Here is a 57,671-nt window from a genome sequence, read left to right as displayed (position 1 = left end):
GGGCCACGGCCTGACCCCTGACCAGCTTTGGGCAGCTAACGGTTCCAACGAGATCCTTCAGCAGATTATGCAGGTCTTTGGCGGGCCCGGCCGGAGCGTCATGAGCTTCGTCCCGACCTACTCCATGTACCCGCTTCTGGCCGATGGAACCAACACAGCTTTTATTGCTGGGCGCAGAGCCGCTGACTACTCTCTGAGTGCAGAGTCGGCTGTTGAACAGATTCAACAACACAGCCCCACCATCGTCATTCTTTGCTCACCCAATAACCCCACCGGAACGGGCTTGGGGTTAGATGTTATTGAGGCCGTCTACGATGCGGTTTCAACCTATAACGGTATCGTCGTGGTCGATGAAGCCTACGCAGAGTTTGCCCAGGACCGTACTCAGACCGCGCTCACCTTACTGCCGGGCCGTCGTAACCTGATTGTCACTCGTACCATGAGCAAAGCATTCGCCTTAGCCGGTGCTCGGCTGGGTTATTTTGCCGCCGATCCTCTGATAGCAGATGCTGTTCGCCTGGTGCGCTTGCCCTACCACCTATCAGCAGTCACCCAGGCAACCGCTATTGCAGCCCTGCGACACCGGACTGAACTTCTAGCCAATGTCGATGACATCCGTAGCCAGCGCGATCGCATTGTCAACCGGTTGCAAGAACTCGGACTGACCCCGGCTGTCTCGGATTCCAACTTTGTATTCTTCGGTGGACTTAAGGACGAAAAAGCTGCCTGGAACTATCTGCTCGAACGCGGAGTTCTGGTGCGCGATAACGGTATTCCCGGCTTCCTACGAGTCACCGCCGGTACTGAGGCGGAAACCAGCGCCTTCCTGGAGCATCTGAGCACCTATATCGAAACTTTTGAACCTTAACCACAGCAAAGAGGCAATTATGGCAGTACCCACCACTACATCAACCGGAATCGGCCCCCGAATCGCATCTATGGAGCGTGTGACCAGCGAGTCCTCGGTCAGCCTTGAAATTAACCTTGACGGCACCGGGGTCTCCGACATTGATACCGGCGTGCCCTTCTATGACCACATGCTTACCGCTCTGTCCAAGCACTCACTGATTGACATGACGATAAAGTGCACCGGTGACACCCATATCGATGTTCACCACACCGTTGAAGACACCGGGATTGTGCTAGGCGAGCTACTAGGCAAGGCGCTGGGCAATAAGGCCGGTATCCGCCGCTTTGGCAGCGCTACCGTACCCCTGGACGAGGCTCTTGCCTCAGCTGTCGTCGATATTTCGGGGCGCCCCTACCTAGTGCACACCGGTGAACCCGAAGGCTACGAGTACCACCTGATTGGCGGGCACTTTACCGGTTCTATGGTGCGGCACGTCTTTGAGGCAATTGCCTACCACGCCGGTATTTGCCTGCATATCACCCTGCTCGGCGGTCGGGATCCGCACCATATTGCCGAAGCCCAGTTCAAGGCTCTGGCCCGTGCCCTGCGCCAGGCAGTTGAGCCCGATCCCCGCCACTCTGGTATTCCTTCCACCAAGGGGGCGCTCTCATGAGTGCTGAGCAGAAGCCTACAGTAACCGTCCTTGATTACGGCGCGGGCAATGTCCGCTCAGCCGTTCGCGCTCTTGAAGAAGCCGGTGCGCAGGTAATTCTCTCGCGGGCTGAGGAAGACGTACTTGGGGCCGACGGCCTGGTAGTACCGGGCGTAGGTGCTTTCAAGGCTGTGATGGACGGGCTGCGCCATGCAGACGCTATCCGCATGATTGGGAGGCGTGTTGCCGGTGGTCGCCCCGTACTCGGTATCTGCGTCGGCCTTCAGGTCATGTTTGAAAAAGGTGTTGAGCACGGGATTGAAGCCCAGGGTCTGGGGGAGTGGCCTGGCACCGTGGAACTCCTCAAAGCACCCGTAGTGCCGCACATGGGCTGGAATACCGTCAAGGCTCCGGCAGGCAGCACCCTTTTTGCGGGTATCGAACATGAACGCTTCTACTTTGTGCATTCTTACGGTGTTCAGGAGTGGAACTTCGATCAGAACAACGAGGCTATGCTTCCTCCGCAGGTAACATGGGCCAAGCACGGCGTTGATTTTATTGCGGCGGTAGAAAACGGCCCTCTCAGCGCAACCCAGTTCCACCCCGAAAAATCTGGGGAGGCTGGAATCCAGCTCCTGCGGAACTGGATCAGTGCCTTGCCGGTAACTGGCCGTCTAGCTGGTAAGGAGTAATAGGGATGTCTGCAAGTACTTCTGGCCTCTTGCTGATGACGGTGGGCATGATTTTTCTGGGTGGGGCCTACTCCTTCTACAAGCAGAAAATTACTTGGGTGGCCCAGCTAGTGCTCTTACTGGTGGGCTTAGCTTTCGCCAGCTATGGCTTTTACCTTGTCCTTAACTACAGCTAAACGTACAGATTTCTAGGAGAAATGAATGACTCAACGACTTGAACTGCTCCCGGCAGTTGATGTGGCAAATGGCCAGGCTGTGCGCCTGATTCAGGGTGAAGCCGGTTCCGAGACCAACTACGGCTCACCGGTCGAAGCGGCCCTGGAGTGGCAGAAGGCGGGTGCAGAGTGGTTGCACCTGGTCGATTTGGACGCAGCCTTTGGGCGTGGCGATAACATCGATATCCTGACCGAGGTCGCCCAGGAACTCTCCATCAAGATTGAAATGTCTGGCGGTATCCGCGACGATGCTTCCCTGGAACGCGCTCTGAGCCTGAACCCCGCACGCATTAACCTGGGCACCGCAGCTTTGGAAAACCCAGAATGGACTCGCAAGGTTATTGCCCAGCACGGGGACATGATCGCTGTGGGCCTGGATGTGCGCGGTGACGTGCTGGCCGCCCGTGGCTGGACCAAAGAAGGGGGCAACCTCTGGGAGGTACTTGACCGCCTGAACGAGGACGGCTGTGCCCGCTACGTGGTTACTGACGTCACTAAGGACGGCACTCTGCAGGGGCCCAACCTTGAACTACTGCGCAAGGTCGCTGAGCGCACCGATAAGCCTGTTGTTGCTTCCGGTGGTATTGCCACTTTGGACGATATTGCCGCCCTGCGTACCATGGTGCCTTACGGTGTAGAAGGCGCCATTACCGGTAAAGCTCTGTACGCGGGTAAGTTCACCCTGGAGCAGGCACTTGATCTAGCGGGTCGCCCCTAGTGACTGATTTTTCTGATCGCCTTCGTCGCGCTCACACCCACGGGCGCGGGAACCCTGGTGGTCCCAAACGGGAGTTACCTGCCCACATTGCCGCCCAGTTGGCTTCTGCTGGCAGGAGCACCGACACAGGTGGTCAGCCGTGGGAGGGGCGCAACCTGGGTGAGGGAACCAGCCACACCCACCTTTATCCCGGCGATGACGGTAGAACCGACCCCAACCTTGAAAAAGTGCTGGCTGACTTCATAGCCGATACTGTTGACGAAGTTGCGGTGGTCGATGCCCTCCGGCAGGTAAGGGTTTTTGCACCTATCGTTGCCCAGCTTTCGCAGGCCGAAATTACCGCTGACGGGCTGGTCTCCGATAAAGAGTCAGACATGGCCCTGGTCAGTATTCAAGCTCCCGATGGTCGTAAGGCTCTGCCGGTGTTTACCAGTGTTGACGCGCTAACTGCCTGGCATGATTTAGCTCGACCTGTTGCCGCAGATATGCGCAAGACGGCTCTTTCTGCCATAGAGGACGATAACCAACTGATCGTGGTTAATCCCGGGCAGGACGTAACCTTTGTGGTTCGTCGCCCGGCGGTATGGGCTATAGCGCGGGGTCAGAAGTGGGTACCGTCCTACCGTAACTCGCAGGTCGCCCAGGCGCTTTCTGACCTTGTAACCCCACTGTCGGGAGTTGTGAGTGTAGAAGCTAGCCCCGGTGCCGGTGTCTATTCACGCTCTGCCGCGGGTAAGGTCTTGGCAGGTGGTGGCCCCGGCCCTGAGCTCAACATTACGCTCAAGCTGATTCCTGGCTTGAATCGGGAGCAGGTAGACCGGACGGTGGGCAAACTTCGGGAAGGCTTAGCGGGACATCGCCTGCTTTCCGAGCAGGTGGACTCAGTTCAGATTGCTCTGGCCTCAGCCTAAACCTAAAAATGGCGGGGTGTAGGCCCCGCCATTACGCTTAGAATTACAGGCTCCTGTTCTAGAAGACAGGGCCGGTGAACTTTTCACCCGGGCCCTGGCCCGGCGCATCGGGGTAGGGGGAAGCCTCGCGGAAAGCCAGCTGAAGAGAGCGCAGACCATCGCGGAGGGGGGCCGCATGCTGGGAGCCGATTTCGGGTGCGGCGGCAGTGACGAAGCCGGCCAGGGTAGTAATGAGCTTGCGGGCCTCGTCTAGGTCCTTGAGCTCATCGGCGTTTTCATCGGCGGCTAAACCGCACTTGACGGCGGCGGCGCTCATCAGGTGTACGGCGGCGGTGGTGATGACCTCAACAGCAGGTACTTCGGCAATGTCACGCATCTGGGCATTAACTTCGTTGACCTGCTCAGCGGTGAGGCCTTCGGGGAGTTGCTCCGCGCCGGTGGGCTGGTTTTCATCAAAACGGTAGGTAGATTCGTTGCTCATGGTTACTAGAATCTCATACCGGCCTAAAAGACTGTCAATCGTGAACACCTGTAAAGGCTAAAAGCGGGCTGACAGATAGGGGCTTGCCGGTTTACTCTTGATAAATCCCCGAAATACCGGTAGAGTGACTATCTGTTTGCAAGCGGAACTTTCAAGGTTCCCACCCCGTGACCGCTCAACAGGTTGCCGGGTTATCCCACACAGCTGAAGCTGTGACAGGAATGTAGGGCACTTGTCTGCCATACACTCCATCGGGTGGGTATCTTAGCCTCCGCTTGCTGACCGCAACCGGGGGCTTTTCTGCTCCCACAGAAATTCACGGGGAAACCCGCACAAGCAACAGGAGCTTTGTCATTAGCGATCCACGCATCAACGACCGAATTCGCGTACCGGAAGTTCGACTCGTCGGCCCCGGCGGTGAGCAGGTCGGTATTGTCCGCGTAGAAGATGCACTGCGTCTTGCTCAGGAGTCAGACCTCGACCTGGTTGAGGTTGCCCCTAACGCTAAGCCGCCTGTGTGTAAGCTTATGGACTTCGGTAAGTACAAGTACGAAGCCGCAGTGAAGGCACGTGAATCTCGAAAGAAGCAGGTCAATGCTTCTTTGAAGGAAATCCGTTTCCGCCTGAAAATTGACACCCATGACTACGAAACCAAGGTAGGGCACGCACGTCGTTTCCTGGCCAGCGGTGACAAGGTCAAGGCTATGATTCAGTTCCGTGGTCGTGAACAGCAGCGCCCCGAGATGGGTGTGCGCCTGCTTGAACGGATGGCCGGCGACCTGGCGGAGGTTTGCACTGTAGAGTCAAACCCCCGTGTAGACGGTCGTAACATGGTGATGGTTCTTGCTCCGCTCCGCGGTAAGCAAGAAGTCCGCCGTGAGAGCCCTAAGGCAAGCGGACGCAAGGGTCGCGAACGCGTCAACACCACCGAGGCTACTCCTGTGACCAATTCTCTGGCAGATTCAATGCCGGAGGAACTTAAGGCTCAGGCTTCCGCCGAATAAGAACTGAAAATAGACATCCAAGCACGGCTCCTATAGTGTTCAGTGTTTGGTCCTGGTTCGCCTGGGAACCGCACGTGCGGTCGCTCAGCGAGCACAACACCCTTAGACAGCGAAACGTTGTTGAGTTTTTCAGTTCCTCACCGCCTGAGAGGGCGTGAGGGTAGAAGGTAAGGAGAATCGGCTCATGCCGAAGCAGAAGACCCACTCTGGTGCTAAGAAGCGCTTCAAGCTCACCGGTACTGGCAAGGTAAAGCGCCAGCAGGCTAACCGCCGCCACTACCTGGAGCACAAGTCCTCCCGTCTGACCCGTCGTCTGGCCTCTGACCAGATTGTAACCGGCGGTCAGTCAAAGGTCATCAAGAAGATGCTGGGCAAGTAAGCCTAGCCTGCTTCCTGAAGCTTCGCCCCTTTGAGGGCACACCAAAAGTAGATATTTTCTCTCCTGCACCAGCGCTAGTGATTCAAAGCTGGGTAGGACACAAGATGTAAGGAGACACACGTGGCACGTGTGAAGCGCGCGGTAAACGCGCATAAGAAGCGCCGAGTAATCCTGGACCGTGCATCGGGCTATCGTGGCCAGCGTTCACGCCTTTACCGTAAGGCTAAGGAACAGGTCACTCACTCACTGGTATACAGCTATGACCACCGTCGTAAGAAGAAGGGTGACTTCCGTCGCCTGTGGATTCAGCGTATTAACGCTGCAGCCCGCGCTGAAGGTCTGACCTACAACCGTTTCATTCAGGGTCTGAAGGCTGCTGAGGTTGAGGTTGATCGTCGTATGCTGGCTGAGCTGGCTGTCAACGAGCCCGCTGCTTTCTCAGCTCTGGTTGAAATCGCTAAGAACAACCTGCCTGAGGACACTTCAGCTCCCAAGGCTTCCTAGTCTTTGAGCTTTCTCTGTCCCCGGCCCTGCCTGGGACAACGGACCGCCTTCCACTCTTCTACCCCTAGGTAGGGGGAGTGGGAGGCGGTTTCTTTATGCGCCCTACCCCCTGTCTTCTACAGGCCCGTCTTTCTCTCTTGAACCCGGGGTGAACAATGGGTTCAAGAGAGAAAGGACGGGGGTAGCCGAAGGGGGTAGATCTTAGCGGTCTTTGCTCATTGTTGAGCCAAAAGGCAGGCAGGTAACTGAAATAAGTCACATAAAAATGCTGTTAAAGATGACTTAATGTTTATAATAGGTATACCTAATATTATTTTTTCTGAAGAAACAGGTTTACATGTTCCAAAACTTCCTGATTGGACTGCGAGAGGGGCTGGAAGCGGCTCTGATCGTTGGCCTTTTGCTAGCTTACGTGCGCAAAACAGGCAAATCCCATCTCATCCCTAAAATCTGGATGGGTGTAAGCCTGGCGGTATTGGTTTCTCTGGGCTTCGGGGCTCTGCTCACGTTTGGGCCCAGAGGTCTGACCTTCGAGGCGCAGGAGGCAATCGGTGGGAGCCTGTCCATTATTGCTGTGGGATTTGTAACCTGGATGATTTTCTGGATGGCAGAAAATTCAAAGCATCTTTCCCGTGAGCTTGGCCAAAAAATTGACCTGGTTCAGGCAAGTACTGGAGCCGTTGTCTTACTGGCTGCTTTATCGGTGGGCCGCGAAGGGCTTGAAACAGCTCTCTTTATTTGGGCCGCCTCCCAATCCGTAGGTAACGGAGCCACGGCACTTATAGGAGCTCTACTGGGCATCGCCCTGGCGGTTCTCTTAGCCTGGCTGTTCATGCGCGGCGCCCTTAAACTCAACCTGGGGATCTTCTTCCGCTACACCGGGCTCTTTCTAATTTTTATTGCTGCAGGGGTGCTGGCCTATGGCGTTCACGACCTGCAGGAGGCTGGGATTTTGCCAGGCTTGAATTCTCTAGCTTTCGATATTTCTCATCTTATTGCCCCCACCTCCCTGCTGGGCACGCTCCTGAAAGCTATCTTCAACTTCTCCCCGGCTACAACCTGGCTGGAGGCTATCGCCTGGTGTACCTATGTGGGTATTGTGCTTCCCCTCTTTGTGGCCAAGAACCGCAGTAAAGTTGTCTCCCCAAGAACGAGCCCCCAACCAAGAACCTCATCCTAGAAACCAAAGGAAAAACTATGAATAAAAATCTTAAGCTGAGCGCTCTGGCTCTTTCGGTAGGGCTGTTTGCCTTGACCGGTTGTACCGAAAACGCTAAATCTGATGACAGCACTGAGGCTGTTAAGGTCTCATCTACCGAGACCGAATGTAAGCTCTCAAGCACTGAGGTTAAAGCGGGTAAGAACACCTTCTCTGTGACCAATGATGGTAAGGAAGTCACCGAGTTCTATATCCTGGCCGATGACGGTTTAAGGATTATCTCGGAGATTGAAAATATCGGCCCTGGAATTACCCGAGACTTGACAGTTGAACTGGCCGAAGGCCAGTACAAGACCTCCTGCAAGCCAGGTATGGTCGGTGACGGCATTATGGGGGACTTGAAAGTAACAGCTAATCCTGATGCTTCTCCGGTGGCAGCGGATGAGCAGGCCCTGCGTGACACCGCTGTCAATCAGTACACGGCCTATGTTAAAGATCAGACCGAGCAGCTCAAGACTAAGACAGACCAGTTTGTAGAGGCCCTGCAGTCCGGTGATAAAGACAGTGCTCGCTCCCTCTACCCCCAGGCCCGTATCCACTATGAACGTATCGAGCCTGTAGCGGAATCCTTTGGCGATCTTGACCCCCTGCTGGATGCACGAGAAGCTGACCTGGAAGACGGGCAGGAGTGGACAGGCTGGCACTTGCTGGAGAAAGATCTCTGGCAACCTACCCCCGAAGAAAATGGCGGCAAACCCTACACCCCCTTGACCGATGATGAGCTCAAGAAAGCAGCTCTTGAACTTCAAGAAAACACTCAGAAGCTCTATGACCAGACTCGTGATTTAGATCTAACCGTCGACCAGATTGCTAACGGTGCTAAGAGCCTACTGGATGAGGTTGTTTTCTCTAAGATCACCGGGGAAGAAGAGATCTGGTCTCATACTGACCTCTCCGATTTCCAGGGCAATATTGACGGCGCTAGAGTGGCCTTCGAGGACGTACGCCCGCTGCTCGAAGCCAAGAACTCTGAGCTGGGTACCACCCTAGAAGCAAAGTTCGATGATGTCCAGAAACTCTTGGATCAATATAAGCAAGGTGACGAGTTCACTCCTTACACTGATCTTTCTCAGGAACAGATTCGTCAGCTCTCAGATGCCATTGATGCTCTGAGCGAGCCTTTATCGCAACTGACCGGAGCAATCATTTAGTAGCTCCAGCAGCTTTGCACGGTAAAAGACCTAGGCTCCTGCTCAGCATAAGAGCAGGAGCCTTCCCCATAGAAAGAAGGCTTATATGCCTGAAAAGAAGAATCCCGCACTAGCACTTCCCAGCATGAACCGGCGCGCTGCTATGTTAAGTAGTCTGGGCGTAGCCCTGGTAGCCGGGGGCACAGCCTGTAGCTCTCTGAAAGCATCAGAATCAGCGGCAGAAGACCAGAATAGCTACCCCTTTTTTGGCGAACACCAAAGTGGGGTAGTAACACCCGCCCAAGATCGCCTGCATTTTGTGGCTCTAAAAATTACAGCAGAAACCAGAAAAGAGCTACAAGAGCTCTTCATGGACTGGACTCTGATGAGCCGTAGCTTAATGGCTGGCCAGGATGTGGGGGAGGAAAAGCCTCTTGAATCTCCACCGGATGATACTGGCGAAGCTATGGATCTTCCCGCTGCCCATCTGACCCTTACTTTTGGGCTAGGCCGGTCACTCTTCCTTGACGCGGACGGTAAAGATCGTTTCGGTCTTGCTGATCAGCTTCCCCCGGCTCTCGAAGATATTCCCAAGATGAGTGGCGATATGCTGGAGAGTAACTGGCAAGGTGGAGATGTGTGTATTCAAGCCTGTGCAGATGATCCGCAGGTAGCTGTGCACGCTATTCGCAACCTGGTGCGACTGGCAGCAGGCCGGGCTGCGGTCATGTGGAGCCAGCTAGGCTTTGGTAGGACATCTTCTACCTCCACCGCGCAGATCACCCCCCGTAACCTCTTCGGTTTTAAGGATGGCACCGCCAACATTAAGGCTGAAAGTAAGGATTCCCTGGTAGATCATGTGTGGGCTTCTGGCGCTAATTCTGAAGGTAATCCTGCCTGGATGGAGGGCGGCACCTACTGTGCTGTGCGTAAGATCCGCATGCATATTGAGCCCTGGGATCGGACTTCCTTGAAGGAACAAGAAGAAATTATTGGGCGAACTAAGAAAGATGGGGCTCCTCTTTCTGGCGGTGGAGAATTCGATAAGCCAGATTTTTCCATGCAGGGCAAGTCTGGCCCCATTATCCCCGACGATGCCCATATGCGACTGATGCACCCTGATAACCATGGGGGAGCTAAGATGCTGAGGCGAGGCTATAACTATACAGATGGTAGTGATGGCCTGGGCCACTTGGATGCTGGTCTCTTCTTTATCGCCTATGTGTGCGACCCTCGCACTCACTTTGTCCCTATGCTCAGAACAATGATGAGTTCTGATGCCTTGAGTGAATACCTACGCCATGTGGGCAGCGCACTCTTTGCTGTTCCCCCGGGGGTCAAAGACCAGGATGACTACCTGGCATCAGGGCTTTTTAAAGCTACTAGCTAGGCAGGTGGGCTGGCTCTGCTTTCTGCATAAGATGGGGGAGTGCCAGCCCCCCTGCCTCAGGGGCGGGGCGCTTTAGCAGTCTTCTGCTCCGTCTATTTGTTTACTTCCTTCCTCTAGGGCTATAGGCTAGCTTATGACCCATGGCACTGTTGGCAGTGACCTCATGATTTTGTGGAAGGTGGCAGGGCATGAAAATCCTACTCACAGGTGCCTCTGGTTATATAGGGGGCAACCTGCTCAAAGAGCTTAAGAAGAACCACCAGGTCATTGCGGTTTCACGCAGCGCCCAAGGCAAGACCAACGAAGAGAACGTCACCTGGGTGGCAGCCGATTTGTTTGCACCTGAGGATAATCAGCGCATTATGCAAGGAATCGATCTGGCGGTTTACCTGGTACATTCCATGCAACCTCAGGCCAAGCTGACACAGGCTAGCTTTGAGGATATGGATGCCCTACTGGCTGACAATTTTGCCCGCGCCGCAGCTACCTGCGGGGTCAAACGCATCGTCTATTTGAGCGGGATTATCCCTGATGCCCCTAAGCTGTCGCGGCACCTAGCAAGTCGCCTGGAGTGCGAAAAGATTTTGGGTTCCTATGGCGTGCCGGTGACGACCTTGCGGGCAGGGTTGATTGTGGGGCCGCAGGGTTCTTCGTTCCCTATCCTTCAGTCCTTGGTTCAGCGGCTACCGGGTTTGGTCTTGCCCAAATGGGCCTATAATCGTACTCACCCTGTTGCCTTGGACGATGTGGTCCACGGTTTACTGGCCGTTATTGAGCGTCAGGACTTGGGGCAGCAGGCTATTGATATTGGTGGCCCTGAAGAGATGACCTACCGCCAGCTTTTTGAAGAGACTGCCCAGGAACTAGGTAAGAAACTACCCATGGTGGATGTGCCCCTGATCCCTGTCTGGCTTTCGAAGCTGTGGGTGACCCTGATTAGTGGTAAGCCCATTGAGATGGTTGGCCCCCTACTCGATAGCCTGGTCCACGATATGGTAATCAGCCCTGAACACACGGTTGAGGGGATTACAGATGCCCCGACGACTTTCCGGCAGAGCGTTCGGAGGGCTACAGAGAATCAGGATTCCCCGGGCTACAGTTTGCCGCGTTTCTCGATTCCCTTTAAGAAGGATATGGAGAACCCTAAGAATGACGTTAAGTCAATCCAGCGGGTGAGGATTCCCGCGTCTTGGTCTGTGCAGGACACGGCTGACTACTACCTGGCCTGGTTGCAACGGGCCAGCTTTAAGGCAGTGAGTACTCGGGTAAGTCAGGGACACGCAGAGATTCACCTGCCCCTGTTGCGGGATCCTATCCTGGTCTTGGATTATTCCCCTGCGCATTCTAGCGAGCAGGATGTAGTGTATGTGATTTCTGGAGGTCGCTTAGCGAGGGTTAAGAACGACGATCGCGCCCGTCTGATCTTCCGCAGGGTGCTGGCTGAGGACAAGGTGATTATCGCTATTCAGGAGTATGAGCCAACCCTGCCCTGGTTTGTCTATACTTTGACTCAGGCCCGTGTTCACCTGCTAGTGATGACAATATTTGGCTACGAGACTGCTGCGTTAGCTACCTGGGAAAAGTTGCGGCGGTCTGACCGTGCCAAGGAAGCAAGAGACAAAACTGGCGCACCCACAACCTAAGTAATGTTTCATTTCTGGTTTTAGGGGCGACTGAGGACCTAGTTCCATAATCAAAAGAAAGACAGAGCTTTATGAGCCAAAAGATAGAACGAGCTGAGTTGCACCGCGCCCTATGGAAAATCGCAAATGACTTGCGCGGAAGTGTAGATGGCTGGGACTTTAAACAGTATGTTCTGGGTTTCATGTTCTACCGGTTTATTTCAGAAAATCTTACCCAGTATCTTGATAGTGAGTTAGAAGAGGGTGATGCTAGCTATGCGACGATGACCAATGTTGAGATTGCGGGGAATCCCGAAGCTATCCGCGATACGGTGAATGAAAAGGGTTTTTTCATCTTCCCTGAGCATCTTTTTGAGAATGTTCGCCGCCGGGCAAATGCCGATAGCGAAAACCTTAACGAGGTGTTGCAAGAGGTTTTCGGTGCTATTGAATCCTCTGCAACTGGCATCTTGAGTGAATCGGATAATAAGATTCGCGGCCTCTTTGATGATATGGATGTTAATAGTAATAAGCTGGGCTCTTCGGTTTCTAAACGTAATGACCTCTTGCGTAAGCTGCTGAATGAGGTCGGGAATTTTAATCTGGGTAACTTTGCTGATTCGCATAATGATACTTTTGGTGATGCCTACGAATACTTGATGGGTATGTATGCATCTACTGCGGGAAAGTCAGGGGGCGAGTACTTCACTCCGACTGCTGTCTCGGAGCTTCTAGCCCACATTGCAGTGGATGGTAAGAAGAAAGTTAATAAGGTCTATGACCCGGCCTGTGGATCGGGCAGCCTTTTGCTCAAATTTGCAAAGGTGTTGGGCAAGGAGAACGTTAAGGAAGGTTTCTTTGGGCAGGAGATTAACCTGACGACCCGTAACCTTGCGCTCATTAATATGTTCTTGCATGACCTGAACTATGCTCAGTTTGATATCGCGCATGGCGATACTCTGATTGACCCTGCCCATGTGGATATTGAGCCTTTTGAGGCTATTGTTTCTAACCCGCCTTACTCTGTGAAGTGGGAGGGCGACGCTAACCCTTTGCTGATTAATGATGAGCGGTTTGCGCCGGCGGGTGTTTTGGCTCCAAAATCGAAGGCCGACCTTGCCTTTACAATGCATATTTTACATTGGTTGGCAGAGAACGGTACGGCTGCGATTGTTGAGTTCCCTGGTGTTCTTTACCGTGGGGGAGCAGAAGCCAAGATTCGTAAGTACCTGATTGAGGGCAATTATGTTGATGCGGTTATCCAGTTGCCGCCGGACCTCTTTTTTGGAACGACGATTGGCACGTGCATTATTGTGCTGAAGAAGGCGAAGAAGGATAACAAGACTCTTTTTGTTGATGCTTCGGCTGAGTTTGAGCGCTCGGGGAATAAGAATACGATTACCGAGGTGCACCGGCAGAAAATTTTAGATGCGTTGGCGCGTCGTGAGGATGCTGAGTATTTTGCCAAGCTGGTAGATAACAGCAATATTGCAGATAATGACTATAACCTTTCGGTGTCTTCTTATGTTGAGGCTGAGGACACCCGTGAGGTGGTTGATATTGTGGCTTTGAACGCTGAAATTGAGCGGATTGTGGCCCGGCAGTCTCAGTTGCGTACCGAGATTGATGCCATTGTGGCAGAACTGGAAAGTGGAAAATAATGAAGGCTGTCGATTCAAACCTGCTGGATTTATTGAAGAAGAGCGAACGTTTTGTCGTTCCTATCTACCAGCGCGTGTATTCCTGGGGCAAGGACGAGTGCCAGCAACTATGGAAAGATATTATGCGCGCAGGTTCTCGGGAAGCCTTGGCTAATCATTTTACGGGGTCAATTGTTTATATTGAACGGGATCAGGGTTCTAATACTGCTAAGGAGCCTGATTTGCTGATTGATGGTCAGCAGCGAGTTACTACTGTTACCTTGGTGCTTTCTGCTTTGGCTTCTTACCTGGAGACGCGTCCTAAGGAGCAACAGGAGCCTATAGCTGGTTTTTCACCTCAGAAGATTCGGGGTAAGTACCTTACGAATGAGTATGAAGAGGGTGACGAATATTTTAAGCTCACTCTTACTCATCGCGATAGGGATGCCTTGCAACGTGTGGTGCAGGGGCTAGATCCCATTGATGAGAGTTCCCGCGTAACAGCGAATTTTAGGTATTTCGTTGACCAGATTGGGGCGCTTGATGAGTCAGGGGTCAAGGAGCTGTGCGAGGGCTTGAATAAGCTGGTTGTTGTTGATGTTAAGTTGACTCGCAAGCAAGATGACCCGCAACTGGTTTTTGAGTCAATGAACGCAACGGGTAAGAAGCTGTCCCAGGCTGATTTGATTCGCAACTTTGTACTGATGGATGTTCCTCAGCGGCTCCAAGCTCGGCTGTATAAAGATTACTGGTTCCCTATGGAACGGGTTTTTGCGGAGTGCGATGAGCGTCGTTTTGATGAGTTTGTGCGCCACTACCTGACCATGAAAACTAAGAAGATTCCTCGGTTGGATGATGTCTACGAGGCATATAAGGAGTTTGCTTTTACTCAGGATTCTTCTTCTGATGCGTGGAAGGAGAAGCTGGTTGCTGACCTCTATACCTATTCAACCTATTTTGCTGCTATGGCCTTTGGACGGGAAAGGGACCAGCAGCTGGCTCAGCGTTTTTCTGAGATGGAGCAGTTGGCAACAGTTGCCTACCCCTTCCAGCTTCGTGTGTATGCGGACTATGAGGCTCGGATTCTTGGGCATGGGGAATTTGTGACTATTCTTGATGCACTAATTTCGTATCTTTTCCGTCGAAATATTTGCAAGATTCCAACAAATAGCCTGAATAAGACCTTTAATACTTTGGTGAGTAGGGTAAACCCTAATGACTATGTTAATTCGGTGCTGGGCTATCTTTTGTCCTTGACGGACTATCGTCGTTTCCCAGCTGATCAGGAATTTATTGAGAAGCTGGAGAATGAAGATGTTTACTTTAGCCAGAAGAAGAACTATCTGTTGCACAAGTTAGAGAACTGTGACAGTAAAGAGGTTGTTCCTACCTCTCACTACACTGTGGAGCACATTATGCCCCAGACCCTAACGGAAGAGTGGAAGCATGAGCTGGGGGATAACTGGGAGGCGATTCACCGGTATTTCTTGCATACTTTGGGTAATGTGACGTTGACGGGTTATAACCCTGAGTACTCTAACCGTTCGTTCCTGGAAAAGCGGGACATGGAAGGCGGATTTGCGCAGAGCCCCTTGCGTTTGAATTTGTCTTTGCGTAATGCGGTCTCGTGGGGACAGGAGCAGATGGAGGCTCGTGCTAGTGAGCTGTCGGCTAAAGCCGTGCAATTGTGGGCCTACCCGCTTGTTGAAGATGGTGTGATTGAGCGGTATTCAAATTTTGATCGTTCTTCTTTTGACTGGTCTACTGCGCATTCTATTCTTGAGGTTTTGCCTTATGGGGCGTGGACTAATTATCAGGAGTTAGCTGAGGCTGTGGGGACTGGACCGCAGGCTATGGCGTATCATCTGACGAATCATGCTGGTTGCGTTAATGCTTACCGGGTATTGACCTGGGAGGGCCGTGTCTCTGAGGGTTTCCGGTGGGCGGATGATAGGGACACTCGTGATCCTCTGGATGTTTTGGTGGAGGATGGTGTACGTCTGGTGGATGGTGTGGCGGATGCTGACCAGCGGCTTAATTCGGCTGAGCTCTTGGCCTTGCTTGGAGAAGAGGGAGAGTAAGTGAGTAAGATTTTTGAACTGATTGAAGAACTCTGCCCGGACGGTGTTAAACATGTGGCTATGAGCGATGCCGGTACTTTTTCTCGGGGAAGCGGAATCCAGAAGAAAGATTTTCTGGCAGAAGGATTCCCTGCCATTCATTATGGGCAGATTTTTACCCTATACGGTTTATGGGCTAAGGAAACATTTGTCTTTGTGAGTGACGCGGTAGCTGAAAAATCCCGTTTGGCTTGTCCAGGGGATGTTGTTATTGCGACTACCAGTGAGAACGATCAAGACCTTGCAAAAGCGGTAGCTTGGGTAGGTGAATCTCCAGTTGCTGTTAGCAGCGATGCAATGATTTATTCTCCTAAGAATCTTGATGCTAAGTTTGTTTCTTATTTTTTGAACTCCACTGATTTTCAGATTCAAAAAGGGAAATTTATAACTGGAACAAAGGTTAGAAGAATCTCCTTACAAGGGTTTTCTAAAATAAAAATACCTGTGCCTCCGTTAGAAGTCCAGGAAGAAATCGTTAGAATACTAGATAAATTCACCTTGCTGGAGGCTGAGCTGGAGGCTGAGCTGGAGGCTGAGCTGGAGGCGCGGACAAAGCAGTATGCCTTTTATCGAGATTCTTTATTATTCAATGAGGGGCATGAATATAATTATTATTCCCTGTCCGACCTTGGTATAATTTCTACAGGTAAAACTCCTCCAAGTAAAGAAACGAGTGCATGGAATGGCGAGTTAAAGTTTGTGACTCCATCTGATATTTCGAATGGTCAAAAATTTATATCTGAATCTGCGAGAAGTGTAAATTTTAACTGGGTTAAAAATCGTCGTTGGAAAATTTATGGAAACGATTCTGTGTTTGTTACTTGTATTGGTGCGGACATGGGAAAGTCTGTTCTTCCAAACTGCAAATGCGTTGTTAATCAGCAGATTAATGCTATTCAAGTTAGTCGAGAATTTAGCCGTGAGTATATATTCTATTGGTTGAGCTCCAAGCGTGATTATTTACTAAAGTTAGGGCAATCTAATGGGTCTACGATGCCGATTTTAAATAAATCTAATTTTAGCAAGATTGAGATTCGTTTACCTGCTCTGAATCGACAGATTGAGATTGCAGAGAAGATTTCTAAATTTGATGCCTTGGTTAATGACATTAGTTCCGGTCTGCCTGCTGAGATTGCCGCTCGCCGTAAGCAATACGAGTACTACCGCGACAAGCTCCTCGCCTTCAAAGAGCTCCCACAGCCCGCACCCCAAGAACAACCATAAAACCAGCCGACCAACCCATCACCGGCACCTCAACCTCTAAAATAGGGAGAAGCACCGTGACTACCACATCACGGCGCTTCTCCCCAAACAAAGCTAGCGAAAACAGCAAGGCAGAAGCTCTCGATGACCATCAAAACCAGCCCCGCCACAAAAATCTCCCCCATCCTGCTCACCGAAGAGCACACCGTAGCCACAGAAGCACCGGTCACCGAAGAGCACGAACTCACCTACCAAACAGAAGCCCAACTAGAAGCCGCCTTCATCCAAACCCTCCAAAGCCAAGCCTACGAGTACCTACCCATCCGCAAGGCAGACGACCTCAAAACCAACCTGCGCACACAACTCGAAAAACTCAACAACTACACCCTCAGCAACACCGAATGGGAACGCTTCTACAAGACCGTCGTCGCCAACCCCACAGCCACCCACACCGACAAAACCGAAATCATCCAGCACGAACCCACCCAAATCTGCCTACTCGATGACGGCACCGTCAAAAACTTCAAACTCATCGACCGCCGCAACATCCACAACAACAGCCTACAAATCATCAACCAGTACGCCACAAGCGGGGGAGCCGCCTCAAACCGCTACGACGTCACCATCCTGGTCAACGGCCTACCCATGGTCCACCTAGAACTCAAACGCCGCGGAGTAGAAATCAAAGAAGCCTTCAACCAAATTAGCCGCTACCAACGCGACTCCTTCTGGGCAGACTCCGGCCTCTACGACTACATCCAAATCTTCGTTATCTCCAACGGCACCAGAACCAAGTACTACTCCAACACCGTACGCTACAAGCACGTAGATGCCCAACGCACCCAACGCCGCCGCCAAGCCAGCGCAGACTCATTCGAATTCACCAGCTGGTGGGCAACCGCAGACAACAAACGCATCAGCGACCTCACCGCCTTCGCCAAAACATTCTTCGCCCGCCACACCCTGCTCAACATCATCACCCGCTACTGCGTCTTCACCGTAGACAAAGACCTCATGGTCATGCGCCCCTACCAAATCGTCGCCACCGAACGCATCCTGCGAAAAATCCTGATCGCAACGAACTACAAAAAACAGGGCACCATTGACGCAGGTGGCTACATCTGGCACACCACTGGCTCAGGCAAGACACTCACCAGCTTCAAAACAGCCCAACTTGCCAAAGACCTAGATACCGTACACAAAGTACTCTTCGTCGTTGACCGCAAAGATCTGGACTACCAGACCATGAAGGAATACGACGCCTTCCAACGCGGCGCCGCGAACTCCAACACCTCAACCAAAGTTCTCACACAGCAGCTTGAAAACCCCCACGCCGAAATCATCATCACCACCATCCAGAAACTCGACCACTTCATCAAACAAAACCCCGGCCACCCCATCTTTAGTGAACCCGTTGTCCTTATCTTTGATGAGTGCCATCGCTCCCAATTCGGTGACATGCACAAAGCCATCACCCGAAACTTCAAAAAATACTTTATGTTTGGCTTTACCGGGACGCCTATCTTCGACGCCAACGCACGCTCAAACGGGGATATCAAACTACGGACCACCCAGGATGCCTTCGGGGAAAAACTCCACTCCTACACCATCGTCGACGCAATCCAAGACAAAAACGTTCTACCCTTCCGCGTCGAATACAACAACACCGTCAAACTAGCCGACTCAGTTCAAGACGCCGACGTCTACGGTATCAAAGCCGAAGAAGCCCTACGCTCACCAGAACGCATCAAACCCATCGTGCGGTACATCCTGGACCACTACGACCAGAAAACCAAACGCAACGAAACCTACACCCTCAAAGAACGGCGGGTCAGCGGTTTCAACTCAATCCTCGCAACGGCCTCTATCGACGCGGCTAAGGTCTACTACAATGCCTTCAAAACCGAACAAGAGCTACGGAAAGAAACCGACGGCCTTGAACCCCTCAAAGTAGCAGTCATCTTCTCCGCCGCCCCTCACAGTGAAGAAGCTAGCGACTTTCTGGCAGAAGAAAGCCTGGACGCCTACGATCTCGACGCCAATTCTTTCGCTTTCCTCCAAGACGCCATCACTGACTACAACGAACTCTTCGGAACAAACTGGGACCTCTCCAAAGGCGGTTTTGAAAAGTACTATAAAGACGTTTCAAAGAAAATGAAAAAGCGGGAACTTGACCTACTCATTGTGGTCAATATGTTCCTCACCGGCTTTGACTCCAAAACCATCAACACCCTGTGGGTTGATAAAAATATGCAGTCACACGGCCTTCTGCAAGCCTTTAGCCGTACGAACCGTATTCTCAACTCGGTCAAAACCTACGGCAACATCGTCTGCTTCCGCAACCTAGAAACCGAAACCGATCAGGCCCTTGCCCTCTTCGGTAACAAAGAGGCTCGCGCAACCGTCCTCCTCAAACCCTACACCGAATACCTAGAGAACTACCGTGCGAAACTTGACCAGCTCACGCAAGACTTCTCCTTAGCAAGCCTGAGCACAGGTGAACTTGGCGAACAAGCACAAAAAGACTTCATCAGGCTCTTCGGCGAGATTCTTAAACTACGGAACATCCTGTCAGCCTTCGACGAATTTGAGTCAGATGATACTTTAGCGCCCCGGGATGCCCAGGATTATCAGTCCCACTACCTTGATATCTACCGGGATATGCGCGAACCCAGCGAACACGAACGCGCCGATATCACCGAGGACCTCATCTTCGAGATTGAACTTATCAAACAGGTCTCAGTAGGTGTTGATCATATCCTCATGCTTGTAGACAAATACCGTCAGGGGCAGGGCACAGACCAAGAAGTGCGTGCCGAGATTACTCGTGCTGTTGACTCAAGCCCGACCCTTCACAACAAGAAAGACCTCATCGTGGACTTCCTCGATAAGGTTTCTTTGGAAAAAGATGATGTGCGAGGGGAGTGGCGTAAGCATATTGAGGAGCAGTCATCTGCTGAGCTCGAAAAAATCATTGAAGAAGAAAAACTCAAACCTGATCCCACCCGTGCATTCATGGCAGATGCGTGGCTGTCCGGGGGTATCCCTGTCCACGGAGAACGTATCGGTAATCTTATGAACTTCACCGGTTCACGTTTTGCTCGCTCAGCAAATGGTGAAAGCCGTGCCGCACGCAAGGAACGCCTTATCAACCGTCTACAGCGTTTCTATGAGCGATTCAGCGAAATAATTAGCTAGATCGTTGCCAGGAAACAAAATAAAATTCGCCCGCTTACCGAGCATGTGAAGGGTAAGCGGGCTGAAACGTTGAGTTGCCTGAGTTTACAAAAATCTCTTGCAGAAGCGGGAAAGCCCCGAAAACAGGTAGTCTACCCCGCCATGAGGAGACCCTTTTCCCAGTCATCGGGTAGCCCCAGTGCCGTTTGCGTTACTAGTGGGTTAGCCAAGAACTCCTGCTTGATAAGATCCACAACTTTCTGCGGCCAGCTTGTGCCAGGGGACGCGATACGCAGTAAGTGCGACATCATAAGCAGCGCACCAAAAAGGTCTTCGCTCTGCCCCTCAGGTAGGAGCCGAAACTCATCTTGAGTACGTAAAGCAACAGTTGGTGCCGGGGTAAAAGATTTATTCCATAGTCTGCTGTGGTGTGCGCAGATGTTACGGACGATAGTTATCTGCTCAAACCAGCGGGCCAGAGGTGATTGCTTCTTCAGCTTGGTTTGCTGGCTCTTCGACAAACCAGCAAGGGCGGGTGTAACACCCAGCCCTTCGGCAATTGCACGTTGGTCACGTGCCAGCATCCCCTCATACAGACGAGATACATCAGAAAAATCTAGAACCTCAGCTAAGACCCAAAATGGATACTGACCACCGTACTGAGCCTTGTAGTGCTTAATAGGCTCATTGCTACGAGACGCACGCCTTACTCTTTTATTCGCGGTGCTGACCCAGCTGGCATGGTCAAAGGTTGGACGGAAATGACGCGGATCTTTATAGGCAAGTGGTCCAGAAGCAACAAGGCGTTCACCAATCCGTGTACGCAACATAACTTCGATACGCTCTATGCCATCATGTACAAGAGTACGCAATTTACGGTCGGCTTCGTAGAGAGCTACAACGTCGCTGAAGCAGGTTCCCTCATGTACCGCATCTGTACGTTTGCCATCTTGGCCGAATGCACGGGCTGGGTACCAATAAGCAGACAGACGATAATAACTAACATTCTCTAGCCACTGATAGGCAAGAGAATCCTCAAGGTGCATTCCGCGGCTGCGCAGAGTCTCAATCTGTTGTTTAGGGGAAGTAGCCGGTTTGAGTATCCGGGGCATATGTAAGCTCCTGGCATCAGATAGAGATCCAGCCCACTACCTTCCAATGGTTGGAGGTGCGGGCTGAACTGTTGATACAAGATTAACATATAAACTCCACCCTAAAAAGAACTGCGAGTCATCAGATCGTAATAAATATGCAGAAAAACGCACTGTTCTCAAGAAAATGTGTTGCCAGTAGGCACTCCGAAGAATGCTAGACCCTACCGCGTCCCTGCTCACAGGCAGGGCTGCACCCGGCTTGCTCGTGAGAGAATGGGGAAATGGATTTTAGAGAACGTCTCGCTACCCCCGTCGTCATGGAAAACCCTCAGGCTGATCGCGTGAAGGATATCGCCAAACTTGCTACGCGTGCCACCCGCATTAAGACCGGGCTCTTCCTGGTTGAAGGCCCCCAAGCTGTTCGCGAAGCCCTCTTGGCCCACCAGGCTAAGCCAATGCTAGATGCCGTCTACATCACCGAGCGAGCCTTTGACCGCCACCAGGACATCGCCCAGCTCATGGAAGAAGTCCACGGCACCCCCACCCCCCAGCCGGGCCGTAAGGTCTTCATGCGCATGGTCACCGACCCCGTGCTGGCCGCTATGGCTGAGGCTGTTAGCCCCCAGGGCGTGCTGGCTGTGGCTCACCAGCTCGATATCGCCCCCGGCGATATCTGGGGTGAGGGCGCTATCAACCCCACACTGGTTGCTGTACTGGCCCAGATCCAAGACCCCGGTAACGCAGGCACTGTGCTGCGTGCCGCAGATGCGGCTGGTGCAGATTTAATCGTGACCACCAAAGGATCAGTGGATCTCTATAACCCCAAGGCTGTGCGTTCCACTGCCGGCTCCCTCTTCCACCTGCCTGTCATTCAGGGTATTGACCTAGAAGATTTTGCCGAGGACGCTAAAGCCCAGGGCCTGGGGGTGCTGGCAGCGGACGGTTACGGCCGGGTGTCCCTGGACGACCTACAGGATGCCGCTTTTGCCCTGCGCAAGGGGGTAGAGCCCCGTAAGAAGGTCAAGTACGATCTGGCTCACCCCACCATGTGGCTCTTTGGTAACGAGGCCGCTGGGCTTAGCGCCCAGGAAAAAGCCGCTGCCAACCTGCGTGTAGCCGTGCCTCTTCGCGGTGCTGCCGAGTCTCTGAACGTGGGTATGGCAGCTGCTGTTTGCCTCTTTGCCTCATCGCTGGCCCAGAACCGTAAATAATAAAGGGTGATAAGGATGCCTCAAATGGGGGAGCAGGACCAAGCAAACCGTGTGGAAACCTATCCAGTGCAAGTAGTAGCTGCCGCTATCGTTGATTCCTTGCAGGCTCCCACCCGCCTGCTGGTAGGTCAGCGTTCGGCCCCTCCGGCTTTAGCGGGGTTCTGGGAGTTCCCCGGGGGCAAGGTCGAACCGGGGGAGAGCTGCAGAGAGGCGCTCGTCCGGGAATTACAGGAGGAACTGGGGGTTAGGGTTACCTTAGGCGGCGAATTAGCTGGCCCCCACCCCCAGGGTTGGGTCTTAGACCAGAAAGCGGCCATGCGGCTCTGGTGGGCTCAGATAGCTCAAGGTAACCCGCTGCCACTGCAAGATCATCATCAGCTCCGCTGGGCCCCTTGGGACTTGAGTATCTTAGAGCTCAACTGGATTCCCGCTAACAGAGCGATAGTCAATTCTATGCTCCTTTCGTCAGGTAAAAACCCTCGCTGATATTTATACTGGGAATTACATATAGGGCATATTTCTTACAGGTGTGAAAATTTTTATTCTTAACATTAAGTCTTTGTATCTGCTCTAGCCATCCCCAATTTGTGTTGGAGCTTCAAGAGGGAGACAATAAAAGAAAATTACTTATTGCACATAGGGTGTTGAAAGATGTACGAAATTTTCAAGCCTAATCCCTGGCCAGGACTTGAAGAGCTCGAGGGGTCTGAGAATCGGGGCTTCTGGGTTTACGGTTCCAGCCCCAACACCCTGCAGATATCGGTGGATGCTCAAGTCTATTTCCAGCAACCTCTTTTAGGCTACGTGGACGATCTGGCTCAGCCAGGGCCACACCCTATGGACGGCAAACCGGTTATTCCCTATGCCGAGCTACCTCCAGAATCTTGGGTCATGATTGGTATGACCAAACCAGCCGTCCGCCAGAAAGTTTATAATCGCTGCCGGCACGATGGGCATAAGATTCTGACTGGCACCGGCCTGAGCCCCCTGGTTCCAGCCAGCGCCCAGATCGGCCAGGGTACTTTTGTGGCCCTGCATAGCCGAACAGGCTGGAATACTGTGCTGGGGAGGGGATCGCTGGTTCTAGGGGATATCGTTGCCCACGACTCGTCTTTAGGTGATTTTAGTGTCCTGGGTATTTCCAGCAGTGTCCTGGGTCATGTTCAGATAGGCCGGGGAGTCATGATCGCTCCCGGAGCTGTAATCCACAATGGCAGGCCCGACAGGCCCTTAACCATTGGGGACGGCGCCCTCATTGGGGTTGGTGCAGTGGTTGATCGTGATGTCCCCGCTGGGGCCACCGTCATGGGGCTGAGAGCTATGCCCAAGGAGAATATTCTCAGGCTCAAAGACCTAGCCCAGGAGCAGGACTAAATGACCGGTAAAGCTCTCACTCTGGGCGTGCCCACAGCACCCGATCGGGCCCTTTTCCACCAGCTCAGCGAGCAGGTGTTCGCCTCGGGTCAGTACGCCAATAACGGACCTCTTGCGGCTCTCTTTGAAATGAAATTAGGGCAGCTGTACGGTCAAGAGCTGGCTCTCTTCACTAGCTCTGGGACGAGCGCTCTTACTTTAGCCTTGCAGGCCCTAAAATTACCTCATGGCACGGAAGTTCTGACTCCTGCCCTGACATTTGTGGCTACTTCTAGCGCTATCGAGGCAGCCGGTCTGAAGCCTCGATTTGTTCCCTGCCACCCGGTTAGTCTCACCCTTGACCCTGGGCGGCTGGAACCCTATATCACTTCAAGGGTGGGGGCAATTCTGGCGGTTCACCTGCTGGGGGTAGAATGTGACAGCCAACTTGATGCCTTGGCTCAGCAACACCAGCTGCCCCTTATTTACGACGCCGCCCACATCTTCCCGCAGGAACCTGAAGGCGCAAAAGAGCTGCTAGGGCGGGGCCGTTTCAGCTGCATTTCACTGCATGCCACTAAGCTGCTTCACTCTGGTGAGGGCGGGGCAGTCTTTTGCCAGGACCCCCAAGACCTGCCTTACCTACAGCAGATCAGAAACTTTGGCCTCAATGCCGGAATCCCGCAGGCATTCGGAATCAACGGAAAAGCTAGCGAACTCTCTGCCGCCCTAGGGCTGGCAGTTATCCCAGAAATAGGCAAAGAACTGGTAGCCCGCCGCGCTCTTGCCCAAGAACTCGATGCCATTATGCAGGCCTCACCCCGGGCCTGGGTACATCCGCGGGGTAGACACTCCAATATCTTCTACGCCTTTCGCTGTGAACCTGGTGAGCAGAAGCAGCTGGTTCAGCAGTTGCAGGAGAAAAAGATTATGGCCCGTACCTTCCCCGCTCTGACTCAAGAGGGCAGTTACTGGTCCCGGTATGCGCTAGATGACCTCCCCCTCAGGCAAGAATCTGATGAACTGGCCCAAAGTTTTGTGGCCCTGCCTTTCCACTCTCAGGTGGATCAGAAGCACCTAGAAAGTATCTATGAGGTACTCAACCCGTGAAGTCTATTAAAAGTTTGAATAGCATTTTTGTTTTCCGCCGCCTGCTTGATCAAAAAACCCGGGGGAAACTTCTCATCCTGCTGGCCTTCTCCCTGCTGATTGCCCTAGTAGAATTGGGAGCTACCTTCTTGGTGCCGGTTCTGGTGTTGACCCTGAGCGGTAACTATCAGAGCCCCGGTGTTCAACGATTCGGTGACTTTCTGGGTACTACTTCTCAGGGTGAGCTCATCATCAAGACCACCCTGACTATTGTGGTCGTTTTTGTGCTCAAAGACATCAGTGCTTTGCTCTTTAGGCGCTGGTATTTGAGTTTTATCCTGCTGAACGAAGCGGAAACCTCAACTCGGCTTTTGTCCACCTACCTTAGTTCAGGTCAAGAGGAGCACAACCAGCGTAGTTTTTCAGTTGCCCTGCGCCGGCTTGAACATTCGGTACGTCAGTCCTATTCAGGCTATCTCTCCAACCTGGTTTTACTGGTCAGCGATGTACTGACGACCCTATCGATGATTGTGGCAATTTTTCTTATTCTGCCGCTGAGCTACCTGGCCCTGATTGCTATTACTACACTGATTTCTGTCGTCTTTATTAAGATTATCGGTAAGGTGTCACAAAGTGTGGGCGCCAAGAATCTGAGCATCTCACAAGACCACTACAAGATGATACTCAGAGCCATGGGAGGCTTTAGCGAGTTTAAGATACGGGGCACAGAACACAAGGTGATTGAGGATTACCGCCAGGTCTCCAGAAACCTGGCCTTGGTTAATCGCGACATGGGTATTCTTGCTGAGCTACCACGCTATATTCTTGAGATAGTTTTTCTCTCGTGCTTGCTTTTAGTTGTTCTGGCATCGGGTGAGCCCTCCAGCCACGACCTGGCCTATCTGGGAACAGTGGTCATCATCTCTTTTAGAGTCCTGCCTAGTATGCACCGGATCATTAGTTCTTACACCGTGATGCGTATATCAACTCCTGCGGTCTATGAGGTTCTTGAAGAGCTAGAGGCAACATCTAGCCCCGCCCCAGTTACCCTCTTGCCCAAGCACCCCGCCGGACAAGCAATTGAAGAGTTCAAGGAGGCGATTTCCTTTACGGGCCTGAGTTACCGGTTTAGTGACAGCAAGGATGACCAGTACGTTATCAGAGACATCACCGGTGATATTCCCAGAGGGGCTAGGATAGCCATTGTAGGGCCCAGCGGAGCAGGGAAAACGACTTTCATTAATATTCTTTGTGGGCTTTTACCCGGTTACAGCGGTAGCTTATGCATCGATGGCATAGATGTCAGGAAGGATTGGGCAGGCTTTAGGAAGCTCATCGCTTTGGTCCCGCAAAAGCCCTATATCGCTGAAGCCAGTCTGCGGGAGAACATCGCCTTTGCCTTTGGTCAGGAGGAAATTGACCAGAGAAAAATCGAAGAGGCGGTTAAACTTTCAGCCCTGACCGATGTAGTGGAGGGCCTGCCCCAGGGCTTGGACACGATCTTGCCCGAACAGGGCAGAGGACTCTCCGGCGGTCAGTGCCAGAGAATCGCCATAGCTCGAGCACTCTACCGAAAAGCGCAGATACTGATCTTGGATGAGGCAACATCTGCCCTTGACGATGACACAGAGTTTTTGGTGGATCAGGCTATTAGGTCATTACCTGAAACTATGACCGTTTTGTGTATTGCCCACCGGATGAGCACTATCGCAAGTATGCGTCAGGTGGCGCTTTTTGAAGCCGGTCAGGTGGCTTCTTTTGGGTCCTACTCAGAGGTTTACGCAAACAATGTCACCTTTAAACGCTGGGTTGATCGTAACCAGGTTTTGTTGAATAAAAAAGATTAGTTCTTGGGAGCCGCTATCGGTTCCAAGGAGTCGGTAGTGGCACCGACAAACAAAGTTTTCGGGACCGTACCATGTGAGAAACCCTGCCTTTATCAGGGGCTTTAAAGATCATAAGGTGCAGGCAGAAAGGCAAGATAAATATGGAAAATCTATCAAGCTCCCCCTGGGGGGCCCTGAACCCAGAAGTCCCAGACGGCATTTTTGATGAGGACTACTACCTCAGGACCTACCCCGATGTTCTCAATTATGAGGGTAGCCCCTGGGAACATTTTATCTTCTGCGGAGACAGGGAGGGCCGTTCCCCCAACGCGGAGCTGGACATTAACTTTTATAAGCGTTGCTATATGCCTCTGGAAAGTACTTACGCGGGCCACCACTATATCCTCAGAGGTAGACCCCTTGGCTATCACACCCGTCCCCGCCAGATACCTGCCGGGCTGACGGGAGAAAAAGTTCTCAAAGATTTTCACACCCGCCCCTGCCCCCTACTTGTCTTGGGCAATGATGCCCACAAGGCAGGTGCCCCCTTACTTCTGCTTGAATTACTTAGTGCCCTGAAATTGTTAGGTTATCAGCCCCTGGTGGTGCTGAGGAACGGGGGAGAGCTTTACGAACAGTACCGCGCAAAGTACCCGACCTACATCTGTGAAGAGGGCTGGGACGTTCAAGAAATTTTAGAAGCACTGCCCCCGAAAACTCCGGTGATAGCCAACACCTGCTGGGGCGTGCAACTCTTATCTGAAGGTCCAGAATCCGCCAGAGAGTTCTCACTGGCACTGATCCATGAAATGCCGGACTATGTCAGGCAGAACTCTTTAATGCCAGCTCTCCAACAGATGCCTCACCTGGTCTTTGCCACCGAGGCTGTCCGCTTAAGTTATCAGCACGAGCTGGAGCCCCCGAGCAAGAGTTCCGTTGTGGTTCCTAGCATCAAAGAACACTCTGTCAGCAATAAAGAAGCCAACCGGTTACGGCTTGAACTGGCAAGGCACCGGACCCTAGGGGATATATATATATCGGCTGGGTACGGGGACCGGCGAAAGGGATTTGACCTATTTATTGAAGTGGCCTGGAAGATTCTGGCCAGAGAACCTAAATCAGTTTTCATCTGGTTAGGTGAGCTATCTGCCTGGGCGCTTGAGATAGCCCAGGAGGCCCGACAGCAAGGTTTGCCTTTGATCACCCCTGGCTATGTGGCTAACTCCCACACCTGGTATGCGATTTCGAGTGCCTATCTCTTGACCTCCCGCCAAGATCCGGGGCCAACAACTGCTATTGATGCTCTGGGCCAGGGCCTGGCTATGGTTGCCTACCGCTCCGACTTAGGTATTTTAGATATCTTCAGTGCTGAGACTGCCTGGGTGGGTCAGTTGGTGGAACCCTACGATAGCGACTCAATGGCTGAGCAGGCTCTGGATCTAGTGATGAGTGACACCCCGGAGAAGCAAGGGCGACGGAAGGAGTTTGTAGCTACTATCGGCAGCTCCAAGAGATACGCTCATGAGTTGCTGGATCTGCTGCCTGCTGGTGCCCATAAGCCCTCTGTTCTCCGTTCTCAGCTGGGGGAGCGCCTAGCCTGGCTAAGACCCCTCAAGCATCTTCTGCAGGTTCAGATCCTTGGGACCTGTAAACAGGCTATCCAAAGCACCCCGGTATACAGTAAGGCTTACTCAGCTCTGGGCCCCATCTACCATTGGGGTTTTGCTCAGGTAGCTGTGAATCCCCTAGACCCGGCCCAAGGCTCAGAACCAAGAACGACAGATTTGGCTGCCGAGGTCATGGCTATCAAGCCTTGTCAAAGGAGCTGGGTTCAGTCTCTTGATTCCTTGAGATTTATGACGACCCCTTTCATCGCCCACCTGGTCCGCCACCCCGGTGACGAAATCAAAGTTCTCAGGGCTATCGAGGATCTAGCTCTTTCTTCACCTTTGGCCGAAATTCGGCAGTATGATTCCAAAAAGTTGCCCGGCTGGGTAGCAAAGCGCAAAAGTCCCCCCTTGGCTCCCTGCAGGAGCAGACAGAAAGCTTCCGTGCAATATGTTGACCCCAACGCTCTGGCATCGGAGAAGCCGCTGAGCCGGCTCCCCCGTATAGCGGTCTTCATCCACATGTTTTACCTGGAATCTTGCCCGGTGATCAAAAAGTATCTCGAACATGTGCCCCAGCCCTATGACCTCTATATCTCCACGAACACGCTTGCTAAGCTCCAGGCCATCGAAGGCTGGTTCCCCGATGTTAGAGTAAAAATCGCTGAAAACCGGGGCCGAGACATCATGCCTAAGTTTGTAGTCTTTGCCCAGGAACATCAAGATTATGACCTGGTCCTTCACCTCCACAGTAAAAAATCCCCCCACAGCGCGGATCTTGACGACTGGCTGGTCTTTATTCTTGATTCTCTTTTGCCCAGTCGCCAGGCAGTAGAGCAGATCATCGGTGCTTTGGCCTCGGATCGGGTGGGTATGGTGGCTCCTTTTCCTCACCCATCGGTTGTAAACTCCTGGAACTGGTCTACTAACTACCCGATTGCCCAGGCACTGACCTGGAAGAACAACTGGGGTCAGCTTCCCAAGAACAAGGACTTTATGTTCCCGGCAGGTAGTATGTTCTGGGCAAGGGTGGATGCTTTGCAACCTATTTTCTCTCTAGGGCTTACGGCAGAGCATTTCCCGGTTGAAGAGGGCCAAAAGGATTCAACGGTGGCCCACGCGCTTGAGCGCCTTTTGGCGATTTCCTGCAGTAAGGCCGGTCATAAGTTCACCATGGTTAACCAGCACAGCTGGCCTCAGCAATCATAAGAACCTGTCAAGCCTGAATTGCTGGGATAACCCTTTGATCTCTGATGCCAACTACCGGCAGCTAGACCACCACCTAGCCCCAGATTTTGCAGACACCCTCTGCAGAACCGTGGTGAGCAGAGAGCCGGCCTCCCGATAGGGGAGCCAGCACCAACACAGTATTTGCACTAGACTTATACCTTGATGATTTGGGCCTAGTGCCCCTACCCAACCGACGTGAAGAGATAGCTTCTATGACTGATCCTTTGCACCAGATACCTGAAAACCCCACACCCTCTCAGGTCCTGGCCAATATCCGCGCAATTCTAGAGACAGACCCGCAGCGGGGCCTAGCTACCGTTGAGGAAGCCTTCCGGGCTGAACTTGACCGAGCCCTGACCGATATTGCTGAGAAGACCCCCACCTTTGAAGACCTCAAGCGGGTTCGTCTAGAGTTTACTGGCGATAAGGGCGGCTTTACCCTAGCTAATAAGCAGATGCGTGATCTGGGTAAAGAACACAAGGCTGACGTTGGTAAGCTCATGGGCCAGGCCCGTGGCCGACTGGCTAAGGCACTCGAAGCCCGTAATACCCAGCTTGAAGAAGAGCGCGATGCCAGGATTCTGGTAGAAGAAGCCGTAGACGTCACCGCCCACACTCCCCGCCGCCGTATCGGTGGCCGCCACCCCATCAGCGTCCTGCAAGAGCAGATGTGCGACATCTTTATTGGCATGGGCTGGGAAATCGCCGACGGCCCCGAGCTGGAATCCGAATGGTATAACTTCGATGCCCTCAACTTCAAACCGGATCACCCGGCCCGCGAACTGCAGGACACCTTCTTCGTGGAACCAACCAAGGCCCACCTCATGCTTCGTACCCACACGTCACCGGTGCAGATGCGTTCCCTGCTGGAACGTGACCTGCCTCTCTACGTGGTCTGCCCCGGCCAGGTTTACCGCACCGACGAGCTCGATGCCACCCACACCCCGGTTTTTCACCAGATTGAAGGCCTTGCCGTAGATAAGGGCCTAACCATGGCTGACCTCAAGGGCACCTTAGAGCATATGGCTCGAGCTATGTTCGGTGCAGAGGCTAAAATCCGGTTGCGCCCTAACTACTTTCCCTTCACTGAGCCCTCAGCTGAGCTGGATGTTTGGCACCCCGATGCTAAGGGCGGCCCAGCCTGGATTGAGTGGGGTGGCTGTGGCATGGTCAACCCCAACGTCCTGCGCGCCGCTGGTATTGACCCTGAGGTCTACTCCGGCTTTGCCTTTGGCATGGGTATTGAGCGCACCCTCATGTTCCGTAACGGCGTAAGCGATATGCGCGACATGATTGAAGGCGACGTCCGTTTCTCACAGCAGTTCAAGATGGAGATTTAACCCATGCGAGTACCCCTTTCCTGGCTGCGTGAATACGCGCCCGTCCCGGCCGACGCAAGCGCCGAAGATCTTATGGCTACCCTGGTTAAGGTTGGCCTTGAAGAAGAAGACGTTCACCGCCCCACCGATGATCTGACTGGCCCGATTGTGGTTGGTCAGGTGCTTTCCATGGAGCCCGAGACTCACTCCAACGGCAAGACCGTTAACTGGTGCCAGGTGCGTGTAGTCCCCGAGGGGCAGAAACAGACCCTGACCGGTAAGGGTATCGAGGAATCTGGCGTGCAGGGCATTATCTGCGGTGCCCACAATTTCAAGCCCGGTGACAAGGTTGTTGTCACCCTGCCCGGTGCTGTTCTGCCCGGGGGCTTTGCTATCACCGCCCGTAAGACCTACGGCCACAAGTCTGCTGGCATGATTGCCTCCGTGCGTGAGCTGGGCATTGGCGAAGACCATGACGGTATTCTGGTACTCTCCACCCTGGGGCTTGACCCCGAGGTTGGCTCAGATGCCATGGAACTGCTGGGGCTTTACGACCAGGCCGCCGAGGTCAATGTGACCCCGGACCGTGGTTACGGTTTCTCTATTCGCGGCATTGCCCGCGAGTACTGCCATGCGACCGGTAGCGACTTCAAGGACTTCGTGCTGGAACTGGCCGCCAAGGCACCGGCGGCAAACGATGCTGGTCTGACTGTCAGGCTGACCGATTCAGCCCCCATTCATGGCAAGGAGGGCTGCACCCGCTTTGTCACCCGCACCGTCACCGGGGTTAACCCGGCCGCGCCGACACCCCCTTGGATGTCCTCTCGACTGCGCCTAGCCGGTATCCGCTCACTCTCACTGCCGGTGGATATCTCCAACTACGTCATGCTTGAAACGGGCCAGCCCCTGCACTTCTACGATGCAGACAAGCTGGAAGGCGGTATCACCGTGCGCCGTGCCCAGGCGGGGGAGAAGCTCACCACTCTGGATGGCAAAGACCGCGACCTGCACGCCGAGGACCTGCTCATCGCCGATGACTCCGGCCCCATCGGTCTGGCTGGTGTCATGGGCGGTGCCTCCACCGAGGTCACCGACTCAACCAGCACCATCGTGATCGAAGCTGCCCGCTTCGATGAGGTTTCTATTGCTCGCACCGCCCGCCGCCACAAGCTACCTTCTGAGGCCTCCAAACGCTTCGAACGCGGCGTTGACCCGCTGATTCAGGCCGCCGCCGCCCAGCGCGCGGTAGATCTGCTGGTTGAGCTGGCTGGTGCCCAGGTGGCAGAAGGGGTGACCGATACTGGCTCAGCCTATAAACCTACCCTTATCACCCTGCCCAAGGGCTACACCGCAGGCCGTATTGGCATTGACTACACCCAGGAACAGATTGTCAGTTCCCTAGAACAAATCGGTGCCAGCATTGAAACCACCGACGATGCTTACCTGGTCACCGTACCCTCATGGCGTACCGACCTGGGCGATAAGGAAGACCTGACCGAGGAAGTCGCCCGTCTGGTTGGCTACGACCAGATTCCCTCCACCCTGCCCGTTGCCCCTCCCGGGCGAGGCTATACCGTGGAGCAGACCCTGCGCCGCCGGGCACTGAACGCCCTTGCCTCATCGGGCCTGACCGAGGTCTTTGCCTACCCCTTTGTCTCCGATGCAGACAACAACCTGTGGGCCAGCCCCGTAGCCGGTGAAGAGGTTGATTCAATCCGCCTGGCTAACCCCATCTCCTCCGCCCAGGGCTGGATGCGCCGCTCTCTCTTGCCTGGTCTGACCGAGGTTCTTTCACGTAACCTCTCACGCGGTCTCAAGAACCTTGCGATCTACGAAACCGGTCATGTCTTTATCCCCGGGCCCCAGCTTGGCTCGGCCTCCATCCCCGGTCTGGGTGCTAAGCCTGATGATCAAGTACTTGCTGATCTCAACGCCGGTATTCCCGACCAGCCTCGCCACATCGCAGGTATGTTCGCCGGTGCCGAGCACGAGGATGCCCCCGGGCTCACTGCCCGAGCCTTTGACTGGCGTGATGCTCTGGACTCTGTGCTGCTGGTGGCCGATGCTGCAGGTGTCAAGCTCACCGTCGCTAACGGCGAGCATCAGGCCTTCCACCCCGGACGTACCGCTGTATTGAGTAACTCTCAGGGGCAGGTCGTAGCCTACGCGGGTGAACTACACCCCAAGTTGCTGGCTCAGCGTAACCTGCCTGAGCGCACCAGCGCTTTCGAGCTGAACTTCACCGCTCTGCTGGCTGAGGCAGGCCAGGCTGTGCAGGCCACCGGTATTTCCGGTTTCCCTGCTGCTAACCAGGATGTAGCCCTCATCGTTAAGGCTGATATCCCTGCCGCCGATCTAGCCGCCACCTTGGCTGAGGGTGCGGGCGATTTGCTTGAAGACGTTCGTGTCTTTGACGACTACCGAGGCGCCGGCATCGAAGAAGGCTATAAGTCGCTTGCCTTTGCGTTGCGCTTCCGTGCACCGGATCGTACTCTGACTGCTGATGAGGCAAGTGAAGCACGAGAAGCCGGTGTAGCTCTAGCTCTTGAGCGTTTTGGGGCGGTTCAGCGCGCCTAGAATCGTGTAGCCGAGAAGGCTGTAGATGCCCCCGCCCTAACCGTCCTAGCGGTAAGGGCGGGGGTTTTCATATCAGTGTGAGATAAAGCCACCGCAGTTTGCGGGGCCTTAGCTGTGACTTGTAGGCTTGCAGAAGTAGGCTTTATGATGCCCCTAACATAGGGGCTTTGCAGAAAGATGAGAGGGAACAGGGCATGCCAGAGAACCGGGATATTGTTGAGGACGAGGAACAGGTATCAGATTTTTTTACTTTCGCTGAGGACGGTGAAGAGGACGATGCTGATTCCCGCGGCTCTCTTAGATCTAAGCTAGCTGCAGCCGGTATTATGCTGCTGGTCTCGGTAGTTGCATTTATCCTGCTCATTGGCGGTGTACGTACCTTCAACGAGGCCCGAGCCAACGAGGGCTATGAGAATCGTTCCTGGGTTATTAGCGGAGCAATCGATGATGTGACACCTGATCTGCAGAGCGATAAGAACGTCGCTATCTACTCTGGCAAGCTCCCCGATGATTCTGCTATGGCCGGTAAAACTTTTGTGTCAGATGTGGCTGACCCCGCCAGCGTGAACCCGGGGGATTCCGTTAAATTCCGCGGTTCTCAGACCGGGAGAGTGAGTGCTGACTTCCCCCAGAGAGTCGATGCCCTTTTGGCTCAGACTTCTGATACGGAGCTAATTGTTGTGCGTACGGGTACAGAAGGTAGCCTGGTGCCGGTTACGGAAGACACCGTGAGCTCACAGAAGCGTTCGGCCATGCTTCGCCTGGGCGGGGCCATCCTAGTATTTGGTGCTGGGGTTGTGGCAACCTTCATGCTCATCCGTAAACGTAAGGATGAAGAGTTTATCGATTAGAGGCCAAGCCGCTAGCCAATACGCGTACTAAGGTGGGGCCCCTAGCCACGAGTGACTAGGGGCCCCGCCTCAGTCTTGATGTGCTTAGGGTACCAGTAAGACTTTGCCCCTGGTTTTGCGGGCTTCAAGGTAGCGGTGGGCCTGGGCTGCGTCAGCTAAGGGGAAAGTCTGGTCGATGCTGAGCTTGAGCTGGCCAGCCTGGATTGCTTGGAAGAGTTCGCCCATACGCCAGGTGACTTCTTCTCGGTTTTGTGAGTAGTGGGCGAGGGTAGGTCGAGTGATAAAGAGTGAGCCTAGAGAGTTGAGCTCTTGGAGGTTAAAGGGCGGCACTTGGCCAGAAGCCCCACCAAAGAGCACGCCCATACCTCGGATTGCAAGCGACTTGAGGGAATCAGTAAAAGTGTCTTTCCCTACCCCGTCGTAGGCTACGGCCACACCCTTTCCGTCGGTGAGCTCATGGACTTTCTGAGCAAAACCTTCGTAGCGTAGGGCATGGTCAGCGCCGTGGGCCAGGGCAATGGCTTCTTTTTCGTCTTTGGATACCGTAGTGATGACGGTTGCCCCCTTGGCTTTGAGGAGCTGGATAGCAATGCCGCCTACTCCACCAGCTCCGGCGTGGAAGAGCACGGTTTCACCTGCCTGGACGGGGTAGGTGGAGTTGATGAGGTAGTGGGCTGTCATACCTTGGAGGGGGAGAGCCGCGGCTTCAACCGGGTCGATGCCCTCGGGGATTAGTAGGCAGAGTTCGGCAGCAGCTGTGAAGAATTGGGCGTAGGTGCCGGTGGCGCTGGCCGTTGCAATCAAGTCGCCCGGCTGAAATTCGGTAACGCCTTGGCCTACCGCTACCACGCGGCCGCTGGCCTCGGAGCCTGGGGTGAAGGGCAGAGGCACAGGGTAGATGCCTGATCGCTGGTAGGTTTCAATAAAGTTCACACCGGTTGCGATGGTTTCTGCAAGAACCTGCCCGGGTGCGGCGGTCGGGGTAGCAAGGTGGTTGAGCTGGAGGACCTCGGGGCCTCCTGTGCTGTGAAGCTGGATAGCTGTCATGGTCTGAGAAGTCATATCTTTAGCCTACTCCCAGGGCAAGGCGGGTATGAAGAAGATGGGGTAAGGAAGTCATACACCCATAGATAATGAATAAATATTTACTGGTATGCAAAAACATGCAATGATGGTGTTATGACTATTACCGTAGCTGTCACCGGAGCCACCGGGTATGCTGGTGGCGAGATTCTCCGGCTCCTAGCCACCCACCCGCAGGTTGAGGTAAAAACTGTTGCCGCGCACTCATCGGCAGGTCAGCCTCTGGGGGATCTAGCCCCTCACCTGCGAGCTTACGCTGATCTGGTAGTTGCTGATACAACCGTCCAGGCACTGAGCGGACACGACGCTGTATTCATGGCCCTCCCTCATGGGGCTAGCGCTGAGATAGCCTCACAACTACCCGAGAGCACCCTGGTTATTGATGCCGGGGCTGACCACCGGCTTGATAGCGCCGAGGCCTGGGTCAAATTCTATGGGTCTGAGCATTCTGGCACCTGGCCCTATGGGCTACCGGAGTTACCCTTTACCTGCGGGCAGAAACAGCGTGACCAGCTAGTGGGAGTCAACCGTATTGCCGTCCCAGGTTGCTATCCCACAGCTTCGCTGCTGGCTCTAGCCCCCGGTTTTGCCGCTGGCTTACTTGAACCGCAGGACCTTGTGATCGTTGCGGCTTCGGGCACCTCAGGTGCAGGTAAGAGCCTCAAACCGCATCTGCTCTCTTCCGAGATTATGGGGTCCATGAGTCCCTACGGTGTGGGCGGTGCCCACCGGCATACCCCTGAGATCGAAGAAAAACTGTCTGCGGTGGCCGGTCAGCCGGTTCAGATTTCATTCACCCCCACACTGGCACCCATGCCCCGGGGAATCCTTGCTACCTGCACCGCAAAGGTCAAACCCGGTGTTACCGAGGAACAGCTTCGGCAGGCCTGGGCTCAAGCCTATGAGGTGGAGCGTTTTGTTCATTTGCTCCCCGAGGGGAAGTGGCCCACCACCAAAAGCGTTCAGGGCTCAAACCATGCAGAAATGCAGCTAGCCTTTGACACCCACGCCGGTCGAGTCATCGTCACCAGCGTGATTGACAACCTGACCAAGGGCACTGCAGGAGGTGCCATTCAATCCATGAATATTGCTTTGGGTCTGCCGGAGGATGCGGGCCTGTTGCAGGAAGGACTTGCACCGTGAGCGCAACCCAGCACCAGATCGAAGGGGTTATCACCCAGGGCGTGACCTTGGCACGCGGGTTCCGTGCTGCCGGGGTGAGCGCTGGTATCAGCGCTCTTGAAGGCAAAAAGGACGTTGCCTTGGTGGTCAATGACGGGCCGCTGAAGAACGCTGCTGCCGTTTTTACTACCAACCGGTTTGCGGCTGCGCCGGTGCTGTGGAGTCAGCAGGTGGTCGGCGATGGGCGGGTTGATGCGGTCCTGCTCAACTCCGGTGGGGCTAACGCCTGCACCGGTGCTCCTGGCTTCCAAGACACTCACACCAGCGCTGAGCATGTGGCCGATTTGCTCAACATTTCTGCCGGTGACGTGTTGGTATGCTCCACCGGGCTGATCGGGCAGAGGCTCCCCCTGGATAATCTCTTGGCAGGCAGTGAGCAAGCCGCTAGGGCTCTGGGGGTAAGCCCATCCGATTCTTTGGCCGCCGCAGAGGCAATTATGACCACCGATACCGTCCCCAAGCAGGCGGCCATCTGCGTTGAAGTGGAGCAGGGTGGTGACTATCTGATCGGCGGTATGGCCAAGGGGGCGGGCATGCTTGCCCCCGGGTTAGCTACCATGCTGGTAGTACTGACCACCGATGCCGTCTTATCACCTGAAGACCTTGACACCGCCCTGCGCCAAGCCGTCCGTTTGAGTTTCAACCGGGCTGATGCTGATGGGTGTATGTCTACCAATGACACCGTAGTGCTCATGGGGTCTGGTGCCTCTGGACTTGTGCCCGATTTAGTCGGCTTTACCGAGGCTCTGACCAAGGTCTGCCTGGACCTCGCCCTGCAGCTGATTGGTGATGCGGAGGGTGCTAGCCACGACATCCACGTCCGCACCTTCAACGCCGCTACCGAAGAAGAGGCCGAGGAGGTCTCCCGCGCGGTTTCCCGCTCCAACCTCTTCAAGACCGCTATCTTTGGCAATGACCCCAACTGGGGCCGAATTCTATCGGAGGTCGGTACAACCTCAGCAGACTTTGACCCCGAGAACGTCAATGTCCTGATCAACGGTGTTCAGGTCTGCACCGGTGGTGGTATTGGTCAGGACCGCAAGCTGGTTGATTTGGCGGCTGACCGCAAGGTCACCGTAGAGATTGACCTGGCCGCTGGCGAACACGAAGCCACTATCTGGACTAACGATCTCACTCACGACTATGTGCACGAAAATTCGGCCTATTCTAGCTAGCGTCTGAGATTTTGGTCCAGAGAGCCTCAAGACCAGCACATCCGTTTTTACCAGCATCCGACTCCCCAGAAAGAAAGCCATGGCAGAGCAGAAGAACGCCCAGGCCCGTTTTGAAACAGCCCAGGAAAAAGCGAAGACTCTTATGGAGGCCTTGCCCTGGATCCAGCAGTTCCGGGGTAAGGTCATGGTCTTCAAGTACGGTGGCAATGCCATGATTTCTGATGACCTCAGGGCTGCCTTTGCCGAGGACATGGTTTTCTTGCGCACCATCGGTATCTGCCCGGTGGTGGTTCACGGTGGTGGGCCTCAGATTACTGCCATGCTGGATAAGCTCGGGATTGAGAGCCAGTTCCGCGGGGGGCTACGCTACACAACTCCCGAGGCTATGGATGTGGTGCGGATGGTGCTCACCGGCCAGGTCGCCCGTGAACTGGTATCACTTATTAACAGTCACGGACCTTTTGCGGTAGCCATGAGTGGTGAAGACGGTGGCCTCCTGCGGGCACACAGGATTACCACCCAGGTGGACGGCCAGGAAGTAGATCTGGGCTTGGTGGGTGAGGTAGTAGGGGTGAACACCACCGCGATTATGTCCATGATTGAGGCAGGTAAGATTCCGGTGATTTCTTCGGTAGCTCCCGAGATATCTGACCCCGATAAGTACCCCGATCACAGCCACGGCTTGGCTGGGCTGACGGGAGAAATCTTGAATGTTAATGCCGATACCGCCGCCGCCGCAGTGGCCGCCGCCTTGGGGGCAGAGAAACTGGTTATTTTGACCGATGTTGAGGGGCTCTATGCTAACTGGCCTGACCGGTCCTCCCTGATTAGCTCCTTGAAAGTGAGCGAGCTCCGTCAGATGCTCCCCTCCCTGGTCTCGGGCATGATCCCCAAAATGGCCGCCTGCCTTCAAGCTGTGGAGCAGGGTGTTCCGAAAGCAACCATTGTGGATGGTCGCCTGCCACACTCACCCCTGCTGGAAATCTTTACGGACACCGGCATCGGCACCCAGCTCATCCCCGATGATGTTGAGGACGTCGCCTGGCGTCACCCCGCTCCCGATTTTCAAGTACAGCCACTGACCTACTAGCCTCTGCTTCCGGAACCACACTGATACACCCTGACGGTTGGAAAGAAGGACCATGAGCCAAGAAAGACTGATCACTGAGTACGCCCACGACATGCTGGGGGTCTTTGGCCAGCCCGCTCTTGTATTGGTGCGGGGGAGCGGGTCGCGGGTCACAGATGCCGAGGGCCGTACCTACCTGGATCTTTTGGGTGGTATCGCGGTGAATGCTCTGGGTCATGCTCACCCCGCCTGGGTCAGGGCTGTGAGCGAGCAGGCTGCTCAGCTAGCGCACGTCTCTAATTTCTTCACCACACCGCAGCAGGTGGGACTGGCTCAGCGCCTCTTGGGTTACCTGGGGGCGCAGGACGGGCGGGTATTCTTTTGCAACTCGGGTACCGAAGCCAATGAGGCCGCCTACAAGCTAGCTCGGCGCTACGGTAACGTCCGGGGTAAGGGCACGATTCTGGCTCTGGAACACGGTTTCCACGGGCGTACCCTGGGCGCTTTGGCGCTGACTCACAAGCCTGCCTACCGTGAGCCTTTCGAACCGCTACCAGCTGGCATCAAACATATCCCCGCTACTATAGAGGCTCTCGAAGAGAACCTGTCTGATCATGTCGCGGCCCTGATCGTTGAACCTATTCAGGGGGAAGCCGGTGTCCTGCCCCTGCCCGAAGGCTATCTCCAGCGTGCTAGGGAACTCACCCGGTCAGCCGGTGCCCTGCTCATGGTCGATGAAGTCCAGACCGGTATGGGGCGCACCGGTCGCTGGTTTGCCCACTCGCGTGAACTGACGGGGCAAGAGCTACCCGATGTTATTACCCTGGCTAAGGGGCTGGGCGGCGGCTTCCCTATTGGAGCGGTGCTCACTGTTGGGCCTGATGCCGGCCAGACCCTAGAAGCAGGTATGCACGGAACGACCTTTGGCGGTAACCCCTTGGCCACCGCAGCGGCAACTGCGACCTTGCAGGCCATTGAAAATGAAGGTTTACTTGAGGCTGCCAGCCAGCGTGGAACCCGGTTCCGCGCAGCTATTGAGCAGGTCCCTGGGGTAGCAACAAGCCGCGGAGATGGCTTGCTGATTGGGATTGTTCTTACAGACTCAGCAACAGAGCAGGGCAACCCTCTGGCTCCTGCCTTTGTGATAGCGGCTCGTTCAGCGGGTTTCATTGTAAACGCCCCAGATGCCCGCACCGTGCGTATCGCTCCGGCTCTGACGATTACCGATCAAGAACTGGCAGAATTCACTGCTGAGTTCCCCATAATTCTTGCTCAGGCACGTAAGCTCTAACACTATTCACCCAAATGCATAAGTATCAAAAAATATGCATATAATTGATACTCTGTGGCGTTGACCGCCACGCTAGCCAAGGAGAGCCAATGGTCCGCCACTTCCTCAAAGACACCGACCTCAACCCGCAAGAACAAGCCCGCGTTCTTGACCTAGCAGCAGCCATGAAAGCTAACCGCTACGGCTACAAGCCACTAGCTGGCCCGCAGACAGTTGCCGTCATCTTCGACAAGACTTCTACCCGCACCCGCTTTTCCTTCCACGCTGGCGTGGCAGAGCTGGGCGGAAACCCGCTCATCGTCAACCCCGGTGAAGCCCAGCTCGGGCACAAGGAATCTATCTGTGACACCGCTCAGGTCATCTCCCGTATGGTCTCTACCATCGTGTGGCGGACCTACTCTCAGAGCGGGCTGGAAGAAATGGCCCGCTACTCCCGCGTACCCGTTATCAACGCTCTTTCCGATGATTACCACCCCTGCCAAATTCTGGCTGACCTGCTCACTATCCGTGAGCACCTGGGCCAGCTGGCTGGCAAAACAGTGACCTATCTTGGCGATGCCGCCAACAACATGGCTAACTCCTACCTCCTGGGGTGCGCAACCGCCGGCATGCACGTGCGCATTGCAGGCCCCGAAGGCTACCTGCCAGCTCCCGCAATCGCCCAGGAAGCCCAGCAACGAGCCGCCGAAACCGGTGGGTCAGTTCTCGTAACTACCGATATGGACCAAGCCCTTTCTGGCGCCGATGTCATAATCACCGACACCTGGGTGTCCATGGGTCAAGAAGACGAAAAAGAAGCACGAACCCGCATCTTTGCCCCCTACACCGTCGATGCCAAGGCCATGGCACAAGCCGCCCCCGGAGCAATCTTCCTGCATTGCCTCCCGGCCTACCGTGGCTATGAAGTCACCGCAGACGTTATCGATGGTCCCCAATCCCTTGTCTTCGATGAAGCGGAAAACCGCCTGCATGCTCAGAAGGCTCTCATGACCTTCCTCCTGGTCGAATCAGGCCTGGCAGAAGATAGACGAACAGCGCTCCCATCAGTAGCTTTAACCCTCAACGAAGAGAAGTAATCATGGCAATCCCATCCACAAAAACAGCCCGACAAGCCCGAATCATCGAGGTGCTTCAAACGCACCGCGTGCGCTCGCAATCTGAGCTGGCCCAGCTTTTGGTAGACGACGGTCTCAAGGTTACCCAGGCTACTCTTTCCCGCGATCTGGTAGAGATCGGCGCTGAACGAGTTCGTGACGATAAATCTGGCCTCATTTATGCGGTTCCTAACCACCCGGTGCGCCGTAGCTCTCAGGACGGCCCCGATGCCCGCTTGGTCTCCCTCTTTAAGGAACTCCTGGTTACAGCCGAAGCTTCAGCCAACCTTGTGATTCTCAGGACCCCGCCGGGGGCGGCCCAATTCCTGGCATCTGCTATTGACCAAGCCGGGCTGGAACCTCTTCTAGGCTCTATCGCTGGTGATGACACCGTCATGGTGATTACCAGGGATCCGCAGGGCGGTCAAGCGGCAGCTTCGCTGTTCTTGGATTGGGCGGCTTAGCCTGGTGACGGTGTCTGCCAAAGAGTTGGGGCGGTAGCTAGTAGTGCGCTAGCTACCGCCCCTGTGTCTACTGAGGTGCTGGTAAAGTGGTGGGATCTTATGAGGAGAAAAGTTTTTTCATCTCTTCCAGGTCGAAGAACTCAGCGACCTGAGCTGGTGTCTGGGAGCCAAGCGTCTCGTCGGCCCCTGCATCCAGTAGCATACGGGCAATGGGAAGGTTGTTGCGGAAGGCTGCACAGACTAAAGCAGTTTGACCTCGTTCATTGAGCCGGTCAAGGTCAGCGCCTTCGTTGATGAGTAACTGGACCATGTCGGTGTGCTCGTGGTAGGCCGCGAGTATGAGCAGTGTATCGCCTTTGGCGTTGGTGAGGTCTACAGGCACCCCCTGGTCAAAAAGAGACTTGAGAGCTACCGGTTTATTCTCGCGTGCCAAGTCAAAAACTGAATTGAGGAATTCTAGTTCCTGATCGGTCAGGTTTGAATCTGGGACTGTCATAGCTTCACTTTCTCAGAAAAGAGCTTCAGTTAGCAAGCTCAGGTGGGTGCAGGACCAGCCAACTCTTGCGGCCTGCCGGGCACAGGGAGTTTAATGAATGGCCGGGTGTGGGAAAATAGATTGTGTGCTACCAGTTCCTGCTCACCTGAAAGTAACCAGAATCTATGACACACACAGCAAAGGCCGTAGCCGCACAGCATAATCTTGCATCGCTGATCACAGACCGGGCTGAGAGCCAGTCAGTGGCTTTAACCTGGGCAGGCGGTGGGCTCACCTACGCGGAGCTTGTCATAAGAACTGGGCAGGCTCGGCTTTGGCTTGAAGCTCGGGGACTAGTTGCTGGTGACCGGGTTGCTTTGGCTCTGCCGAATGTTCCCGAGATGGTTATTCTTTACTACGCTCTTGTATCCTTGGGAGCTGTTGCGGTTCCGCTTCATCCTCTGCTCTCTTCACGAGAGGTTGTATACCAGCTTGAAGATTCTGGTGCGAAGCTCTTGATCGCCGGCGAAGGCACGCGGGTTGCTGATCAAGCTGAGCAGACCGGTCGGCACCTGGGCAGCGAGCTAAAGATTGAGATTCTTGGTCTGGGCTTTGATTTTGCGGCTCCTAGGGTAGGCCCCTGGGAGCCTAGAGCCGTGCACCTGGACGCGCCCGCTGTTCTGCTCTACACTTCGGGGACGACGGGTGCCCCCAAGGGCGCGACCTTAACCCATGCGAATATGCTGTCCAACGCCCGTGCCTGCGCAGAGGTTTTTGGTTTTAGGGGGGACGACACTATTTTTGGCGGGCTCCCGCTCTTTCACGCTTTTGGTCAAACGGTGTCCATGAATGCAGTCTTTGCGGCCGGTGCAAGCGTTGCTCTGCTTCCGCAGTTCACACCGGGGGGAGCAGCACAACTGTGCGCGAGCGCCGGGGTCACGGTTTATGCCGCGGTGCCAACCATGTATGGGGCTTGGGCCGCCTATCTGGCTACTGACCCTGCCCTGGCCGCCCAGTTGCGGGGGACTATCCGGTTTGGCGTATCTGGCGGGGCAGCTTTACCCGCTTCTGTTCACCGGCAGATTGAGCAGATCTTAGCTTTTCCCATTTATGAGGGCTATGGCTTAAGCGAGACTGCTCCCGTGGTGGCTTTTAATCGTGCGGAGTTTGGCTTGCTCATCGGGTCGGTGGGTCGTGCTCTTCCCGGGGTGCGTGTCAAAGTTGTTGATAGCAGGGGGCAAGAACTTGGCGCGGGCCAGCCCGGTGAGCTCTGGGTTGCCGGCCCAAATGTTATGGCTGGCTACTGGAACAACCCCCAGGCAACACAGCAGGTGATGCAGGGGGAGTGGTTTGCGACCGGGGATGTTGCAAAAATTGATGAGCAGGGCAATATCTTTATTGTTGACCGTCTTAAAGACATGATTCTGCGCAATGGAAATAGCATTTACCCGCGCGAGATCGAGGATGTCCTCGACATCCATTCTGGGGTCAGGCAGGCCGCGGTCGTGGGTGTTCCCTGCCCCCGGGTAGGTGAGGAGGTCGTGGCTGTGATTGTGCCGCATGAGCAGCTTGATGAAGCGCAGATGGGTGAACTGGTGGCGGCCCTTGATGCTCTGGCCCGTGCAGAATTGGCAGCCTATAAGCGGCCTCGTCGCTATGAAGTCCGGCAGTCGCTACCGCTGGGTCCGACCGGAAAAATACTTAAGCGTGAACTAGCTGGGACTATAGTTTTAGAGGGCTAATGACTGCTCAGGACTAGTAGCCCTGAGGCCGCGGGGCGCTGATTGAAAAGAACCTTACTTTCTAGCTGGTGGTAGCTCAAGAAGCTAGGGGCCGGCGGCGGTGTTTTTGTGTGTTCGGGTTGGGGTGCAGGGGTGCTGTCGTCGTTTTGGGGTGTGGTGCCGGCCGGTTGGTTTGATGATGGTGGTGCTGTGCGGGATCTAGGGTTGTTGGGTTCTGGTGCTTCGGGTGTGCATGCGTCTGTGGGGGTTATGGTTGAGAGTGTGAGGGAGGGTTCTGGTGAGTGAGTCTGTGGAGGGCAAGAAGCCTAATGGGTGGCGGTATATGTCTCCTTGGGAGCGTGTGCGTAATCTTGTTGGTTTGTCGATTTTTCTTGTCCCGATGGTTTATGGGGTTTCCTGGTTCTTGCTCTCGCCTTATTTTAATCGGGTGTTTCATTATGAGAAGCAGTGCACTATTGAGTGGGCTGCCGCTGGTGAGAGCCGGTCTAAGTCGTATTCGGGCAATCCGTATATTTATGTGCAGACTTCGGATTGTGGTGGTTTGAGGTTTAAGGGGGATCGTCATGGGTTGAGGCGTGCTGAGGTTGCTGAGCGTATTGATGCTCTTGCTGGTCAGCGGGTGGCGGTGGATGTGGGGTATTGGCAGATGTTTGGTCCTGGTGAGTTGTCGGTTGTGGGTTTTGAGGGTCTTGATTTGGGCCGGTAGGTCCTGGTTTGTCTGGTGTGGTAGTGGTGGCGGTGCTCTTGTGTGTTGGGTGCATGGGGGTGCTGTCGTCGTTTTGGGTGTGGTGCTGGCCGGTTGGTTTGTTGGCTTTTGGTGTGTTGCTGGGGTTTGGTTAGGCTTGTGGGTAGTTGGAGAGGTGGTTTGTGTGGCTGTTGTTGATCAAGACCGTGGTGGTAAGTCTGGGGCTGGTGGGGCAGGTGTGGCTAGTCCGCGGGTGCGTAAGATTTTTATGCGGTGTGTGTGGACTTTTTGGGTTGTTGTTTTTGCTTATTACTTTGGTGATATGTATTTTTATCGGACGGTTGATTGTACTGTTGTGGGTGCTGAGGTTGTCAGTGGTGGGGGCGGTTTGCGGTCTTCTTCTTCATGGCAGGGTGTGAATACTGAGACTGAGGAGTGTGGGCTGGTGTTTTTTACAAAAATGCAGAATGAAGGTTTTGATAGTGCTCAGGATTTGGCTGATGAGTTGAATCGTCATCGGGGTGAGCGGTTGCGGTTTCGGGTGAGTTATTTGTATGTGGGGCACTATACTGCTCGTGCTGTGGAGTTGGAGGGTTTTCCGATTCGGGGGTAGGTGTGTTTGGGGTCTTGTTTTGGGTTGGTAGGCCCCTGGTTTGTCCCTTGTGGTAGTGGTGGCGGTGTTTTTGTGTGTTGGGTGCTGGTGGTGTGCCGTCGTCTTTGTTTTGGTAAGGGTTTTGCTAGTTCTGCTCTGACGTCTGCTCCTGTGAAGGGGCCTGCAACGGATCAGTTGTATGCTATGGGTTCATCTGCTTCTGGTGGTCAGAGGTCTATGGTTGCTGGTGCTAGTGGTATGGCGGTGAGTGCGACTGGTTTTGCTGTTGAGGAGGGGTTTGATAGTGATGAGCCAAAAGAACAATAAAGGTGAGTCGGCTGAGTCCGGTGAGACACCGCAGAAAATCAATTACCCGGTTTTGTCTCTTGTTCTTCTTATGTGGGCTTTAATCCTTGGAACGCCGTTGTATTACGGCTGGCGGCTTTTTATCTATGATCGTTCGCATCAGGTGCCTCTGGTGTGCACGGTTAAGTCTGCTGAGCATGAGTCCAGGAGTTCAAGTGGTGTCAGGTATAGCTCCTCTGAAGGCGATATTGTTTTTTCGACTGTGGAGTGTGAGGGGCTTTATATGCCGGTGAGTGAGGGGGAGATTGAGTCTACGCTGAGCCGGGTTGAGCCGGGTAAGAAGTATGAGTTTATGCTGGGTGAGACTGGTGTGGATAGTTGGGGTCAGCGGAGGGTATATTCGTTTTCTGGTCCTGTTGAGTAGTTATCTGCTTGTTGGTGTGGTTCTGGATTTAGGCCGGTACCGGTAGGCCCTGGTATACCTGACGTAGTGGGCGGCGGTGTTCTTGTGTGTTCGGTTTGGGTGCATGGGAGCGCCGTCGTCTTTTGTTTTTGCTGGGTTTGATGATGGTGGTGCTGTGCGGTCGATGGCGGGTCAGACGGTTCAGGGTGTTGCTTCTCATGTGACGAGTAATAATTTGGCGTATGCGTGGGGTGATTTTAAGGAGCATACTGTGGGTGGTTATGTTCGTGCTACGGGTGCGGGTGCGGGTGCGGGTTTTGGTGTTGGTGTGGTTTCGACGGGGATTAGGCCTTTGCGACAGAGAACTCTTGGTACTGCCGTGCCTGGCGCAAATGTTCTTGATAAGGGATTGGTGGCTGCGAATGGGTTTGCGATAGATCGGAGTGGTGATGCTCTTACCGGTATGGCAAGTTATGTTGTTGCGCCTCAGGATCAAGATTTGAGTTGGGAAGGTGCATTAAAGGAAGGGTGTAAGAATTCGGTGAGTGGCGGCTCAGGTACATTTAGTACTTTGGGGGCTAATAGAATTCGTCCAGCTGACCAGTGATACGGTAGCAGGTGATTAGAATGGCAAGTCAGTTTCAGCGGCCACCTAGAATGTCTAGGAGCAAGTTGGTGATTTCGATGATTACCCTATTGATCGGTGCGTTGATTTTTGTCGGTCTTCCCTTGGGTGAGAAGTACAGGCGTTCTCATACAGTAGATAAAGACTGCACCCTGATTTCTGCTGAAGTGCTCAATAGTCGTAGTGGTACCGGTGGGCTTGCGACCTCGAGTACCCAACTGAAGGTGAGTACCCAGGATTGTGGGACTGTGTATATAGATTATGTGGTTGCTCCGAAGAGGTCTTATCAGGATATGGCTGATGAGCTTAACCGGTATCAAGGCGAAGTTGTGACTCTCATTTTTCCTCCTTTTCAGTTGCCTGCTGAGGGTGATTATGCTTTGGGGTATGGGTATCGGTTGTAGGGGCGTGCTCTTGTATTTGATGACGTATTCTGCTCAGTATGAGTCGTATAGGGAGCCTGATTATGACGGTCCGGGCTGGAAGCTACAGGATGCTTTGAGTGCTGGGTTTAGGGAGTCTGTTAAGGGGACTGTGAATGGTTCTGCTCCTGTTCAGTCTTTGAAGTCTCCGTCGTTTAATGGGTGGACTGGTTTGGTTGGTGATTCTTTGTTTACTGGTGTTGCTGCTCCTGTTGGTGGCGAAGTAGCGGGGGCTGGGAAGCAGGTTGTGGAAGGGGTGTTTGGTGATGGTCAGGAGTAAGAAAAAGAGGCCGCCTAATCCTTTTTCTAGGGGTGAGGTGATTCGGGCCAGGATTATGGTGCTTGTCATTTTTGTGCCGCTTATTTATTCTCTGCTGTGGTATTTTGTGTCTCCTTGGGTGAATGCTTTTTGGCAGAAGGATATGCAGTGCACTATTGAGAGGGCGATGGTTCATGATTCGGGGACGAAGTCGTATAACAGTAATGAGTATGTTTGGATGAAGTCCTTTGACTGTGGTGATATGAAATATAACGGTCCTCGTCGTGGTTTATCTAATCAGGAGATTAAGGATAAGCTCAATGAGCAGGTTGCTGGGAGAAAGGTTCATCTTAGAGCTGGTGTCTGGAATTTTCCTATTCGGGACTTTGTGCATGTGTATGAGATTGAGGGTTTTGATTTAGGCCGGTAGGTCCTGGTTTGTTCCTTGTGGTAGTGGTGGCGGTGTTTTTGTGTGTTGGGTGCTCGTGGTGCGGATCCGTTTGGTGTTTCGCCGAGGATTAGGCCTTTACGAGAGAAACATATTGGTGGATCTGTACCTGCACAATTGACCGGTGTGGGTGTTGATCGTGCTGGTGACTACGTTTTAGGTGTTGCCAATTACCTTGTCACGCCGCAAGAGAAAACATTAAATATCAATGATGCATTGAATGAAGGGTTCAAGAGTATGGTTAGTGGTGGCTCAGGGAGTATAAGCTCTTCTAGCGCGGATACTCTGCGTCCGGTTAGCATGCAGTCTGGAAAGTAAAAAATGGGTATTTTTTATATAGAAGAATTGAACAAAAATGGTCAAAAGAAACCCCGTAAATGGGTCAGTTTTTTATTTTTTCTAATTATTTTTTCTAGCTTTTTTCTTATGATTGGTGGTTCTCTTTATAATTTCTATAGTCGTTCTCATCCGGTGGATAAGGAATGTACCCTGGTTTCTGCTGAAGTGTTCAATAGTCGTAGTGGTACCGGTGGTATCTCTACCTCCAGTACAGAGCTAAAAATCAACACTGATGGGTGCGGAACTGTCTACGTGGATTATGTTATCGCTCCGAAGAAGTCTTATCAGGATATGGCTGATGAGCTTAATCAGTATCAAGGCGAAGTTGTGACTCTAATTTTTCCTCCTTTTCAGTTGCCTGCTGAGGGTGATTATGTTTTGGGGTATGGGTATCGGTTCTAGCCATGCGGGGTATCTCCTGGTTCTAGGTTCTGAAGCACTGGTAGCTGGGGAAGAGTGACAGTGCATGGTCCGCACACAAACATATTTGAATAATTATGTCTAAGAGTGCATAATTATTTATAGATGTGTGGAATCCCCGCACCCTCAAACAACTATCAAGGAGCACCATGAAAGAGCGGATTGTTCTGGCCTACTCAGGCGGCCTCGACACCTCAGTTGCCATCGGCTGGATTGGAGAGGCAACGGGTGCCGAAGTTATCGCCGTTGCGGTAGACGTAGGTCAGGGGGGCGAGGATCTCCAAACAATCCGCCAGCGGGCCCTTGACTGCGGTGCAGTCGAAGCCTACGTGGCCGATGCGCGTGACGAGTTTGCTGAAAACTACTGCATGCCCGCCTTGAAGGCAAACGCCCTCTACATGGACGCTTACCCCCTGGTTTCTGCCGTCTCCCGGCCGGTCATCACCAAGCACCTGGTCGCCGCAGCAAAGCAGTTCGGCGCGAGCACCGTTGCTCACGGTTGCACCGGAAAAGGCAATGACCAGGTCCGCTTTGAGGTGGGTATCCAGACCCTTGGCCCCGACCTCAAGTGCATTGCACCCGTACGTGATCTTGCTCTGACCCGCGAAAAGGCAATTGACTACGCAGAGAAGAACAACCTGCCGATTGCCACTACTAAGAAGAACCCTTTCTCCATCGACCAGAATGTCTGGGGCCGAGCGGTAGAAACCGGCTTCCTCGAAGACATCTGGAATGGCCCTACCAAGGACGTCTACGACTACACCGACGACCCCACCTTCGCGCCCACCCCCGACACCGTCATCATTACCTTCAAGGAAGGTATCCCCGTGGCGATTGATGGTCAGGCCGTTACCCCTTTGCAGGCTATCGAGATCATGAACCGGCGCGCCGGGGCCCAGGGTATCGGTCGTATTGACATCGTGGAAGACCGTCTGGTGGGCATCAAGTCCCGAGAAATCTACGAAGCTCCCGGTGCCATGGCCCTGATTGCGGCTCACAAGGAGCTGGAAAACGTTACCATTGAGCGCGAGCAGGCCCGCTTCAAGAAGACCGTGGGCCAGCGCTGGACCGAGCTGGTCTACGACGGCCAGTGGTTCTCACCCCTCAAGAAGTCACTTGACGCTTTCATAAACGACACCCAAAAAATGGTTAACGGAGAAATCCGTATGGACCTGCACGGAGGCCGCGCGGTAGTAACCGGTCGCCACTCCGAGACCTCCCTCTACGACTTCAACCTGGCAACCTACGATGAGGGCGACAGCTTCGACCAGTCCATGGCTCGCGGCTTTATCGAGCTCTTCGGCCTGTCTTCTAAGGTCGCTTCAGCCCGTGACCAGCGTCTAGGCCTCTAAGACGAGGAATACCCCCCCAGCTCTGGGTGCAGTGAACGCGCTGCTACAAGCTGACTCTCTCGGTTCTTGCGCGGGGCGCTCACCCCGGTTCAGGCCAGACCCTGCCAGCTTGCAGTCAGCGCGACCTCCTGCACCTTTTGTGCACTTAGACTTTTTGACTTCACCAGAACAGGAAAACCTCATGACTGATGTAAAGCATGGAACCAATGACGGAGCCCTCTGGGGCGGCCGTTTTGCCGGCGGGCCTTCTGAAGCTCTCGCGGCTCTCTCCAAATCAACCCAGTTTGATTGGCGTTTAGCCCCCTACGACATTGCGGGTTCCCGTGCCCACGCTCGTGTTCTGGCCAAGGCAGGTTTGCTGACCGAGCAGGAGCTGTCCGACATGATTGCCGCGCTTGACCAGCTTGAAGCTGATGTGCGTTCTGGCGCTTATGTTCCGGCAGAAACCGATGAGGACGTTCATGGCTCTTTAGAGAAGGGGCTCATCGAGCGTGCCGGTACAGACCTGGGCGGTAAGCTCCGCGCCGGCCGTTCCCGTAACGACCAGATTGCTACCCTGGGGCGTATGTACCTGCGCGATCACGCATCGATTATTGCCACTGGTGTGCTGGCAACGATTGATGCTCTTATCGGGCAGTCTGAGGCTCACCCCTACGCGCCCATGCCCGGGCGCACCCACCTGCAGCACGCTCAGCCGGTGCTACTGTCTCATCAGCTTCTGGCTCACGCCTGGGCTCTTTCGCGTGACCTGGACCGTCTGCTGGACTGGGATAAGCGTGCAGCTGTTTCGCCTTACGGTTCTGGTGCGCTGGCTGGTTCATCCCTGGGTCTTGACCCTGAGACCGTGGCCACTGATTTGGGTTTCAATTCTGCGGTCTATAACTCTATTGACGGTACTGCCTCACGCGATGTTTACGCCGAGTTCGCCTGGATTGCGGCCATGATTTCGGTGGATATTTCGCGTATTTCTGAGGAGATTATCCTCTGGGCGACCAAGGAATTTTCCTTTGTGACCCTGCACGATTCTTTTTCTACTGGCTCATCGATTATGCCGCAGAAGAAGAACCCCGATATCGCTGAGCTGGCTCGCGGTAAGGCTGGCCGCCTGATTGGTGATCTGACCGGTTTGCTGGCAACCCTTAAGGCGCTACCGCTGGCCTATAACAGGGATTTACAGGAGGATAAGGAGCCAGTCTTTGACGCTATTGACCAGCTTGAAGTTCTGCTCCCTGCGGTTTCTGGCATGATTGCTACTCTTACTTTTAACACTGATCGTTTGGCTGAGCTTGCACCCCAGGGGTTTGCTCTGGCTACCGATATTGCTGAGTGGCTGGTGCGTGAGGGCCTGCCTTTCCGTGTGGCTCATGAGCTGGCTGGTGAGGCTGTGCAGGTCTGCGAGACTAAGGGCTGTGAGCTGTGGGATTTGACCGATGAAGAGTACCGGGCAATTTCCCCCCATCTGCATGCCGGTGTTCGTGAGGTCCTGACTGTTGAGGGTTCCCTGAATTCGCGTAGCGCCCAGGGCGGTACTGCGCCTTCTGCTGTGGCGCAACAGTTGGAAGCTCTTAAGCATGAACTGGAACCCCAGCGCATCTTTGCTCAGCGTCAGACTCTCATCAGCTAAGCTAAAGAGTCACTGTCGTAGCTGCCTGATGAGGAGTTACGGCAACCTTTATCATGAGCTTGGGAGAAAAATTGCATTTAGTTGATCGACTGAGAGCCTTCCGTGATTCCTTCATCATGGTTCCGTCTATCTTTATTGTCTGCGGTATTGGCCTGTCCTTAATCCTGGTTGCCTTGGATCAGGCCATGGGCTACGGGCCGGCAGATGCCACCCTCCTCTTCTTTACGGTGGGCCCTGAAGGTGCTCGCGGTATTCTTTCCTCGATCGCGTCAACGGTTCTTTCTGTTGCAACCATGGCTTTCTCTATCACTATTTCTGTGATGAGTTCAGCTAGTAGTTCCTTTGGCCCCCGCCTGGTCAGAAACTTCATGTCTGACCGTGGCAACCAGGTGGTTCTAGGAACCTTCACCTCAACATTCTTGTACTGTCTCTTGGTGATGAGAAGTGTCCAGGGGGCTGACAACTCGGTGAGTGGGCAGTCTTTTGTTCCTCATATTGCCGTGAATTTCTCGATGGTTCTGGCACTTGCCTGTGTAGGGGTGCTCATTTATTTTATTAACCACATTGCCTCTGGTATCCAGGTCAGCACTATTGCTACAACGGTTCAGAGTAAGTATTTGAAGCTGATTGACCGCAATAATGAGTTTGGTGAAAAGGGCAGCGCTACTTGTGTTCGTCAGGATGAGAGAAGTAATTGGCCTTATTCCTACCCGGTGTGCACTTCTGATAGTGGCTATGTAGTTGATATCGAGCCTGTCGTCCTTGCCGAGAAAACTAAGGATAGTCAGGCTTTTGTCAGCCTACTGGTCAGGGCCGGTGATCACTTGGTGGAGGGCCAAAGGATCGCATGGATTTTTTCTGATACAGAGCTGGAACCAGAAACCCTAGAAAAGATGAAGTCTGACGTTCAGGCTATTTGCTCGCTGGGGGACTCTCGAACCGATTACAATGATATTCGATTTGTCCAGGGGCAAATTGTTGAGCTGGGGGTACGCGCCCTATCACCGGGCACCAACGACCCTTTCACGCTGACGGACTCTACCCATGAATTAACCGTTGGGCTGGTACGTGCCGCTCAGCAGCCGCCAGCTCCTAACACGGTGATCTGCGATGGCAGAGCTTGTGTCGGTTACCTGCCGGTGGAGGCAGCGGAGTTAATCGACCTCGTTTTTGATAGTTTCCGGTCCTATGCTTTAGATCATGAGCAATGCCTGATCGACCTGCTCAAGATGGCTGGAAAAATTATTTGCTTGGGCTCTGATCAGCAGGCTACTGCGCGGGCTCGATGGCATGCTGCGGTGATAGTGGAGTATTTCCGGGCTACCGAGCCTCTGCCACATTCCCTGGATTTGGTGCTGTCCGCCTATGATAGGTACATAGTTCAGCAACAGTTTTAATGTGAGTGAGTATACTTATTGTGAATCGTCTAGCCAGTGGCTAGCTGGTCAGGTGAGCTTTTCTAGCTCGGCTTCTTGAGCTCCCTTTCTGGCTTAACTCATGGTTGGGGTAGTCTTGGCGGGTACCCCTAAGAAACGGGTGCTGGCCTGTGGAATAGGCTTCTTGGCCACTGGTTCCTAGGTACCCCCTGCTGATATGTATAAGGTGTTAGATTTTTTATGATTGAGCTGGTGGATTCTTCACTGCCCCTTGCGGAGCAGATTCCCGCTGCTTGTGCGCAAATTCCGGACTATCCCAAAGAGGGCATCCTCTTTTACGATGTGACCACCCTTTTTGCTAACCCTCAGGTTTTCCGCGCTTCGATGGAAGAAATAGCAGCCCGTTTTGAGGGGCAGTTTGATATCGTCGCCGGCGTTGAAGCGCGCGGCTTCTTGATGGCTTCCGCCATTGCCTACATTGCAGGGACCGGTGTGATGACCGTTCGTAAGGCAGGTAAGCTACCGCGCGATACCTACATGAAGGAATACTCCTTGGAGTACGGCCAGGCGGCTATCGAAATTCATAAGGACGACATCCCTGCCGGTTCTCGTGTTCTCATCGTGGATGACCTGCTGGCAACCGGTGGCACGCTTGAAGCGGCTACTCATCTGATGAAGATGGCCGACCTTAAGGTTGCCGGTATCGGTGTGCTCCTTGAGCTTGATGGCCTGGGCGGGCGTGAGATTCTTGCTCCGCACCGTCTTGAGTCTCTTTCACTGGTCTCGGAATAACCGAATAAGGTTGCATAGCTTTAGCCCCGTTCCCCCAGCATCATGCAGGGGGAGCGGGGCTTGGGCATGGGCAAACTGTCAACCTCCATGGCCTTGCTTTGGTGAGGCCTGGGCGAGGGGGTAGAATTGAGGGCCTGAAATTACCTGCCATGGAGGGTGCCGCCTTGACTGAAAACACCACTGATCGCTCCCAGGATGCTTTAGCCGAACAGGCTTATGAGAAGGAGCTCGTGGGGGAACGCATGTATGTCGCCAGGCTCTATGAGCGGCTGGACGAGCTACGGGGGATTAACGAGCGCAAACTCAAAAATACCCGTAAGGATCAGGCTGTTGGAAGCCACCAGAACCGTTCTGAGCGAGATGCCTATGCCCAGCATTACGAGGACAGGCTGGCCCAGTACAACGCGGTTGATCATCGTCTAGCTTTTGGCCGTCTTGACCTTGATGAAGGTGGCCAGCGCTATATCGGTCGGATTGGGTTAGCCACCGATGCGCACGAACGGCTGCTCATTGACTGGCGCGCACCGGAGGCCGGTACGTTTTACCAGGCCACAGCTTTTAACCGGCAGGGGGTGCGTCGTCGCCGCCATCTGATGCTGGAAGGCCGTCAAGTAACCGGATTTGAGGACGATGTCTTGGATTCGTCCATGCTCGATGAGGGTGCTGAAGCATCGCTCCACGGGGAAGGCGCTTTGTTGGCGGCCTTGAATCGTAAGCGCACCGGCCGTATGGGCGATATTGTGGCTACCATTCAGGCTGAGCAGGACGCTATTATCCGTGCTGACCTGGCCGGGGTGCGTGTAGTTCAGGGCGGGCCGGGTACCGGTAAGACAGCGGTGGCTTTGCACCGTGCGGCTTATCTGCTGTACACCTTCCGGGAGCGTCTGAATAACGCGGGTGTTTTGGTGGTTGGTCCTTCTGCTTCATTCATGTGGTATATCGAGCGTGTCCTTCCGTCGCTCGGTGAGACCGGGGTGGTCATGTCTTCGTTGGCTACCCTCTACCCGGGGATTAAGGCTGTACCCGAAAAAGATCCTGGCGCCGCAGGGGTCAAGGGCGATTTGCGCATGGCTGAGGTGCTCAAAAAAGCTGTCTCTGACCGCCAGAAAGTTCCTGATCAGCCGGTCAGGCTGGCGGTGGATTCTACTGATCTTGTTCTGACTCCGGCTATGGTCAAGCAGGCCAGGGCTACCGCTCGCTCAACCGGTAAGCCTCATAACCAGGCGCGCGAAACTTTTGTCAAGGTCTTGCTGAAAGAGCTGACCGCACAGTTGAACGAGACTCTGGACCGTGCAGCCGGCCATGCTGTGGACCGTCCCTATCTTGAGGATGATGTTCGAGGTTCTATGGATGTCCGTCGCGCCCTTAACCTTGCCTGGATGCCTTTATCACCAGAGACTCTGGTACGTTCTCTGTATTCCAAGCCGCATTACCTTGAAAGTGCAACTGCCGGTATTTTGAGCCAGCAGGAGCGCGATGTGTTGGCACGGCCTGCGTCCGCGCCTTTTACCGAGGCGGATGTCCCGCTTCTGGATGAGGCCGCCGAGTTGCTGGGTGATTTTTCCCAGGTCGCAGGTGCGGCCCAGATGGCCCGAGCCGAGGCTGCCCACCAGGCTAACCTTGAGAATGCCCGTAAGGCACTGGAAAACGTTGACCAGCAGCTTGCTGATATGGGAATTGATGGCGTGGTGACTGCTGAGCAGATTGCGGAGCTGAACGAGGAACGCGGTGAGCGTATGACCGCAGCCCGCGCGGCCCAGGCTGATAGGACCTGGGCTTATGGCCATGTTGTGGTGGATGAAGCTCAGGAGCTTTCCCCGATGCAGTGGCGTTTGTTGATGCGCCGTTGCCCCATGAAGTCCTTCACGGTTGTGGGCGATATCGCGCAGGCTTCGTCTGCGGCGGCTTCTACTTCTTGGGCAGGAGCCCTTGAACCCTTTGTGGGGGAGCGGTTTACCTTGGAGGAGCTAACGGTGAACTACCGAACACCGGCGCAGATTTCCGATGCGGCTGTTGCTGTGGCGCAGGCAGCTGGTTTGTGTATTTCTGCTCCGAAGGCTGTGCGCCAAGGCCGCTGGGCACCTACCGCTGAGATTGTGGGGGAGGACCAGCTTCTGCCGTCGGTACTTGATGCTGTGGGCCAGGAACTTGAGCAGGCCGCTGGCGGTCTGATTGGCGTAATTGTCGCTGAAGGCAAATATCAGCAGACTGCCTTGGCTTTGGCGCAGGAGCACCGGGGCAAGTTGGGAACAAGTGCCTCAGCCTTGGAACATCAGGTGCTGATTCTGACCCCGTGGGAGGCCAAGGGCTTGGAGTTCGACAGCGTCATTATTGTTGAGCCAATGGATATTATTAGGGCCGCTAATGGTTCGGTTGGTGACCTCTATGTTTCGATGACCCGCCCCACCCAGCGTCTGAAGCTTATTGCTAGTGCTGAGCTTCCTGCCGGTTTGGAGCCCTTGACAGATTAGCTTTCTGCGCCACCTCTTAGTTTCGTGCCAGCTGAGTATGCCCGCTACTTCTGTGCTTGGGCTACTGAGCTGGTACGGTTGGAGGTGGTAGTTTCTACCGTTTTATTGATGACTAACCAGGAGTAACCGTGTCTGAAGAGACTCTCGCAGCTCAGCACAACGACGATTCCTTTGAGAATATTTGGCAGGAATTGAAGTGGCGTGGCTTTGTGCACGTCAGTACCGATGAAGATGCCCTTGAAAAAGCGCTGACTGAAGAGACCGTCAACTTCTATATCGGTTATGATCCCACCGCTGCTTCTTTGCACCTGGGGCACCTGGTTCAGCTTCTGCTGATGCGTCGCCTTCAGCTTGCTGGTCACAAACCTTTTGGCCTGGTGGGTGGTGCTACCGGTCTCATTGGTGATCCCCGTCAGACATCTGAGCGTGTCTTGAATTCACGCGATGTTGTGGAGGGTTGGGTTGAGCGTCTGCGTAGCCAGATTGAGCGTTTCCTTTCGTTTGAGGGTGAGAACGCTGCCAGCATGGTGAATAACCTAGAGTGGACTAGTCAGCTTTCGGCTATCGACTTCCTTCGTGAAATCGGTAAGAACTTCCGTGTGGGCACCATGATTAAGAAGGAGATTGTGGCCAAGCGCCTGAACTCTGATGAGGGTATCTCCTACACTGAGTTCTCCTACCAGATTTTGCAGGGCAATGACTTTTTGGAGCTCAACCGCCGCTACAATGTGTCTTTGCAGTGCGGTGGCTCTGATCAGTGGGGCAACCTGACCTCCGGTACTGAGCTGGTACGTAAGGTTGAGGGCAAGAGCGTTCACGCCCTGGGGACCCCCCTGATTACTAACTCTGACGGCACTAAGTTTGGTAAGTCTGAGGGCAACGCTATCTGGCTTGATCCCGAGATGTGCTCACCCTACGCCTTCTACCAGTTCTGGCTGAATACTGCCGATGCCGATGTGGCTGACCGCCTCAAGGTCTTCACCTTCAAGACTCGCGATGAAATTGCTGAACTTCAGCGCTCTGTTGAAGAGGAACCTTTCAAGCGTTTGGCTCAGAAGACTTTGGCTTACGAGGTCACGTCGTTGGTTCATGGTCTTGAAGCTACGGAGAAAGTTATCGCGGCTTCCGAGGCGCTCTTTGGTAAGGGCGACTTCGCAGCTCTTGATGAAGCAACTTTGAGAGCCGCTACTGCTGAGCTTCCGCACGCTCTTGTGTCTGCGGACCAGCTCGATATGGTGACCGTTCTGACTGAGACCGGTTTATCTAGTTCTAAGAGTGAAGCCCGTCGTACTCTCAAAGAGGGAGGTGCAGCAATCAATAACGTCAAGGTTCAGGGCGAAGATGCTAGGCTGGCCCAGGAGGATCTCTTGCTCGGTAAGTATGCTGTTATCCGCCGAGGCAAGAAGAACATGGCTGTTGTTGAAATTGCCTAGTAAGTTCTGGGTCTTGAAAGAAACTGCCTGCACTTGACTGGGGCCCTTGAGGTCTTGGTGGGCAGGCAGTTTTTGTCTTTCTAGGGCAGCGGTAGAAGGCCAAACCTGTTTGGTGGAGGTTCCAGGTTACCTAAAAGTGGCCTGAAAGTTGCTAGCTGAAAAATTTTTGGAAAAATTTATAAATCAGTATTTACTTGGTAAAACACTGGTAGCTTGGGTGGGTTTCGGTGCCCGATGGGCGGTTTTGAGGCCTTCTTGACTTGCAGAGTGTGAAAAACCTGCGTAAAGTATTACCAGTCGCCGCGGCGAGGGGAACCTTGCTCAGGGCTGTCTAATTGAATAGCGCACCACAAGTTCGGTTGCTTATGTAGCCAATTGGGATAGTGAATGAGAATTCGGTAGATCAAAAACAACTTGTGGTTATCGTCACGCAAAGATGATTTGCAAACGATATTAAGACGCGATAGACTAGACGAGTTGCCAAA

At 54.0% G+C, this 57,671-nt stretch carries 49 protein-coding genes (1 of these 49 running past the window's edge); 45 read left to right on the top strand and 4 right to left on the bottom strand.

Translation table 11 applies throughout. The features are described from left to right. The 6 genes in view from ACN08Y_RS06990 to ACN08Y_RS06965 are tightly spaced (at most 25 nt apart) and all read left to right on the top strand, a layout consistent with a single transcriptional unit that may run on beyond the window. A protein-coding gene (locus ACN08Y_RS06990) for a histidinol-phosphate transaminase (RefSeq protein WP_419112216.1) crosses the window boundary here: on the top strand, window positions 1-868 show its 3' portion. 278 nt of this gene lie to the left of the window's left edge; 868 of the gene's 1,146 nt are visible here — the last part of the coding sequence; its start codon lies beyond the left edge, outside the window; its stop codon occupies window positions 866-868. Window positions 869-887: 19 nt separating this feature from the next. After that, complete coding sequence (hisB, locus tag ACN08Y_RS06985) at window positions 888-1,523, top strand: imidazoleglycerol-phosphate dehydratase HisB (protein ID WP_419100162.1); 636 nt, start codon at window positions 888-890, stop codon at window positions 1,521-1,523. Then, window positions 1,520-2,194 carry an imidazole glycerol phosphate synthase subunit HisH gene (gene hisH, locus ACN08Y_RS06980; RefSeq protein WP_419105138.1) on the top strand — a complete coding sequence of 225 codons (675 nt, stop codon included), beginning with the start codon at window positions 1,520-1,522 and terminating at the stop codon, window positions 2,192-2,194. The genes hisB and hisH overlap by 4 nt, the downstream gene beginning before the upstream one ends. Before the next feature lie 5 nt (window positions 2,195-2,199). Then, window positions 2,200-2,370, top strand: a complete 171-nt coding sequence (locus ACN08Y_RS06975; protein ID WP_419105137.1) for a hypothetical protein — start codon at window positions 2,200-2,202, stop codon at window positions 2,368-2,370. A 25-nt stretch (window positions 2,371-2,395) separates the two neighbouring features. Beyond that, entirely contained in the window at window positions 2,396-3,127 is a 732-nt protein-coding gene (gene priA / locus ACN08Y_RS06970) for a bifunctional 1-(5-phosphoribosyl)-5-((5-phosphoribosylamino)methylideneamino)imidazole-4-carboxamide isomerase/phosphoribosylanthranilate isomerase PriA (RefSeq protein ID WP_419105136.1), read from the top strand. Further along, window positions 3,127-4,038, top strand: coding sequence for an SseB family protein (locus ACN08Y_RS06965; protein ID WP_419105135.1), 912 nt, complete (start codon window positions 3,127-3,129; stop codon window positions 4,036-4,038). Before priA ends, ACN08Y_RS06965 begins: the two co-directional genes overlap by 1 nt. 58 nt (window positions 4,039-4,096) lie before the next feature. On the opposite strand, the gene ACN08Y_RS06960 is transcribed toward ACN08Y_RS06965, so the two are convergent. Then, window positions 4,097-4,519 carry a DUF1844 domain-containing protein gene (locus tag ACN08Y_RS06960; RefSeq protein ID WP_419100157.1) on the bottom strand — a complete coding sequence of 141 codons (423 nt, stop codon included), beginning with the start codon at window positions 4,517-4,519 and terminating at the stop codon, window positions 4,097-4,099. Between the two features lie 275 nt (window positions 4,520-4,794). On the opposite strand from ACN08Y_RS06960, the gene infC reads away from it, so the two are divergent. From infC to ACN08Y_RS06905, 11 genes are all read left to right on the top strand, one after another. Then, the gene (gene infC, locus ACN08Y_RS06955; RefSeq protein WP_419100156.1) at window positions 4,795-5,523 is read left to right on the top strand and encodes a translation initiation factor IF-3; all 729 of its coding nucleotides are present in this window, start codon (window positions 4,795-4,797) and stop codon (window positions 5,521-5,523) included. A gap of 184 nt (window positions 5,524-5,707) precedes the next feature. Next, window positions 5,708-5,902 (top strand): 50S ribosomal protein L35, encoded by a 195-nt coding sequence (rpmI, locus tag ACN08Y_RS06950; RefSeq protein ID WP_419100155.1) that lies wholly within the window; start codon window positions 5,708-5,710, stop codon window positions 5,900-5,902. Window positions 5,903-6,022: 120 nt separating this feature from the next. After that, the gene (rplT, locus tag ACN08Y_RS06945; RefSeq protein ID WP_419100154.1) at window positions 6,023-6,406 is read left to right on the top strand and encodes a 50S ribosomal protein L20; all 384 of its coding nucleotides are present in this window, start codon (window positions 6,023-6,025) and stop codon (window positions 6,404-6,406) included. A gap of 337 nt (window positions 6,407-6,743) precedes the next feature. Next, window positions 6,744-7,586 (top strand): iron uptake transporter permease EfeU, encoded by an 843-nt coding sequence (efeU, locus tag ACN08Y_RS06940; RefSeq protein ID WP_419112215.1) that lies wholly within the window; start codon window positions 6,744-6,746, stop codon window positions 7,584-7,586. Window positions 7,587-7,603: 17 nt separating this feature from the next. Beyond that, window positions 7,604-8,776: an iron uptake system protein EfeO gene (gene efeO, locus ACN08Y_RS06935; protein WP_419112214.1), complete on the top strand. Its 1,173-nt coding sequence runs from the start codon at window positions 7,604-7,606 to the stop codon at window positions 8,774-8,776. Window positions 8,777-8,861: 85 nt separating this feature from the next. Next, window positions 8,862-10,145, top strand: coding sequence for an iron uptake transporter deferrochelatase/peroxidase subunit (efeB, locus tag ACN08Y_RS06930; protein WP_419100151.1), 1,284 nt, complete (start codon window positions 8,862-8,864; stop codon window positions 10,143-10,145). Between the two features lie 188 nt (window positions 10,146-10,333). Next, on the top strand, window positions 10,334-11,788 hold the full coding sequence (locus ACN08Y_RS06925; RefSeq protein ID WP_419112213.1) for an NAD-dependent epimerase/dehydratase family protein: 1,455 nt from the start codon (window positions 10,334-10,336) through the stop codon (window positions 11,786-11,788). 71 nt (window positions 11,789-11,859) lie between these two features. Next, entirely contained in the window at window positions 11,860-13,428 is a 1,569-nt protein-coding gene (locus tag ACN08Y_RS06920) for a type I restriction-modification system subunit M (protein WP_419112212.1), read from the top strand. After that, on the top strand, window positions 13,428-15,488 hold the full coding sequence (locus ACN08Y_RS06915) for a DUF262 domain-containing protein (protein ID WP_419112211.1): 2,061 nt from the start codon (window positions 13,428-13,430) through the stop codon (window positions 15,486-15,488). Before ACN08Y_RS06920 ends, ACN08Y_RS06915 begins: the two co-directional genes overlap by 1 nt. After that, window positions 15,489-16,751: a restriction endonuclease subunit S gene (locus tag ACN08Y_RS06910; protein WP_419112210.1), complete on the top strand. Its 1,263-nt coding sequence runs from the start codon at window positions 15,489-15,491 to the stop codon at window positions 16,749-16,751. It begins immediately after the preceding gene. A 123-nt stretch (window positions 16,752-16,874) separates the two neighbouring features. Next, a complete protein-coding gene (locus tag ACN08Y_RS06905; protein WP_419112209.1) occupies window positions 16,875-19,928 on the top strand; it encodes a type I restriction endonuclease subunit R in 3,054 nt (1,017 codons plus the stop codon). A gap of 131 nt (window positions 19,929-20,059) precedes the next feature. Here the strand turns inward: ACN08Y_RS06905 and ACN08Y_RS06900 are convergent, their stop codons facing one another. After that, a complete protein-coding gene (locus tag ACN08Y_RS06900; RefSeq protein WP_419112208.1) occupies window positions 20,060-21,019 on the bottom strand; it encodes an Abi family protein in 960 nt (319 codons plus the stop codon). A 263-nt stretch (window positions 21,020-21,282) separates the two neighbouring features. Between ACN08Y_RS06900 and ACN08Y_RS06895 the strand changes: the two genes are divergently transcribed. The 9 genes from ACN08Y_RS06895 to ACN08Y_RS06855 all read left to right on the top strand — a co-directional run bounded on the left by ACN08Y_RS06895 (window position 21,283) and on the right by ACN08Y_RS06855 (window position 34,064). Next, on the top strand, window positions 21,283-22,212 hold the full coding sequence (locus ACN08Y_RS06895; protein WP_419112207.1) for a TrmH family RNA methyltransferase: 930 nt from the start codon (window positions 21,283-21,285) through the stop codon (window positions 22,210-22,212). 24 nt (window positions 22,213-22,236) lie between these two features. After that, on the top strand, window positions 22,237-22,698 hold the full coding sequence (locus ACN08Y_RS06890; RefSeq protein WP_419112338.1) for a (deoxy)nucleoside triphosphate pyrophosphohydrolase: 462 nt from the start codon (window positions 22,237-22,239) through the stop codon (window positions 22,696-22,698). A gap of 165 nt (window positions 22,699-22,863) precedes the next feature. Next, window positions 22,864-23,586, top strand: a complete 723-nt coding sequence (locus ACN08Y_RS06885) for a hypothetical protein (protein ID WP_419100147.1) — start codon at window positions 22,864-22,866, stop codon at window positions 23,584-23,586. Beyond that, complete coding sequence (locus ACN08Y_RS06880) at window positions 23,587-24,675, top strand: DegT/DnrJ/EryC1/StrS family aminotransferase (protein WP_419100146.1); 1,089 nt, start codon at window positions 23,587-23,589, stop codon at window positions 24,673-24,675. Window positions 24,676-24,689: 14 nt separating this feature from the next. Next, window positions 24,690-26,501 carry an ABC transporter ATP-binding protein gene (locus tag ACN08Y_RS06875; protein ID WP_419105123.1) on the top strand — a complete coding sequence of 604 codons (1,812 nt, stop codon included), beginning with the start codon at window positions 24,690-24,692 and terminating at the stop codon, window positions 26,499-26,501. A gap of 140 nt (window positions 26,502-26,641) precedes the next feature. Continuing rightward, window positions 26,642-29,296, top strand: coding sequence for a rhamnan synthesis F family protein (locus ACN08Y_RS06870; protein WP_419112206.1), 2,655 nt, complete (start codon window positions 26,642-26,644; stop codon window positions 29,294-29,296). Between the two features lie 302 nt (window positions 29,297-29,598). Next, on the top strand, window positions 29,599-30,657 hold the full coding sequence (pheS, locus tag ACN08Y_RS06865) for a phenylalanine--tRNA ligase subunit alpha (RefSeq protein ID WP_419112337.1): 1,059 nt from the start codon (window positions 29,599-29,601) through the stop codon (window positions 30,655-30,657). Between the two features lie 3 nt (window positions 30,658-30,660). After that, complete coding sequence (pheT, locus tag ACN08Y_RS06860) at window positions 30,661-33,213, top strand: phenylalanine--tRNA ligase subunit beta (RefSeq protein WP_419112205.1); 2,553 nt, start codon at window positions 30,661-30,663, stop codon at window positions 33,211-33,213. 194 nt (window positions 33,214-33,407) lie between these two features. After that, entirely contained in the window at window positions 33,408-34,064 is a 657-nt protein-coding gene (locus ACN08Y_RS06855) for a hypothetical protein (protein ID WP_419105120.1), read from the top strand. 84 nt (window positions 34,065-34,148) lie between these two features. Here the strand turns inward: ACN08Y_RS06855 and ACN08Y_RS06850 are convergent, their stop codons facing one another. Next, a complete protein-coding gene (locus ACN08Y_RS06850) occupies window positions 34,149-35,126 on the bottom strand; it encodes a quinone oxidoreductase family protein (RefSeq protein ID WP_419112204.1) in 978 nt (325 codons plus the stop codon). Between the two features lie 117 nt (window positions 35,127-35,243). On the opposite strand from ACN08Y_RS06850, the gene argC reads away from it, so the two are divergent. From argC to ACN08Y_RS06820, 6 genes are all read left to right on the top strand, one after another. Further along, window positions 35,244-36,290, top strand: a complete 1,047-nt coding sequence (argC, locus tag ACN08Y_RS06845) for an N-acetyl-gamma-glutamyl-phosphate reductase (RefSeq protein WP_419112203.1) — start codon at window positions 35,244-35,246, stop codon at window positions 36,288-36,290. After that, the gene (gene argJ / locus ACN08Y_RS06840) at window positions 36,287-37,504 is read left to right on the top strand and encodes a bifunctional glutamate N-acetyltransferase/amino-acid acetyltransferase ArgJ (RefSeq protein WP_419112202.1); all 1,218 of its coding nucleotides are present in this window, start codon (window positions 36,287-36,289) and stop codon (window positions 37,502-37,504) included. The genes argC and argJ overlap by 4 nt, the downstream gene beginning before the upstream one ends. Window positions 37,505-37,583: 79 nt before the next feature. Beyond that, window positions 37,584-38,594: an acetylglutamate kinase gene (gene argB / locus ACN08Y_RS06835; RefSeq protein ID WP_419112201.1), complete on the top strand. Its 1,011-nt coding sequence runs from the start codon at window positions 37,584-37,586 to the stop codon at window positions 38,592-38,594. A 52-nt stretch (window positions 38,595-38,646) separates the two neighbouring features. Then, window positions 38,647-39,864: an acetylornithine transaminase gene (locus tag ACN08Y_RS06830; protein WP_419112200.1), complete on the top strand. Its 1,218-nt coding sequence runs from the start codon at window positions 38,647-38,649 to the stop codon at window positions 39,862-39,864. Between the two features lie 89 nt (window positions 39,865-39,953). Beyond that, window positions 39,954-40,940, top strand: coding sequence for an ornithine carbamoyltransferase (gene argF, locus ACN08Y_RS06825; protein ID WP_419112199.1), 987 nt, complete (start codon window positions 39,954-39,956; stop codon window positions 40,938-40,940). Between the two features lie 2 nt (window positions 40,941-40,942). Continuing rightward, window positions 40,943-41,422: an arginine repressor gene (locus ACN08Y_RS06820; RefSeq protein ID WP_419105113.1), complete on the top strand. Its 480-nt coding sequence runs from the start codon at window positions 40,943-40,945 to the stop codon at window positions 41,420-41,422. A 97-nt stretch (window positions 41,423-41,519) separates the two neighbouring features. Here ACN08Y_RS06820 and ACN08Y_RS06815 read toward each other — a convergent pair whose 3' ends face one another. Continuing rightward, a complete protein-coding gene (locus tag ACN08Y_RS06815; protein ID WP_419100134.1) occupies window positions 41,520-41,918 on the bottom strand; it encodes an ankyrin repeat domain-containing protein in 399 nt (132 codons plus the stop codon). A gap of 164 nt (window positions 41,919-42,082) precedes the next feature. Between ACN08Y_RS06815 and ACN08Y_RS06810 the strand changes: the two genes are divergently transcribed. From ACN08Y_RS06810 to tyrS, 13 genes are all read left to right on the top strand, one after another. Continuing rightward, window positions 42,083-43,639: an AMP-binding protein gene (locus tag ACN08Y_RS06810; RefSeq protein ID WP_419100133.1), complete on the top strand. Its 1,557-nt coding sequence runs from the start codon at window positions 42,083-42,085 to the stop codon at window positions 43,637-43,639. Between the two features lie 277 nt (window positions 43,640-43,916). Continuing rightward, complete coding sequence (locus ACN08Y_RS06805; protein ID WP_419105111.1) at window positions 43,917-44,345, top strand: hypothetical protein; 429 nt, start codon at window positions 43,917-43,919, stop codon at window positions 44,343-44,345. A 163-nt stretch (window positions 44,346-44,508) separates the two neighbouring features. Further along, window positions 44,509-44,937 carry a hypothetical protein gene (locus tag ACN08Y_RS06800; RefSeq protein WP_419112198.1) on the top strand — a complete coding sequence of 143 codons (429 nt, stop codon included), beginning with the start codon at window positions 44,509-44,511 and terminating at the stop codon, window positions 44,935-44,937. Window positions 44,938-45,223: 286 nt separating this feature from the next. Then, on the top strand, window positions 45,224-45,646 hold the full coding sequence (locus ACN08Y_RS06795) for a hypothetical protein (protein ID WP_419105109.1): 423 nt from the start codon (window positions 45,224-45,226) through the stop codon (window positions 45,644-45,646). A 654-nt stretch (window positions 45,647-46,300) separates the two neighbouring features. Then, on the top strand, window positions 46,301-46,654 hold the full coding sequence (locus tag ACN08Y_RS06790; protein WP_419112197.1) for a hypothetical protein: 354 nt from the start codon (window positions 46,301-46,303) through the stop codon (window positions 46,652-46,654). A 353-nt stretch (window positions 46,655-47,007) separates the two neighbouring features. Then, window positions 47,008-47,361, top strand: coding sequence for a hypothetical protein (locus tag ACN08Y_RS06785; protein WP_419112196.1), 354 nt, complete (start codon window positions 47,008-47,010; stop codon window positions 47,359-47,361). A 339-nt stretch (window positions 47,362-47,700) separates the two neighbouring features. Then, window positions 47,701-48,120, top strand: a complete 420-nt coding sequence (locus tag ACN08Y_RS06780) for a hypothetical protein (protein WP_419112195.1) — start codon at window positions 47,701-47,703, stop codon at window positions 48,118-48,120. Between the two features lie 167 nt (window positions 48,121-48,287). Beyond that, window positions 48,288-49,490, top strand: coding sequence for an argininosuccinate synthase (locus ACN08Y_RS06775; RefSeq protein ID WP_419112194.1), 1,203 nt, complete (start codon window positions 48,288-48,290; stop codon window positions 49,488-49,490). Window positions 49,491-49,671: 181 nt separating this feature from the next. Beyond that, window positions 49,672-51,114 carry an argininosuccinate lyase gene (argH, locus tag ACN08Y_RS06770; protein WP_419112193.1) on the top strand — a complete coding sequence of 481 codons (1,443 nt, stop codon included), beginning with the start codon at window positions 49,672-49,674 and terminating at the stop codon, window positions 51,112-51,114. A gap of 71 nt (window positions 51,115-51,185) precedes the next feature. Beyond that, window positions 51,186-52,511, top strand: a complete 1,326-nt coding sequence (locus ACN08Y_RS06765) for a DUF2254 domain-containing protein (RefSeq protein ID WP_419112192.1) — start codon at window positions 51,186-51,188, stop codon at window positions 52,509-52,511. Between the two features lie 219 nt (window positions 52,512-52,730). After that, a complete protein-coding gene (locus ACN08Y_RS06760) occupies window positions 52,731-53,282 on the top strand; it encodes an adenine phosphoribosyltransferase (protein ID WP_419100124.1) in 552 nt (183 codons plus the stop codon). Between the two features lie 149 nt (window positions 53,283-53,431). After that, window positions 53,432-55,753 carry a HelD family protein gene (locus ACN08Y_RS06755; protein WP_419112191.1) on the top strand — a complete coding sequence of 774 codons (2,322 nt, stop codon included), beginning with the start codon at window positions 53,432-53,434 and terminating at the stop codon, window positions 55,751-55,753. 128 nt (window positions 55,754-55,881) lie between these two features. After that, entirely contained in the window at window positions 55,882-57,186 is a 1,305-nt protein-coding gene (tyrS, locus tag ACN08Y_RS06750; protein WP_419112190.1) for a tyrosine--tRNA ligase, read from the top strand. The last annotated feature ends 485 nt before the right edge of the window (window positions 57,187-57,671 follow it).

The sequence above is a fragment of the Rothia sp. P5764 genome (assembly GCF_048512965.1).
Taxonomy (GTDB): Bacteria; Actinomycetota; Actinomycetes; order Actinomycetales; family Micrococcaceae; genus Rothia.
The sequence above is the reverse complement of the archived record's forward strand: the minus strand, read 5'-3'. Positions and strand labels throughout refer to the sequence as shown.

Coding starts and splice junctions, on each gene's coding strand:
- ACN08Y_RS06890 (WP_419112338.1), top strand. CDS start 22,237: ATGGGGGAGCAGGACCAAGCAAACCGTGTGGAAACCTATCCAGTGCAA.
- ACN08Y_RS06780 (WP_419112195.1), top strand. CDS start 47,701: ATGGGTATTTTTTATATAGAAGAATTGAACAAAAATGGTCAAAAGAAA.
- ACN08Y_RS06880 (WP_419100146.1), top strand. CDS start 23,587: ATGACCGGTAAAGCTCTCACTCTGGGCGTGCCCACAGCACCCGATCGG.
- ACN08Y_RS06900 (WP_419112208.1), bottom strand. CDS start 21,019: ATGCCCCGGATACTCAAACCGGCTACTTCCCCTAAACAACAGATTGAG.
- ACN08Y_RS06870 (WP_419112206.1), top strand. CDS start 26,642: ATGGAAAATCTATCAAGCTCCCCCTGGGGGGCCCTGAACCCAGAAGTC.
- argF (WP_419112199.1), top strand. CDS start 39,954: ATGGTCCGCCACTTCCTCAAAGACACCGACCTCAACCCGCAAGAACAA.
- ACN08Y_RS06895 (WP_419112207.1), top strand. CDS start 21,283: ATGGATTTTAGAGAACGTCTCGCTACCCCCGTCGTCATGGAAAACCCT.
- ACN08Y_RS06815 (WP_419100134.1), bottom strand. CDS start 41,918: ATGACAGTCCCAGATTCAAACCTGACCGATCAGGAACTAGAATTCCTC.
- hisB (WP_419100162.1), top strand. CDS start 888: ATGGCAGTACCCACCACTACATCAACCGGAATCGGCCCCCGAATCGCA.
- ACN08Y_RS06975 (WP_419105137.1), top strand. CDS start 2,200: ATGTCTGCAAGTACTTCTGGCCTCTTGCTGATGACGGTGGGCATGATT.
- efeO (WP_419112214.1), top strand. CDS start 7,604: ATGAATAAAAATCTTAAGCTGAGCGCTCTGGCTCTTTCGGTAGGGCTG.
- ACN08Y_RS06760 (WP_419100124.1), top strand. CDS start 52,731: ATGATTGAGCTGGTGGATTCTTCACTGCCCCTTGCGGAGCAGATTCCC.
- ACN08Y_RS06775 (WP_419112194.1), top strand. CDS start 48,288: ATGAAAGAGCGGATTGTTCTGGCCTACTCAGGCGGCCTCGACACCTCA.
- efeB (WP_419100151.1), top strand. CDS start 8,862: ATGCCTGAAAAGAAGAATCCCGCACTAGCACTTCCCAGCATGAACCGG.
- argB (WP_419112201.1), top strand. CDS start 37,584: ATGGCAGAGCAGAAGAACGCCCAGGCCCGTTTTGAAACAGCCCAGGAA.
- rpmI (WP_419100155.1), top strand. CDS start 5,708: ATGCCGAAGCAGAAGACCCACTCTGGTGCTAAGAAGCGCTTCAAGCTC.
- ACN08Y_RS06915 (WP_419112211.1), top strand. CDS start 13,428: ATGAAGGCTGTCGATTCAAACCTGCTGGATTTATTGAAGAAGAGCGAA.
- argC (WP_419112203.1), top strand. CDS start 35,244: ATGACTATTACCGTAGCTGTCACCGGAGCCACCGGGTATGCTGGTGGC.
- ACN08Y_RS06925 (WP_419112213.1), top strand. CDS start 10,334: ATGAAAATCCTACTCACAGGTGCCTCTGGTTATATAGGGGGCAACCTG.
- ACN08Y_RS06885 (WP_419100147.1), top strand. CDS start 22,864: ATGTACGAAATTTTCAAGCCTAATCCCTGGCCAGGACTTGAAGAGCTC.
- priA (WP_419105136.1), top strand. CDS start 2,396: ATGACTCAACGACTTGAACTGCTCCCGGCAGTTGATGTGGCAAATGGC.
- ACN08Y_RS06855 (WP_419105120.1), top strand. CDS start 33,408: ATGCCAGAGAACCGGGATATTGTTGAGGACGAGGAACAGGTATCAGAT.
- ACN08Y_RS06785 (WP_419112196.1), top strand. CDS start 47,008: ATGGTGCTTGTCATTTTTGTGCCGCTTATTTATTCTCTGCTGTGGTAT.
- ACN08Y_RS06820 (WP_419105113.1), top strand. CDS start 40,943: ATGGCAATCCCATCCACAAAAACAGCCCGACAAGCCCGAATCATCGAG.
- hisH (WP_419105138.1), top strand. CDS start 1,520: ATGAGTGCTGAGCAGAAGCCTACAGTAACCGTCCTTGATTACGGCGCG.
- ACN08Y_RS06960 (WP_419100157.1), bottom strand. CDS start 4,519: ATGAGCAACGAATCTACCTACCGTTTTGATGAAAACCAGCCCACCGGC.
- ACN08Y_RS06920 (WP_419112212.1), top strand. CDS start 11,860: ATGAGCCAAAAGATAGAACGAGCTGAGTTGCACCGCGCCCTATGGAAA.
- ACN08Y_RS06905 (WP_419112209.1), top strand. CDS start 16,875: ATGACCATCAAAACCAGCCCCGCCACAAAAATCTCCCCCATCCTGCTC.
- ACN08Y_RS06850 (WP_419112204.1), bottom strand. CDS start 35,126: ATGACTTCTCAGACCATGACAGCTATCCAGCTTCACAGCACAGGAGGC.
- ACN08Y_RS06830 (WP_419112200.1), top strand. CDS start 38,647: ATGAGCCAAGAAAGACTGATCACTGAGTACGCCCACGACATGCTGGGG.
- argH (WP_419112193.1), top strand. CDS start 49,672: ATGACTGATGTAAAGCATGGAACCAATGACGGAGCCCTCTGGGGCGGC.
- efeU (WP_419112215.1), top strand. CDS start 6,744: ATGTTCCAAAACTTCCTGATTGGACTGCGAGAGGGGCTGGAAGCGGCT.
- ACN08Y_RS06755 (WP_419112191.1), top strand. CDS start 53,432: ATGGAGGGTGCCGCCTTGACTGAAAACACCACTGATCGCTCCCAGGAT.
- pheT (WP_419112205.1), top strand. CDS start 30,661: ATGCGAGTACCCCTTTCCTGGCTGCGTGAATACGCGCCCGTCCCGGCC.
- ACN08Y_RS06795 (WP_419105109.1), top strand. CDS start 45,224: ATGAGCCAAAAGAACAATAAAGGTGAGTCGGCTGAGTCCGGTGAGACA.
- ACN08Y_RS06810 (WP_419100133.1), top strand. CDS start 42,083: ATGACACACACAGCAAAGGCCGTAGCCGCACAGCATAATCTTGCATCG.